Below are 57,671 nucleotides of genomic sequence, written 5' to 3'. Positions count from 1 at the left end.
ACATTTTAATCAGTATCATTTTCTTATAATGCGATCTTTATTAACCTGAATTAACATTGTGTTTCCGGCTGCCGGGCCGCTGAAATCTGTACAAGCTTTTGTTTCACACCGCCCAACCGCTGTGCTGCCAATTACCCCAAAACCACAGGCATTACCCCAAAAGCAGTATTTCTGCTATTTTTAACGCTTCAAAAAAAACGGAATGGCTTCAATTGATGAGTTGAAAAAGATCGCTTCGCAGGTAAGAAGAGATATCCTTCGCATGGTACATGGCTGCCAGTCAGGCCACCCTGGTGGCTCACTGGGCTGCGCAGATTTTTTTACTGCGCTGTATTTTGAAATCATGCACCACGACACCAACTTCACGATGGACGGTAAGCAGGAAGATATTTTCTTCCTCTCCAATGGCCATATCTCGCCGGTCTGGTACAGCGTGCTTTCCCGATCAGGCTATTTTGAACCGAAGGAAATGTACACCTTCCGCAAGCTCAATACCCGGCTGCAGGGCCATCCTACCACGCATGAACACCTGCCCGGCGTGCGCGTAGCTTCCGGATCACTCGGTCAGGGCATGTCGGTAGCTATCGGCGCAGCTTTGGCAAAAAAATACAATGGCGATCCACACCTGGTCTTCTCATTGCACGGCGATGGCGAAATGGATGAAGGACAGAACTGGGAAGCTATCATGTCGGCAGCGCATCTTAAGGTAGACAACCTCATCAGCACCATCGATTGGAACGGTCAGCAGATTGACGGTACGACAGATAAGGTGATGGCGCTTGGTGACCTCGAAGAAAAATTCAGGGTGTTTGGCTGGACCACACTCAGCATGCAAGGCAATGATATGGAAGACGTGGTGGCCGTGCTCAACAAAGCCAAATCACTCACAGGCAAAGGCAAACCTATTGCCATCCTGATGAAGACGGCGATGGGTTATCCCGTGGATTTTATGATGAACAACCACGAATGGCATGGCGTAGCGCCCAATGATGATCAGCTGGCAAAAGCACTCGATCAGTTGCCTGCCACGCTTGGTGATTATTAGGCGGCAGCAGCTTTGCTTCCCCGGTCAAGCCGATTCTACACGTTGCATACTGAAAACCGAAAACGTTGTCATTGAAAAGCAGCCCCGATAAGAAATTAATATTGTATTGGTGCGCTGTATCTTTTTTGCTTTGGTGGCTGACGCTGCCGTCAGTCATGGCACAACCATCTGCACTGTATAAATCAAAAACAAGCAGGGTCCTGTTTGTGCTCGATGCCTCGGGAAGCATGAAGGGATCGCTGAAAACCGCTGCCAGCGGTACCGCTCCATCAAAGTTTGAGCAGTCGAAAGCAATGCTGATTCATACCATCGACAGTATTTCAAAAGCAAATCCGAATGTGGAATTTGCAGTGCGTGTGTTTGGTCATCAGTCGCCAAGGTCAGAAAACAATTGCGAAGACACCAAACTTGAAATTCCTTTCGGGAAAAATAACGGCGCAGCTGTTGCAAAACGATTGCAGGAAATAAAACCTCAGGGACAAACTCCTATTGAATACACGTTGGAGCAATCCATCATCGATTTTCCAACTGATTCATTGTCGAACAATTCCATTGTGCTGATTACGGATGGCAATGAAACCTGCAATGGCAATATCTGCAACATAGCCACACTGATGGCTGAGAAAGGCATTGTGCTGAAACCCTTTATCATTGGACTTGGCCTGAGCGATTCCATCCGTAAAAAATTTGAATGTGCCGGCGCCTTTTTTGATGTGCAGCAGGGAGAAATGTTCGCTGGTGTCATGAAGGTGGTGATTTCGCGCGCGCTCAATGCCACCACTGCACAGATCAACCTGCTCGATGCATACGGCATGCCTTCTGAAACCAACGTGGAAGTCACGTTGTATGATCACCTGTCGGGAAAAGTGAAATACAATTTCGTGCATACGCTGAATGCCAAAGGAAACCCTGATACGTTACAGCTGAATGCCGACATGAAATATGACCTGCAGGTTCACAGCATTCCACCGGTAATGAGAAATGGTATTGAACTGGTAAAGGGCATTCACAACACCATTGCAGCCGATGTGCCGCAGGGAACGCTGGAGTTAAAATGGGAAACGGCCTCCACCGTCAATCCGGGCGTCCCCTGTATTGTGCGTGTAGCCGGCAACAGCACAATCCTGGCTATACAGGACCTGAACCGTTCGCAGAAATACCTGACCGGTTCTTATGACCTCGAAATCCTTACACTTCCGCGCATCATTCGAAACGATGTAATCCTGGAAGAAGCAAAAACCACTGCTGTTAAAGTGCCGCGTCCCGGAACATTATCGGTAAATCCGTCAGCTGCAGGCATAGCAAGTGTGTTTATGAAAACTGACAAAGGCTTGCAGAAGGTTTGGGATTTTAGCAAGCTGACGGCCGTAAAAACAATTGCTTTGCAACCGGGCAGCTACAGCGTGATTTTCAGGCCCGACAAAGGAAAACAGTCGATGAAAACAAAGGAATACCCGGTAGTGATTACTTCCGGAAAAACAACAGCTATAAAATTGTGAGGCGAACGGCAGTCATCATACAAAACGAAAAGTACCGCTCGCAGCAGCAGCATGGCAGCCGCTGTGCTTTTCTGCTGATCATCTTTTTAGTCTGCATGTGCTTCGTGACAGAAATTTTTTCACAAACAAGGGTCTCGCCACCTCCTGCAACAGATAAAAGCATTACACGCATCCTCTTTGTGCTCGATGCATCTTCAAGCATGCTCAACCCGTGGGAAGGAAAAACAAAGATGGAAACAGCAAGGAGCATTATTGCAGAGTTGGCCGATTCATTGCAGGCAATACCCAATGTGCAAACTGCTTTGCGTGTTTATGGTCATCAGAGTATCAATACAGACAATGACTGCAACGATACCAAATTGGAGGTGGCATTTGGTCCGTCAAATGCAGAAGCCATCCGTCATTCATTGTTCTCCGTTCGGCCGAAAGGCATCACGCCGCTGGCCCGGTCTATTCAGGAGGCGGCGAATGATTTTCCCAAAGATCCATCGGCGAGAAATATCCTGTTGCTCGTTACCGACGGAGAAGAATCATGTGGCGTAGATCCCTGCGCTGTTTCGTTGATGCTGCAACAACAGCACATCTTCCTGAAGCCATTTGTAATAGGACTGAACCTTGAAGCTGCCTCAAAATCTTCGATGGATTGCATCGGCAATTATTATAATGCGGAGCATCCTGCTGCACTGATTGATATCATGAAGACAGTAGTACAAAGACTATTGTCTGTTGCCACCTTGCGTGTAAACCTGCTTGATGCTGATGGCCGTCCGCTGGAAACTGATGTTGACATGACGTTTTATGATGCCACCGATGGCATGGTGAAGTATAATTTTTACCATACACTGAACTATCGCGGTCTGCCGGACACACTGCAGGTTGATCCTCTAATTACCTATAATATGGCAGTACATACTATTCCACCCATCAGCAAAAGCAACCTGGTTTTTTCTGCCAAAACTGATAATGAAATAAACATTCCCGCATCACAGGGATTTTTAAAAGTGGAACTCAGCAGCAGTACTGTCAACAACAATCTGAACAGCAAGCTTAAATGTATCGTACGGCTGGCAGGCAGCACACGGACGGAGATGGTGCAGGATATGAATACCACGGTAAAGTACTTATCAGGAAATTATGACCTTGAGGTACTTACAATTCCAAGGCTGCAGATAAAAAATGTGACCGTTACACAAAGCACAACTACCACTGTTAAAATAGATGTGCCTGGTGTACTTAACCTTGCGAAATCAATCCCCGTGTACGGCGGCATTTTTATGAATGAAAACGGAAGGTTGGTAAAAATTTACGGGCTCAATGAAAATTTATCTAATGAATTGGTAGGTTTGCAGGCAGGCGAATACTTTGTCATCTATCGCCCCAAATCATCCGGGAAAGCCGGTGATTCCATTACCAAACCGTTTCGCATCAGGAGCGGTGAAGCTGCACAACTACGATTGTAAACCGTATTGGAAACGGAAATCCGGAAGATAAATGACAGGAAAGACAACAACTATTCATTCATACACAACAATACTCTACAATCTTATTCTACATGACCGATCAATATAGCGACAAAGACAAAAAAGAAACTAGGGGCGGCTATGGTGCCGGCCTGGTAGAAGTGGCCAGGAAAAATCCGGATGTGGTGGCATTAACCGCCGACCTTGCCGGATCGCTGCGTATGGACGCCTTCATCAAAGAATTTCCCGGCCGCTTCATACAAGTGGGTATAGCAGAAGCAAATATGATGGGCATCGCGGCGGGCCTTACCATAGGCGGAAAAATTCCTTATACAGGGACATTTGCCAATTTTTCCACCGGGCGTGTATATGATCAGATCCGTCAGTCAATTGCGTACTCAGGAAAAAATGTAAAGATCTGTGCTTCCCATGCCGGTCTTACCCTTGGAGAAGATGGCGCCACTCACCAGATTTTAGAAGACATCGGACTTATGCGCATGTTGCCCGGCATGATGGTGATTGTGCCATGCGATTATAATCAGACCAAAGCGGCAACGATTGCGATAGCCGATCATAAAGGGCCTGTTTACCTGCGCTTCGGCCGTCCGAAAGTGGCCAACTTTACTTCGGAAAGCGACCCATTTGAAATCGGAAAAGCTCAGCTGTTGATTACCGGCAGTGACGTGTCGGTCTTCGCTACCGGCCACATGGTTTGGAAAGCCATTGAAGCCAGCCGCATACTTGCCGGCGATGGCATCCGTGCCGAAGTCATCAATATCCATACGATTAAACCATTGGACGAAAAAGCAGTCATCAGTTCTGTCTCCAAAACGGGTTGTGCCGTAACGGCTGAAGAGCACCAGGTGTATGGCGGATTAGGCGATTTGATTGCAGGCGTATTAGCACGGCATCAACCGGTTCCGATGGAGATGGTAGCGGTGAATGATTCTTTCGGTGAGAGCGGAAAACCTGAAGAGTTGCTGGTGAAATATGAGATTGATACGCCACATATTGTTGCGGCAGTGAGGAAAGCAATCGGCAGAAAAAAATAATACCGGGAGAAAGAACCATTTACATGTATTGCCTGGCTTCCTCTATAAGCCTGTTTACTGTCGTAAATTTCTTTCGTCTTGCCCGAACATACGCCTGACATCGAACACCTCATAACCGACAATGAGATTCTGCAGACTTTTCGCGAAGCGGAACGGAAAGAAATAGCCTTTACCCGGCTTGTTAAGCGCGATCAGAAAAAAATATACTGGTTCATACGGCGTATGGTGATAGACCACGATGACGCCAATGACCTTGTGCAGGAAACTTTTATCAGGGCATGGAACAGCCTGGCAGGCTTCCGTGGAGAATCGAAACTTGTCTACTGGCTCTACCGGATCGCAACCAATGTAACCCTCACTTTCCTGGACCATAAGAAACGCAAAGGTCTCTTGCCTATGCCGGAGCAGTCGACAGAGCTGATGAATAAATTACATACGGGCAATTTCATCAATGGCAATGACATTCAGCTGCAACTGCAGGAAGCCATTCTCACTTTACCGGAAAAACAGCGTCTCGTATTTCAGCTCCGCTATTACGATGAGATTCCGTATGAAGAGATGTCGGGCATGCTCGATACTTCTGTGGGGGCACTAAAGGCCAGTTTTCACCATGCGGTGAAAAAAGTAGAGCAATATATGCTGGATCATCAGTAAAGATTTGGTGCGGGTGATTAAACCAATGATGCAGGTGACAGTCCATACATTCATATTCGTACACAATTGCCACAACGGCAACTGAAAAATGAAAGAGCAGCATCAAAATATGAACAGGCAGCAAGACTTAAACAGTGAATTAAAAGAACTATCGCCTTACCTTTTGACACTGCCGCGCGAACTTCCTTTTCAGGCACCGGAAGATTATTTTATCAATGCCCCTGAATTTATACTGCAGGCCGTATCCGGAAAAGAGCCTGTTGCCGGCTTCATGACAACTGCCGCCGGTCATCCTTTTGAAACCCCGGAAAATTATTTTGATAAGTTGCCCGCTGTTGTGCTTTCACGGATCGGCGGGCAGCCGAAAAAGATCCATCGCATAAAAAGCTATCCTGTACACCTGCCTTCCATTCAATGGAAAGTATGGCTTGCTGCCGCCTCCGTAGCCGCATTGATCATTACTTCCATTACCTTATTTACCTATCAGCCGCAACAAGATAACAGCCGGCAGGAACTGGCAACAGCAACCTCCGCGGAAAGCAGCCTGTTGCTAAGTGTTGCCGATGTGGATGAATCCATAATAGTTGACCTTGTATTGCAAGAACAGGTTGCTGATGCCGCAACCGATGCAATGAATCCGCAGGATCCTTCTTTGATGGATGTAATGGAATTTGACGAACAATCTCTCAGCGAAATCTAAAAAAATAATTCCCATGCTAACACACAGATTTCTTCATCTTTTCCGGCAGTCACCGGCCATAATCGCAGCATGCTGCCTGCTGTCTGCCTTTTCCATGGCACAGCCACCTGTATCGCAGGATCAGAGAGACGAAGTGGAGGCGCGGCGCATTGGCTTCATCACGAATGAAGTGCAACTGAGCCCGGAAGAGGCACAGGTGTTCTGGCCCGTTTACAACAAATACCGCGACGAGCTGGAGGCGTTGCGTAAAGACCGTGCGAATGAACTGATGTCGGCGAAGATCAATTTCGACAGCTATACCGATGAACAGGTCAGCAAGGTAATTGACAACGAATTTAATTCGCGGCAAAAGGAGCTTGATATAGCCCGTAAATACAATACCGAGTTCAAGAAGATACTGCCTGTGAAAAAGGTGGCGAAGTTATACCGTGCAGAGCAGCTTTTTAAGATCTCGCTGCTGAAAGACATGCGGCAGGATAAAGGCGGGAAACCCATGCAACCACCAGGTCAGAAAAATTAACCGGCAGGCTGGCTATACGTCAGTCTGAACTGATGCTCCATATCCTGCAGCATGCGATACAATCCATCAGCCTGCATGTGCATTGTGAACCTTTTGGATCTGATATTCTGTTTCCTTTTTTTTCCGGCATTTGCTGACAAATACTTGCTATGTAATAACCGTTGCAATATTTTCAATAGAAAAATCCGTCTTCAATCCTGATTCCGATATTTCAAGTACTTTTACCGGGTAAATGCTCAATCGATGGAACCTCTCTTCTTAATCAGCATGCCCGGTGGCAGTGAATGGATATTAATCTTCCTGGCAGTCCTGCTGTTATTTGGCGGTAAAAAAATCCCTGAACTCATGCGCGGTATCGGCAAAGGTATTCGTGAATTCAACAGCGCAAAAGCCAATGTGCAGCAAGAGCTGGAAGATGGCATGAAAGAAGGCGATAAAAAAGACCGCCCGGAATAAGCACGCTTTTTAGATACCAATCACTATTTATATTTTCGTTCACACGAACATGTTCAGCGTATGCCGAAGGGACAATTTTCTTCTTCATCAGATCAGCAGTTTTTAAATGCAACTTTGCATTTATAAGATACCGATCCTGACAATTTCTGCCTTCATCTGTTTTTATTCAACCCTTTTTCACGATAGCAGCCTGATCCAGTGACAACTGACATGAAACAGGCCAACCGGAATACAGACAATCACTTGATACCGTAAATAATTAAGGAGAATAGTATCACGAACTGCCTGCCATTTTACTTTTTAGGCAATAACATAGTTAATCATGTGTTAAACCACCGGCTAACAATTGCTGTTCATGGCTGATTCCGGCAATTATTTCCGTATTTTGCGGCAAAACTTTCCCTCACTAAAGCTGTAGTTGCCACCTCGTAATGACGAAGAACGACCGTATTAAAAAGATCCTTGCAGCTTTTCTCTTCGCCTTTTGCTGCAATGTTTTTTTCAGCAACGCAACTTACGCGCAGCAACCGCCATGGGTGCAGTCGAAAGAACCTGTGATTAATGATCCCCAGGTCTTGCCGGATCAGTATGAAAATAACGACTCTCTCAATGAAGTGGAGAACGACCTGGCTGAATTAGACAGCCTGCAGGAACCTAAGGTTTCATTTGCCAATGTAGATTTCCCTACGTACGAAGATTCCATTTACAGCGCCCGGCTCAATGCTTTGGTTACGCCGGTCAGCCTCACGTATAATGATGAAGTAAAAAAATATATCAACCTGTATGTGCTCAACCGCCGTGAGCAGGTAGCAAGAATGCTGGGACTCAGCAAGATTTATTTTCCGGTTTTCGATGAAGTATTTGCACAATACGGTATTCCGCCGGAAATAAAATACCTCTCGATTATTGAATCTGCCCTGAACCCGCATGCTGTTTCCCGTGTAGGAGCAACCGGCATGTGGCAATTTATGTATGGCACAGCAAAACAATACGGACTCAGCATCAATTCCTATATCGATGAGCGCAAGGATATCATACGTTCGACAGAAGGCGCCGCACAGTACCTCAGGGGAATGTATGACATTTACGGTGACTGGCTGCTGGCCATTGCTTCCTATAACTGCGGACCCGGCAATATTAACCGCGCCATCTCACAATCAGGCGGAAAAACTTTCTGGGAAATCCGCAATTACCTTCCACGCGAAACAAGAAACTATGTACCTGCCTTCATCGCTGCAACCTATGTGATGACGTATTATGAATTGCATGAGCTTTCTCCGGAATATCCCAAATACAGCTTTGAACCTATCACCACAGTGGATGTATCTGAAAAGATGGCATGCGAACAGATTGCAAAATTCACCGGATTAAGCATGGAGGAATTTAAATTTCTGAATCCGGGATTGAAATGCAGCGTGATACCGGGAGGATCCGTCTATTCATATGCCTGCAAACTGCCGGCTGACCGTATTGCCCTGTTTGATGCCAGCAGGGATTCCATCATACTATACTCCGTTAATGCCAAGGCGGTGTTTGAAGGAGGATATATCCCGGGCGCCGGTTTCACTTATACCGTCCGCAAAGGCGATAACCTTGGAAAGATTGCAGCCAAATATCATGTCTCCGTTAATCAGCTTAAAAAGTGGAATCACCTGCATAGTTCCACCATACGGGTTGGCCAGAAACTGAAAATCAACAGCGGCCATGGTACAGCTTCTTCCACTGCCAGTGCTTTCAGCAAGCCTTCACCCGTGGCGAAATCCGTAGCAAACGAAAATAACAGTATTGCCACGGCAGAAAATGATTCGGCAAAGAAGATTACTTACACGGTTCAAAAGGGTGATAACCTGAATAAAATTGCCGCTACCCGGGCCGTAAGTGTTGAGGATATCAAAGCATGGAATAACCTGCAGGGATCTGCCATCACAACCGGCCAGAAACTTAAATTGTACAACCCGAAAATCGCTGACAGCACTTCCATCGCCGTAGCTGTCAGCGGGCATGATTCAGCCGGACTACACAATACATCAAATGAAACAATAAGTACAAAATCTCTTCCGGCGCCTGCAACGATTACATATACAGTGAAAAAAGGCGACAACCTTGGCAAAATAGCAGCCAGTCATAAAGTGACTATAGCGGAGATTCAGGCATGGAACAATATGAACAATACTACCGTAATGATTGGACAAAAGCTTAAGATCAATACTCCTGCAGGTGAAAAAATGATGTATACTACTGCGTCTGTGGAAGTCCGCGGAAATGACGGTGAAGTAAAAAAGACCGCCGGAAACGGCAGTACCGTAACCGCAACAAAACCTGCAGCACCTGCAGGCTATGTGTATTATAAAGCACGAAACGGAGATACCCTTTGGGATATCGCACAACGGCATGGCACCACGGTGGCAGAGATCAGGAAGCTCAATGGCGCTTCAAAATGTAATAACTTAAAAGCAGGCACCATATTGAGGCTTAGTTCAAAAGGTTAGTTTCCGTAGCCGGGAATTGTGATGTGCAGGAAATTGAGAAGAGGAGCATTGAACGCTGCAGCATCCGGCATCGCAGCTTGCGGGCCAAAGTGAAAGAAGGTTGGCATTGCCTCGGAGGGAATAAATAAAGCATGATGATACGGCATCATGCATGATGTAAATACAGCATACAATGACCATCATTCAGCGTGATAGTAAAAATAGAATCTGACTGCACTTGTAAAAGAAATAAGTGTACTTTTGGCGGCATTTATTTTGGGGCATCACGTAACAAGTGGCATTGCTCACATTGATCATCGAACGTTTAGATTTTTTAATTTTTGACTACCCAGGATCCACAACCGCAGGCAGGAGTTAGCGCCGACTCGGAAGTTCAGCAACCCGTTTCACTTTTCTTCATATTCACCATTTTTTTAAAAGCAGGTTGCCTTGGCTTTGGTGGATTTATGTCGCTGATTTCTGTTGTTGAAAGCATCATTGTCAGAAAACGTAAACTGCTAAGCCCTGAAGAGATGCTCGATGGCATATCGCTGGCCAGCTTATTACCCGGCCCACAGGCTGTAAATGTGGTGGCATACACGGGTAATAAGTTGAAGGGTCCGTGGGGCGCTGTTGTTGCCGGCATCGCTGTAGTGCTGCCCTCTTTCATCCTGATGATGTTGTTAAGTTATCTCTACGGCATCTACGGAAATATTACAGAAGTGAAACGGTTCTTCCAGGGATTTGTACCGGCCGTAGCCGCTGTCATTATTAGCGTGGCCTACAGGATGGCGAAACAAAACGTGAAAGGCAAGATCGAACTGGCATTGGTATTACTGGCCATCGCAGCACTAATCTTTATTCCACGCGATTATCGTCTTTACATAACATTTTTACTGGTGCTCCTCTTTGGTATCATCGGTTACCTGTTATTCACCGACAAAAAAGCACTGGCTGCAGCACCTAAACCCGACCGGTCAAAATTTCCTTTTATAACAACCAGCCTGGTACTGCTGATGATTGCGGTACTCGCATCAGGGCTTTATATTCCGGTGCAGGATCCAAAAAGCCTTTTCAACCTTGTAAAAACATTTGCCGGACTGAGCGTAATGCTTTTTGGTGGCGGATATGTGATTATACCCATCATTCAGCATCATGTAGTGGAAGTATTTCACTGGGTTACGCAGGCAGGTTTCAAAGATGGCATTGCATTCAGTCAGGTAATGCCTGGCCCCATCCTGATTGCCGCCGCATTCATCGGTTTCCAGGTAAAAGGAGTACTCGGCGGATTGCTTTCCACGATTGCCATCTTCACACCACCGGCCATTTTGATGGTGGTGGCATCCAAGGCCATGGAGTTTTTCAAGAAGTCAGTCGTCGCAAAATCTGTATTGCGCGGTATCCGGTGCGGAGTGATCGGCATGATCTTTTTCGCGGCCTGGGAGCTGGCAAAAATGACAGATTATTCATCTGTTGCTGCTTTTTGGCCGTCATTACTTATTTTTGGCGGGGCTTTGTTTGCGCTCATCAGATACAATGTTGATGTGATTTACATAATTCCCACAGCCGGATTAATCGGTTTTTTTCTATACCCATAAAATTTCAGAATTAAACAGACGAGTATGCAAGCTCTTTTTCTCGTAGGTGAACAAAGGTCAGGTTCTAATTTGCTGCGGTTGATGATTTCGAATTCGCATGAGATAGCAGCACCGCATCCGCCGCATATCCTTCAGCGGATCGACCCTATTGTTCCTGTGCATGTTATACTGGATGATGACAAGTTCAATCAGATGGTGGAGATTGTATGCAGGCTGGTAGAAACCAATCCTGTATTGTGGCTCAATACTACCCTGAAGCGTGATGATGTTAAACGCCGTTGCCGCGAAAAGCATGTGATAGCCATCTATGGAGCAGTGATGGATATTTATGGTGAATCAAATGGCGCAAGGGCCTGGCTTTGCAAGAGCATGCAGAATATTCGCTGGGCTGATCATCTCAATCATTACTTCGGTAACAATAAATATATCTACCTGCACCGCGATGGACGTGACGTGGCTCTTTCTTTCTCCAAAGCAGTAATCGGTGATAAGCATGTTTATAATATTGCCAAACAATGGTCTGTGCTGCAGCGCCTTTGCCTCGATGCACGTGCCAACCTGCCGACAGACCGCTACTTCACTGTTTCTTATACAGAACTGACGGAAGAAACAGAAAGCACACTGCGTAACATGTGCGCATTTCTCGGTATCGAATTCATGCCGGAGATGATGGAGTTTTACGACAGCCAGGAAGCGAAGAATACCGCTGTTGCCAGCTCGCTTTGGGAAAACGTTACCAAACCCATCATGCATCATAACTATAACAAGTTCCTGAAAGAGATGCCGGAAGAGCAGGTACGGATTTTTGAATCGGTGGCCGGTAATGAACTGGATGAACTGGGTTATGAAAGGGTATTTGTAAAGAAAGGTGAAGAAATGCAGTTCACCGCCGAACAGATTGCACAATTCAATGCGGAGAACGACAGGCTGAAAAAAGAACAAAGCCTGAAAACTGATCCGGAAGACATGGAAAACCGCAAACGGCAGGATCAGGTACTGGTAGACCTGAAGCAGTTGGCCAAGGAATGGTCAAAAGAAAAGGTACTCTCCTGATAACTTACATTAAACGCTGTAATACAAATCCCTGTTGAAATTTCAGCAGGGTTTTTTTTTCAGAAAGACTTGCCTTTGTAATAAAAGGTGAACTGGTGCGGCGTAGGCTCTACCCGCAGCACATCATAATCGAGCCGCAGGCTGCTGTAATTCTCCATCGGCAGCTCCTGCTGTAAACCAAAAGAAAAGAAGGTGATCCGGTCATCGCGACCAATATAATAGAGTGAGTTCTGACTCATTTCCACATGATCCGGCATGTAACGATCCAGCTGATAGGTCTGCCCTTTATAAAAAACTTTAAAAAATCCGACATCATCCGCGTAGGTAACCAGGTTATCGGTCACCTTCAGCTGGTCGGGATTAAATTTGCCTACCGTAAACACCACACCATCGTAAAATATCTTAAACTCACCATCACTTGTCTGGTACACCACCAGGTTATCGCCGGTTAAGAACCACCTGATCTCAAAGTGCTCCAGTGTAAAGGGCTGGCCTTTGTAAAATACCTTGAAATCACTGTTATAGTCATTTAGATATGCGACCACATTCTTGCCAACTTTAATCTCCGTTACATTTTGCACCGGCTGCGGGTAAATATTTCCATGGTAAAATATCTTCAGGCTGTCATCAATAGTGGTATATGCCAGTATGTTTTTCCCTATATCACTGATCTTGATCGGATCAGCAATGAGGTCCTGGCTCAGCGTGAAGATCCTGCCTGCGGTATAAATGAAATATCCTTTTGACAATGGATCCGAGAACCCGATAATGCTGTCGGAAGCTACCCAGTCGTAAGGGTTGCGAACGAGCAGCATGGATTTGCCATTGTCGTATACATGTAAGGAGGTGTTGTTTTTCATTACCACATAGTTGCCGGTCATGAAATAATCGGTTGTGAATCCTTCATTCACTTCCAGCACCTTGCCTTTCTGATACACCTTGAAGCTGTTGTTGCTTGAGGTATAGGCAATGCAGTTACCGCCTATCTTAAAACTCTTGGGAGGCAGGTACTCTATTTCCCTGCTCACAGAATCATCAAACACAAAAAAAGCATTGCGGACATTGAGGTATGCAGAAAGCCCCTGTGAATAGAGGTTGAATGCAGCGGGAAAGAGCAATAAAAATAAAAGTGCTGACTTCAAAGTTTGGATTAATTTGTATGTACCGGAATAGCGGAAGTAAGTTAAAGTCAAAATTCAATAAATCAACCGGAGGTAATCTCTGCAATTAATGAACCGGCTTTCATTTTGTGTATCCGGCTGCGGATTTTAAAAAATGCTGATGTGGATTTCCTCGGCAGTTATGCCACATGATGACGATGCTGTTTTTATGCGATAGTGTAACTAAACAACAACGGCTGCACCGGCGTAACGTGATCTCATTTCTTCAAAAACTTCTTCAATGGCTTCCACCTCTTCCAGCCTGACCAGCCTGTCTCTGAATTCTTTCACGTTAGGCAATCCTTTGAAATAATTAGCATAATGCTTCCTCATTTCCAAAACTCCTAACCTGCCTTCCTTCCATTGCACAGATTTATGCAGGTGGGTGCGCGACACTTCAATACGGTCATCAATAGAAGGCGGAGCAAGATGCTCGCCTGTTTTCAGGAAATGTCTCACTTCATTAAAAAACCATGGGTTGCCGATGGCAGCACGGCCAATCATTACGCCATCGACATCAAAATTTTCGCGGATGAATTTTACCTTCTCCGGCGAGGTAACATCACCATTCAGAAAAATGGGGATGCGGATGCGCGGATTTTTTTTAACCTCATCAATAGGTTCCCACCTTGCCACACCTTTATACAGCTGGCAACGGGTTCTTCCATGAATACTGAGGGCAGCTATGCCTACATCCTGCAGCCGCTCGGCCACTTCCATGATATTAATGCTGTCATCGTCCCATCCGAGCCTTGTTTTCACGGTAACGGGTAAAGTAGCGCGCTTCACAATTTCGCCTGTCATCTTCACCATCTTCGGTACATCTCTTAAGATGCCGGCACCTGCGCCACGGCAGGCTACTCCTTTTACCGGGCAACCGTAATTGATATCGATGAGGTCCGGTTGTGCTTCTTCTATGATATCAACACATTCCACCATTGTATCTACCTCGCCACCAAAAAACTGAATGCCGATGGGACGCTCATAATCATATATATCGAGCTTCTGCACACTCTTTCGGGCATGACGGATTAAGCCTTCCGAAGAAATAAATTCCGTATACATAAGGTCGGCGCCATTCATCTTACACACTGCCCTGAATGGCGGATCACTCACGTCTTCCATCGGTGCCAGCAGCAACGGGAATTCACCCAACAATATGTCACCGATTTTAACCATGCTGCTTAACTATCATTATAATTACGTAAGTGCCATACAAAGTGTACTGCAGATCACCGATTTTACACTACGGTCAACAGCACGCCAGCATCGCTTCTTTATATTTTCCTTAAATGCGCTTCAAATTTACGATTTTTGAGGCATGATACGCCGACGCTTTCCGATGGATGGTATGCATCCTTTACTGCAACTGCTGCTGCTGACCTCACTCACCCTTATTCTCATTTTTCTGTTTACCATGCTCGCCATGTTCCTGGTGAAGCCAATGTTTGGTATCACCACCATTGATATCGTGCTGCAGCAAGCCCTCAGTAATCCCAATGGTGTTGCCATGAACCCCAACCAGGTGAATGCCATCAAGCTGCTGCAGTTCATGTCGTCACTCGGCGGATTTTTTGTGCCTGCCATCATGTTCGCCCTGCTGAAATGGCCCGGTGGCGATTTCCTTCGTTTGCGGCGCCGATATTCGCTCTGGTTGCTGCCATTGGCGGCCCTCGTGCTTGCATCGGCAGGGCCCTTCATCAGTTATATGTACACCCTGAATCAGCAACTTGATCTTCCTTCCTTCCTTGATCCTGTCGAAAAAATGATCAGGGATTCCGCCGACTCCAATGAGAAGATGACAGCGTTATTTATCAGGATGCCGCTGCCGATAGATCTTTTCATCAACCTCATAGTGATTGCCATCATTCCCGCCTTAGCCGAGGAATTATTCTTCCGCGGTTGTGTACAACAGGTTATGAAAGAATGGCTGAGAAATGCCCACCTGGCCATCTGGGTCACCGCTTTTGTATTCAGCTTCATCCATTTTGAGTTTTACGGATTTGTTCCAAGGATGCTGCTGGGCGGCCTGCTTGGTTACCTGTTTTACTGGAGTGGTAACTTATGGGTACCGATTGTTGCACATGCTTTTATAAACGGCGGGCAAATCATCATGGCTTACCTGCACGAACACGGCATGATACAGTTCGACATTGCGGGCGATGATGCCCTTCCCGCTTCCGTCATCGTGATCAGTACTTTTATGCTGGCAGCGTTGTTGTTTTTTTTCAGGAAGGTCAGCGACCGGCGAAAGTTTATTTTCTGACAGGCTGATGCAACAGCCATATTCAGCCATTGAATAATTTGCTTTTTTGCTCAATGGAAGATGCAGCCTTCTGTACACGTTTTCAGCTTAAGTTTTAAAAGACCGCATTTCATGCAACAGGAAGAATGGATGAAAGTATATGAAACACCTTACATGCACCAGGCAATCATCGTGCAAAGCCTGTTGAAAGAGCACCACATCGAAGCGGTAATATTGAATCAGCAAGACTCTTCTTATATTACCATCGGTGAAATCAGTGTGTGCGTGGCACTCAAAGATTCGGCTGACGCGCTAAATATTGTAGAAGCATCCTTTTCTGAAGAATAGCTGGGAAGTCAAGTTGTATTGCCGCTGCTATCTCAAATGCAATAACTATGAATGATCTGCCAAGACGGGCCGTTACTGCCATTGCCTTCGCCGCAGTAATGCTCGGAGGAATAATGTTGCATGAATATGTTTTTCTCCTGCTGATGCTGATCATACACACCGGTTGCTTATGGGAATATAACAGGCTGATACGTTCCATGCAGGAATATAATCCGCATCAGCGAAAGACAGCCACGGTGTATACTATTGTTTCCGGTACACTGATTTTTTACCTGCTCGGAACAGGATTCCGGTTTCTTCCTTACGTGAATGAATACATCTACTTCCTCGTGGTTCCCTTGCTGCTTGGATACCTCGTGCTGGAATTGTTTCTGCAAAGTCCGTCACCGTTGCGCAATGCAGGCCTTCAGGTAACCGGTATTGTTTATATCACCTTTCCGCTCGCCATGGCATTGTTTTTTCCATATGCACATGAAAACGGCGTATGGTTTCCTGTACGCTGCGGATTGATACTGGGCATCGTATTATTGGTTTGGACGAATGATACCATGGCCTATTTTGCCGGATCGCTATTCGGTAAACACAAGCTGTTTCCATCGGTATCGCCTGCCAAATCATGGGAAGGATTTGCCGGCGGATTAATTTTTTCCATCCTGACCGGCTGGCTCCTCTCGCTGTATTTTCCGCAATTCGGCGCTGCAGGCTGGATGACAACAGGAGCCATTGTTTCCATTTTCGGCACCATCGGCGACCTCGTTGAATCGATGATTAAAAGAGCTGCCGGCGTGAAAGACTCGGGTTCATTCATGCCCGGCCATGGCGGTTTCCTCGACCGTTTTGATGCCTTCATTTTTTGCATTCCTTTCGTATTTGGCTTTTATATGATGACACTGTTGATGAAATGACAACGTAGTATTTATATTCACACCGTTTTACAAGCTGCTACGGATGATTCGCATTCACAAAGAAGGAACCGCCACATTGTTGCTGATGGCAGCAGTGTTGCTGATCATCAACGCAGCGTTGCTGATATTGCTTCCGCTTCCACAATGGCTGCAGGCAATGCTGATATTGCTGAGTACCGGGTTTTATCTGTTCCTCATTTCCTTCTTCCGTAACCCAAAGCGAAATACGCTTATGAATGATGCGGTGATCATTGCACCGGCAGACGGTAAAGTGGTGGTGATAGAAGAAACTGTAGAAACAGAATATTTTCACGCACCGAGGCGGCAGGTCTCCATTTTTATGTCGCCGGCCAATGTGCATGTTAACCGTAACCCGATCAGCGGTGAAGTGAAATATGTCAGGCATCATCCCGGAAAGTTCCTCGTAGCCTGGCATCCTAAATCATCCACGGAAAATGAAAGGACCACAGTGGTAATCGCCAATGACAAGACTGAATTGCTGATGCGGCAGATTGCCGGTATTCTTGCGAGGAGAATAGTGAACTACCTGCAGCCGCATCAAAAGGTTGCGCAGGGTGAAGCATTCGGATTCATCAAATTCGGTTCAAGGGTTGACCTTTTCCTTCCGCTGCATGCAAAAATTGCAGTGCAACTGAATCAGGATGTGCGGGGTGGCGAAACGGTGATTGCTTCCATCGACTGATCAAAGTCTGTGCAGCATCCTTTTATCATAGATCTTTTACCACGCAGTTAGCTGCATGATTATTTTTTTCATCAATCTTTTGCTGATGCTTCAACCTTCCCGGCCCGATCATGAATTGCTGACTCCTTTTGAAAAAGGAAACGGCAACCAAACCTGCACTTATGAAGAATGCATTGCCTGGTATCAACAACTCGATCATAAGTTTGAAGAAGTGAAAATGCTCACCTACGGCAACACAAGCGTCGGGAAACCATTGCACCTTGTTGTTATCTCAAAAGACAAAATTTTCCTTCCTGAAGAAATACGCCGCAGCAATAAAAGGATTTACCTGATCAACAACGGCATTCACCCGGGCGAACCGGATGGTATTGATGCCAGCATGATGTTCGCAAGGGATGTATTGATGAAGGAGGCTTTGAACAAAATACTCGGTCATGTTGTCATCATAATCATCCCGGTGTATAACGTAAGTGGCATGCTCAACCGCGCCTCTTTCAGCAGGGTGAATCAAAACGGGCCGGAGGAGTATGGTTTCCGCGGCACCGCGCAGCACTACGATTTAAACAGGGACTTTGTGAAATGTGATTCGAAAGAAGCGCAATCCTTCACGCAGATTTTCAGGGAATGGCAGCCGGAAATATTCGTGGATACACATGTCAGCAACGGAGCCGATTATCAATATACCATGACATTGATTCCCACGCAGCCCGATAAGCTGCAACCTGTGCTGTCTGCTTACCAGGAAAAAACCCTGTTGCCCGATCTTTTTAATGCCATGAAGAAGGCCGGCTTTGAAATGACGCCTTATGTAAATTGTATGGGTGAATCACCTGACTCGGGCATTGTGCAATTTCTCGAAACACCACGCTTCTCCACCGGCTATGCAGCACTCTTCAACTGTATCGGCATGATGCCTGAGACACATATGCTGAAAGCTTATGAGCCGAGAGTGCGCAGCACCTACAGACTGCTCGAAGAAGTAGGCAACATCGTGAACCGCGACTTTGAACAGATCGGCATTAATAAGAAGAAAGCCGATGAAGCGGTTGCATTGCAAAAAGAATTTGCCCTGAACTGGACACTCGATGAAAATAAATTCAACCTCCTATCTTTCAAAGGCTATGCGGCAAAACATAAAATGAGTGAAGTGAGCGGCCTGCAAAGACTTTACTATGATACCCTTGAACCATTCGAGAAAGAGATTAAGTATTTCAATCACTATGCCGCCGGTGATATTGCCGTTGCGCCTTACGCATATATCATTCCGCAAGGATGGGAAAAGGTAACCGACCGGCTGGCATGGAACGGTGTGCTGATGAAGCGACTGGCAAAAGATACATTGCTTAGTGTGAATGTCTATTACCTTGAAGATTATACAACAGGTGACCGTGCCTTCGAAGGGCATTACCTTCATGCCAATGTGAAAGTACGGAGTGAAGTGCAGCAGCTTGCTTACTATAAGGGAGATTACGTGCTCTTTCCCGATCAGTTCGCCAACCGTTACATCGTTGAAATGCTCGAGCCGCAGGGCGTTGATTCTTATTTCGCCTGGAATTTCTTTGATGCTGTCTTAATGGAAAAGGAATATTTCTCGGATTATGTCTTCGAAGACATGGCTGCCGCATTGTTGCAAAAAGATTCGCTGCTGAAGGCGGCACTGGAAGAACGGAAGAAGGCCGATGCTGCATTCGCGAAGAGCGCGGAGGCACAGTTATACTTCATCTATACCCATTCCCGATATCATGAAAAAGCGTTCCGGCGTTATCCTGTGGCAAGGCTGATGGAAAGCATCGCTCTTCCGTTGGAATAATCTGCATACAAGTAATATCGCGTAACTTTCCTCTTTATGATTCACGCATCAAAAAATAAACTGCCGAAAGAAGTTCAGCAATTCCCGGTTATGAAAATTGCCGGAAGCAGCCGCACGGAAACGACAGATGATGTGGTGAAAGAAGCGCCGCTCGAAATAAGTATCGCTTATGGCAGCGCAGGACATCGTAAAAAGGAATTGCTCGCTGTTACCATGAGAACGCCGGGCCATGACTTTGACATGGTTACGGGATGGCTTTTCGCCGAACACATTATTGAGCGCTTTGCAGATATTATTTCCATTCGCTTCACCGGACATTTTGATGATCCTGCTTTACAGGAAAATGCTTTGCTGGTGGAACTTTCCGCTGATGTGAAGGTTGACCTTTCCGCCAAAAAGCGATTCATCACCAATTCAGCCTGCGGATTCTGCGGAAGCAGTGCCTTCGATGTATCGTCACATGAAGGCACTTACATTCCAATGGTAAACGGAGAAACGATTCCGCAAAATATTATCAGCCGATTGCCGGAAATGATTCAATCCGGGCAAGGGCTGTTTTCGACAACCGGCGGATCGCATGCCGTAGCGTTGTTCTCCTTTGATGGCAAGCCGCTCAAAAGTTTTGAAGATGTCGGCCGCCATAATGCCATGGATAAACTCATTGGTTACATGCTGAAACAGCAATCTATTCCATTAACCAACACGATGGCCGTTTTTAGCGGGCGGCTGAGTTATGAACTGGTGCAGAAAGCGCTGGCCGCCGGCATACCTGTACTGTGTTCTATTGGCGCGCCGACGAGCCTGGCGATTGAACTGGCGGATGATTTTAATATGACGGTTGTGGGTTTCTTAAAAAAAGACCGGATGAATATCTACTGCGGCGCAGAAAGAATTGCGCTGAAAACAAATGATGATCAGCCATGAAACTACGATTCGACAGGAATTCTCTGCGGCTACGCCTGAAAAAATCAGATCTGGAAAAGCTGCGCAATGAAAATGTAATCACTGAGATCATTCCTTTTCCGCAAGGCACCTTCGCTTACAGTTTATGGATCGAAAAGGACCAACAGGAAGTTTCCGCAATGGTGGAAGAACGGTCCGTTAAAGTGATGGTGCCGAACGGTATTGCACTGACCTGGATGAATAATAACGAAGTCGGAATTTATCATACCATGCAGGTGGATGAAAACAAAAACCTCGACATCATCATCGAAAAGGATTTTCCCTGCAAGGAAGCGAGGGAGCAAGATCCGCGGGATTTTTTCACACCGGATGATGTGGCCATTCCGCCGAATCAGTGCTGATCGTTGATCAGCGGCTGAATAGTTTTTCCTTCCATTCCTTCATTCCTCCGTCCAGCGAATAGGCGCTCGCTTCCGGAAAATGTTTCTTGAAAAGCTTCACCGCCTCTGCGCTGCGTTTACCGGAAGCACAATAAAAAACAACGGGCTTATCATGACTTATGCTTTGCAGCCTGCTTTCCAGTTCGGCACCCGGAAAATGTTTGCCGCCGATATCAAAAGTATTGCGCTCTGCTGTTGAACGCACATCAATCAATTCAAATGTCCGGTCGTCAAGATGCTGCATGACCTCCTCCACGGTAATCAGCGCCACCGGAATAGTTTCGGGAAGCTGTTTAATGAGCGTATGGGTTGTTCTTCCTATGCTGATGATGCGGCTTTGCAATGACTGTGCATTCAGCAGCAGCATTTTACCGGTAAGCGGCTCGCCTGTCTGCGTGATGAGTTTGATCACCTCATTGGCCTGCATGCAACCGATAATTCCGGCCAGCGTAGGAATCACGCCGCCTTCGGCACAGTTGGGAATCAGGGCAGCATTCACATCGGGAAAAACATCGCGGTAGTTGGGAGAACGTGTTCCGTCATCATTTGCGACATTCCAGATGGCCACCTGTCCTTCGTACTGGTAAATGGCGCCGTACACCGATGGCTTGCCAAGCAGGAAGCAGGCATCATTAATCAGGTAACGTGTTTCAAAATTATCCGTGCCATCCACAACGATGTCATGATCACCAATCAGCTTCATCACATTGGCGGCGGTCACCTTTTCTGCAAAAGCATGCAGGATCACCTGCGGATTTTGCTGTTGTAATTTGCTGCACGCTATCGCTGCTTTATTCTTTCCCACATCTTCCGGCGTGAACAGAATCTGACGGTGCAGGTTGCTGATAGCAACGGTGTCGAAGTCAGCGATTGTAATACATCCCACGCCGGCCGCAGCAAGATACTGTGCAGCAGGACAACCCAATCCGCCGGCACCAATCATCAGCACTTTCGCTTCTTGCAACAGGCGTTGCTTATCTTCCCCGAAATCCGGCAACAATAGCTGGCAACTGTAACGGAGTGCTTCCAGGGAAGTGTTCATTTTTTTTTGCGTGATGTTAATCATGTGAAATAAGATCGGCAATCAATATCGTTACCCTTCAAATTGTAATTTTTCTATGCTGTTGCGTTAGTATACTTATTACTTCCCATCATCTCAACAATCAAAGCAAGATCAATATCCGGATATCATTGGCCATACAAAGATGACGCTGTCAGTGCCTGGCACAGCTTAAAAGAAAATTGCTCAGCTGTTGTTTAGTAATAGCTGCTTTGCTTTTATCAAATCTTCCTGTGTATTCACATTCATCAACGCATTGGCGGAAGGTACTTTGATGACAGCAGCATCGCTGTTGATCAGCACCTTTCTTGGGCAGGAATAACCCTGTGCAAGAAATGACAATAACACTGCATAACTCTTCGGTTCCCAGATCGCGATCAGCGGCTCCGGTAATCCGTCATGCGGGCTTTCGAAAGCAGTGGCAATGCGGGCAGTGTTGCGATGCTCGACGAGGAAACGCAAGACATCTTCGTGGAGCAAGGGCAGGTCACAGGCAACCACCAGCCACGCTGCATCAGGCTGTTGGCGAAAGGCCGAGAGGATAGCGCCATACGGCCCCAATCCAAGGAAGGTATCGGTGATTGTTTTGAATGACGAATGCAGTTCCTCTTGTTGCTCTTCCCGGCAGGAAATAAAAACATCCTTACAGCATTGCTGCAACAACTCCGCCATGAATAGCCGCTGTTCTTTCCCGTGCCAGCTGATTCTTCCCTTATCACTGCCAAGCCGCAGGCTTTTACCGCCTGCCAACACTAATCCTTTCAGCACAGGTTTGGCGGCCTTCATCTTTTCGTGAAAGAAGCTGATGATCATTTCCTTCGCCGTTATCCGGTAAACGGGAATCTTCTCCACGCCTGGCAGGGCTTCCTTCACGAAATCAAAAATATCTTCCGCACCGCCGGCCAGTAAAATCAGCTGTACATTGGTAAGCTGCTGTATTCTTTTTCGCAGCGAATCTTTCCTGGCCGGATGTATCACCACCACCTGCGTTTTGGCCTGATGATGATTGCCGTTTACCAAAACAATATCAGCATCATGCATCAGCTGCCGGAACTGAAATGCATGCAAGGTCTTTTTAAATTCGAACTGATGATGGCTGATCTTGTCCGTGTATTCCATCACGGCGCCGGAGGCAAGCTTTCCAGGCAATGTCACCGCATCATCTTCTTTAGCATGGTCCGCATCAACATAGGCACATGCAAATTGCGGCGACAGGCTGCTGATGATTGCATCTGCCAGCATTTTGATATCGGCACACGGAGCACCTACGATGGCCCATTCATTTCTTGCGAAAAAGCCAAGCGCGGGTTTCAGGAGATCCGCATGTTTTTTATGCTGCTGAGAAATCATTTTTTCCACCGGTTTTACTGAGCAACTTTGTTTCTTTAATCACTATGTGGTGACTCATCGCTTTACACATGTCATACACCGTAAGTGCTGCCACCGATGCGCCGGTTAGCGCTTCCATTTCAACACCTGTTTTGGCTGTAATGGCTGTTGTACATTCAATCACAAGTTCATTCGTATTCCTCATCTGAATCGTAATGTTGCAATTTTCCAGGCTGAGCGGGTGACATAAAGGAATCAGCGCTGCTGTTTTTTTGGCAGCCATGATGCCGGCGAGAATGGCTGTTTGAAAAACAGATCCTTTTTTTGTCCGGATATCACCATCGCTGAATTTTGCAGCAATAGCTGCCGGTAAAACAACCACGCTTTGTGCCACGGCAACACGGCGGGAGACCTGCTTCTCCCCTACATCCACCATCTTCACCTTTCCATCCTCATCCAAATGCGTAAAATCTTTCATCATGTTTACACGGGAATTTTGTGAGCAACATACTCAACATCAAAACCAACCTTTACTACCTGCGGATCCATGCATTCAATATCTCCATACTCGGTACACTTCACCTTTCGTAAAGTTATTCCGTTCGAGCGGAAGTTCCATAAAAGCATTCCGGCCCACGAGATTGGCAAAATCGCCCGAACCGTTTCCCATCGTGGGATCTGCCAGCCATTGTCCCTGCTCATTCACCCTAAGTTTCACCTGCAGGAAATATTGCAGCTGCGGCGTGAAAACAAAATCTTCTGCGAGCATGGCATAATGATTTTCGTGTTCTACATTCCATGAAGCCATCAGCCAGGGAAGAAAGTAACGGTGCAGGCACATAAACGTGCTGACCGGATTTCCCGGCAGGGCAAACACAAGCAGTCCGTTGTCATGTTTGCCAAACCAGAAAGGTGCGCCGGGCCTTTGCTTCACTTTATGGAAAAGTTTTTTTACCGAAAGCTCTTCAAGTGCTTTCGGCACATAATCAAATTTACCTGCGGAAATGGCGCCGCTGATGATGATCACATCATACTCGCTGAGGCACTCGCTGATGGTTTCCTTCGAGACAGCCGCGTCATCACGGATATGCAGCATCGCAGCATCCAGTCCGAACTGCTTCAGCACGGCCTGCACCGCATAATTATTGGAACGCCTTACCTGGAATGGCGCCGGCGTTTCCGTTACTTCCACAAGCTCATCGCCGGAAGAGATAACCACCACGCGTGGCAACTTCTTCACCAATAATTCATTTTTTCCGGTAGCAGCAGCCATATTGATGATGGCCGGCGAGATCCGTTGATCACGACTGCATACCACTTCGCCCTGTCGCTTGTCTTTGCCTTTGAAGTGAATATTCTGTGCAGCCATCACCTGCTCCGTGAGCAGCGTAGCCAAGCCATCTTTCATCGTAAGATCTTCATAGCGGATGACAGTGTCAACCGTTGCACCAAGCGCTGCGCCGGTCATAATCTCTATACATTCATCTTCCGATTGAATAGTCAGGGGTATATCACCTGCTGCCTGTGTGCCTGCCATCCTGAAACTGCGGACACCGGCTTTCCAAGCGGCATACCGTACGGCAATGCCATCCATCGTAACCCTGTCATACGGCGGAAAGTCACGGTCTGCGATAATGTCTTCCGCCAATACACGGCCCAATGCCCCGGTGAAAGCGATTCGTTCCGTACCGAAATCTCTTACTTGCGCGAGTACAATTGTATCGGCTTCCGCTACAGTGATCATAGATGGATGTTTTAGCTGACAGGGGCAGGTATGCGCAAGTGGTGTGACGATTTTTGAAACCGGACGATGACTGCAAGTAAGACAACTTTCATCAGCAGCCGTACAGTCGTGAACATACTGCACAGGAAGGCTTCCCGGCTACTTATTGTTGTTGCTTTTTCTTTTCCTTCTCCTGGTCTTTAAAATAACCGCGCAGCAGGAAGCTATGCTGCATGGCTTCCAGGTCTTCATTCAGCTTCACCGAACCCTCTTCCAGGTTTTTGATGGTGGCCTTCATGCTTTGCGCCGTGGAATCGTCGGTCATGATAACACCCAACGGCGATGAAGGATCATTCACCGATGCTTCGAGGCTGCTGACTACAGCACTGGCATCTTTCACAATCTGATTGAGCTGTGTAACAGATTGCCTGATTTTGCTGAAGACCATCGTGTCGGTGACAAGTTCATTGGCCAGCCCGTCGCCTTCATTCAGTTTGGTAGTGTAGGATTTTATTTCGGCAGACACCTGCTTCGCGTTTTCCGCAGCTTCACTTAATGTTTTTGTAGTCGCTTCCAGGTTATTGTACAGCGTCTTATCAACCAACAACTTCCCGAGTGTGCCTTCACCGCTCATAATCTTCTTGCCGATCTCTTTGAAATCAGTGGTGATGGCCAGGATGTTCACGTTATTTTCCTGTAGCGTGTTGAACATGTCTTCCGTAGTATATGCCTTGTCAACACCCAGCCGGTCGCCTTCCTTTATCGCAGGCTTGTCAGCGCTGCCACCGTATATGACGATGATCTTGTTCCCGATCAGACCGTCGGAGCTGATCTTGGCTTTCGCATTGTTATGGATGAAGGGTTGTGCTTTCTGATCGATGTTCATAACCACCAGCACCTGCGACTCGCCGAAGAAACTCATGTCCTTTACGGTGCCGATCTTCACACCGGAAAACCAGATATTATTTCCCTGCTGCAGTCCGCCGACATCGTCGAACACGGTGGTGATTTCCACTTTCCTGATAAAGCTTTTATTCAGGCTGCCTATTGCCAGAACGCCGGTAATGAAGAATGCCAGTCCGATCAGGATAAAGATGCCAACTACAATTGAACGCCTGTTGCTTGAGATAGCCATTGTTATTGTATAAAGTTGTAATCAAAAAAACTTTTCACCCTTTCATCGCCTGATTCAAACACATCTTCAAAACTGCCGACCCTTAAAAACCGCCCTTCCATCAGCATGGCGATACGGTCGCCTGTGGCTTTGGCACAGGTAAGGTCGTGTGTGATGATGATAGAACTGGTATGATAACGATGCTGCACTTCATTGATGAGTTCATTTATTTCCATGCAAGTGATGGGATCGAGCCCGGCGGTCGGCTCATCATAGAGCATGATCTCCGGTTTCAGGATCAGCGTGCGTGCTATGCCGATTCTCTTCCTTTGTCCGCCTGACAGGTCAGCCGGCATCTGATCAATTTTATCCTGCAGGCCAACAGCTTCCAGTACTTCATTCACCGCATCATTGATTTCGGCCGTCTTAAGGCTTCTCAGGTTCCGCACGAGTGGAAACTCAAGGTTTTCCCGTACCGTCATGCTGTCGTATAAAGCACTGCCCTGGAATGAAAATCCGATCTTCAGCCGCAATGCCTGCAGCTGCTTTTCATTCAGCTCGTTCACCTGCAGGCCGAGCACATTCACCGTGCCGCGGTCAGGTTTCAGCAGCCCGGAGATGATTTTTATCAGCACTGACTTGCCCGTACCAGAACGGCCCAGGACCACCACGTTTTCGCCTTTGTATACATCGAGATTCACATCGCTCAGCACGTGCAGCTCTCCGAAGGACTTGTATATTCCCTTCAGTGAAATCACCACCTGCTGCTCATCTATGACCTCTTTCTTTTTCCGCATACCGTCATTTTTCGCTTACTTCATTCTCATCCAGGTTATCACCTGCACGATCAGTATTTCTTCAATAAAAATAAGGAACATTGATATAACGACAGAAGTATTGGCCGCCCTGCCGACACCCTGTGTTCCCTGTGTGGCATTAAATCCTTTGTAGCAGGCCACGATGCCGATGGTAAAGCCGTACACAATAGCCTTGAACAGGGAAGAGAAGATATCGAGGAAGGTGATCTGCTGAAAAGCTGACTGAAAAAATGCAGTGAAGCTCGTGAGCTCATTCATGTGTACATTGAGGTAGGAGCCCATCAGTCCTACAAAAGCGCTGTAGATCATCAGCACCGGCACCGTGAGCGTGGTGGCCAGCACCCTGCTCACCACCAGGAATTTAAAGGGGTTCACGGCCGACACTTCCATCGCGTCAATCTGCTCGCTCACCTTCATGGAACCGAGCTCGGCACCGATATTGGAGCCCACCTTTCCGGCGGCTATCAGGGCGGTGACGAGGGGAGCCAATGCCCTGATGATGGCGATGGCTATCAAAGAAGGCAGCCAGGAGGCGGCACCGAATTCAGCCAGCGAGGGTCGCGACTGATTGGTGAAGACGATGCCGGTAACGAAGCCGGTTAAGGTGGTTAATGGCAGCGACTTATAGCCGATCTCAAAACACTGCCTGACGATTTCGCGGAACTCAAAAGGCGGCTGAAACACCTCCTTAAAAAAGCGTGTGACAAACTTAGCGGAATTGTACAGGTCGAGAAAAACCGGGTCGACCCATTTGGCTATAACATACTCTCTGCGTCCGGAACTCATGCCCCATACATCCTTACGTGAAAACTATACTGCTTCGATGACTTCATCATGGCTGACTGCTGTGTGAAACGCTTTAATCCTGCAAAGATACCGCAACGGTAATGCATCTTTTGAAGGGTTCAAGATATTTATTATTGGGGGAAAAAGTAAATTAGGGTGGCGTGCGCTTAGATTGTGCATTCTATAACAGGATCTGATGGTTTGCCTAAAAGTGCTGATGAAGTTGGAATAACATTCACTTAAAAATCAGCATGAAAAAACTGTGTTTATGATTGCTTCGATGAATAAAAAAGCTAATATCATTTCTGGAACGATGAAGGAATGCAGCAATGCGCCGCAGCGGACATAAAACAACCGGAAGCAACATTAAAAAAGCTATGTTCGACACTTGTTAAGCGATCATTTGTAATCGCTACCCGGCTTTTATTCAAATGGCTTGCATGGTAATTTTATTAAAAGCAATACGGAAATGACGGCTGATTTCAAGAACTAATGCATGAATCCGATTTGCTTTACCTTAGTTCAATAACAAAAAACAAATTACATGCGGCATCTTCTGGTTTTACTCTGGCTTGCTCCAGTCCTCTGCTCCTGCAATCAGCAAGCAGAAAAGAAAACGGTAACAGCTAAACCGGATTCGAGCTCAACGCTATATGGTTGCTGCGTTCCCGAAGTATTGGATAAGGCATGGTATGCTTCAGGAAAAAAAGCGCCACTGTTTGATGGGTTGGACGGAATACATTTTCCTGTTTCAACCAATAACGCAACGGCACAAAAGTATTTTGACCAGGGGATGATGCTGTCTTTCGCTTTTAATCATGCCGAAGCAGGGCGTTCGTTTTTTGAAGCTGCACGGCAGGATTCAACCTGTGCCATGAGCTGGTGGGGATTCGCCTACGTATTAGGACCGAATTACAATGCAGGCATGGAGAAAGATAATTTTATAAGGGCGTACGATGCCATGCAAAAAGCAAAAAAATTTGCTGCTGCAAGCACACAGAAAGAAAAAGATCTGATTGAAGCATTATCGCACCGCTATACAAACGACACCACCATTGCCCGGCCTTTGCTTGATTCATCCTATGCAGCAGCCATGCGGAAGGTTCATACCAAATATCCCGATGACGTTACGGTTGCCGCGCTATTTGCTGAATCACTAATGGACCTGCATCCCTGGGATCTCTATAAAAAAGATGGAACAATTCAGCCCTGGACACCGGAAATCTTAAACTTACTTGAAAAATGTTTACAGGCAGCACCAAAACATGCAGGAGCAAATCATTTTTACATCCATGCAACTGAAATGTCGCAACATGCCGAAATGGCAATGGCAAGTGCCGACCTGTTGCGTGACCTGGTTCCCGGATCAGGCCATCTTCTTCATATGCCCTCACATACTTACATACGAACAGGAAACTATCACGATGGAGTTATTGCCAATCAAAAAGCTGTGCTGATCGACAGTTTGTATGTGGAAGCCTGTCATGCACAGGGAGTATATCCGCTTGCCTACTATCCGCACAATTTTCATTTCATTTCAGCATGTGCTACGCTGTGCGGTGAAAGCAAAATTGCCATGACAGGAGCGCATGCAACTGCTGATCATTCGCATAAAAAATTATTGCTCGATCCGGCCTGGGCAACGCTGCAGCATTATTATTCCATACCCTGGTTTGTGGAAGTAAAACTTGGTTTATGGAACGATATTTTTCAATCACCACCGCCAGAAAAAGAGCTGAAGTATCCGTCAGTGATCTGGCATTACGCACAGGGAATGGCAATGCTTTCGCAAAATAAAACAGGGGATGCGAAGCAGCAGCTTGCAGCAATGGAAGTAATCATGCGCGATACAACAATCAAGGATTTGACGATATGGGGAATAAACAGCGTATATGATCTTTGCGTGATTGCGTCAAAAACCCTGGAGGGAGAAATAAATGCGAAAGAAAAAAATTATGCATCCGCCATCGCACTTTTAAAAGAAGCAGTGGCCATTGAAGATGCTTTAAATTACAACGAGCCGCCTGACTGGTTTTTTTCCATCCGCCATCATTTAGGGGCTGTTTTAGTGGCGGCAGGAAAATTTCAGGAAGCCATTGCCGTTTACAATGATGATCTAAAAACTTACAGAGAAAACGGATGGGCCTTAAAGGGACTAATGAATGCGTATGAACAATCAGGGGATAAGATGAAATACGATGAAACCAAAGCCCGCTTTGATATTGCATGGAAAAATGCTGACATTAAAATTGCATCTTCCAGGATTATGTGAAATTTCAACAGCAGGGCAATCAATGTATTTCCGCTGATATCATTACTGCGGGCTATAAAAAGTTGTACTTCAGGAACTTTGCATACTATTCATTGATCACAAAATTTACGACAATGATAGAAGAAGTGCCCTACAGGCAATAAGCATGAAGTACCGTTTGCCAACGCTTCATTTCCGCTGCCATGAATACTCCGCTTTTAAACTTTTTTCAGCGCTTTCATGGAAGACCTGATAAATCCTTCCTTATCCCTTTTTGCTTCCTTTATGATTGGCTTTATTTCCTGTGGAATTGTTAAATATTTCTCAGCCCATAAATGCACTTCCACCAAAATGGGAAACAACTCAATTCCCTTTTGGGTGAGTTTATAAAACACCCTCGACCTGGTGCCGGGATTTTCCACCTTTTCAATAATCCCATTTTCTTCCAGTGCCGACAAACGGGCAGATAAAATATTCGTAGCAATACCTTCTTGCGATTTCAGAAAGTCGCCATAAGTTGACTTATTGTAAAACATCAGGTCCCTGATGATCAGCAGCGACCACTTATCTCCCCAGATATCCAGCGAGCAGCTTAACGGGCACTCCGATCTTTTTTTCAACTTGCTCATAAAAATATTTTTTTGTTTGCACTTGCTTTTTGCAAGTATTGTTGTATGTTTGCACTTGCATATTGCAAGCAAAGATACAAACAGCCCATTAATAACAAAGACCATGAAGCAAACTATTTTAGTAACAGGCGCATCATCAGGCTTCGGTTTACTGATTGCAACCAAACTACATGATAGTGGATACAGTATTATCGGAACAAGCCGCTACCCAGCAAAGTATGCCGCAAAGTTTCCCTTTAAAATGATAGCATTGGACCTGGACGATGAACAATCATTAGCCACTTTTTCAGCGCGATTGTTCAGGGAAATAAATCAGCTGGATATGCTCATCAATAACGCCGGCTTTTTAGTGTCCGGTATTGCAGAAGAAATACCTGTTGAGTTAGGCAGGCAGCAGTTTGAAACAAATTTTTGGGGAACGATCAAGGTAACAAATGCAGTCTTGCCCCATTTCAGAAAACAAAAGTCCGGTAAAATAATAACAGTAGGTTCTATTGTAGGGTTGGTATCCTTCCCCAATGCAGCTTACTATGCAGCGTCCAAACATGCTTTGGAAGGTTATTTCAAAGCATTAAGATATGAACTGACAGAGTTCAATATAAGTGTTGCAATGATTCAGCCTTCTGCTTTCAAAACAAGCATTATGGATAACTCCTTTTCGCCGTTAAATAAAATTGACGACTACAACTCTTTGAGAAGCAAGATTGAAAAATTCACAACCGGCTTAGTCAATAGTGCTGAAGACCCTGCAATTGTTGCGGAAAAAGTACTTAATGTAGTCAGGGCTGACAGGCCTAAATTCAGGAATGTGGTTGGCAAGGGTACTAATGTGTTGTTTAATCTGCAACACTTTGCCTACGGGATTTTAGAAAAAAATGTGCTTAAGCAATTAAATAAAAACTAAAAATCCATTTCCTCCAACAATCTCAATCATACAAAAAATGAAAATTACACAAAACGGCAGCGCTTCAGATGCGGTCTACACTTATGCAACAGTTCCCACTCAATTTGTAGCAGCCAACGGTATTCAATTCGCCTATCGCTCTTACGGCAAAACGGGTGACATACCGGTTATTTATTTCAATCACTTAACGGCCAACCTTGATAATTGCGACCCGAGAATCATGGATGCCATTGCAGCACATCGTCAGATAATTTCATTTGACTATCGTGGTGTTGGCGCCACAACAGGCAAACAGGGAGAAAGTATTGCCGATATGGCAAAAGACGGAATCGCTTTTATTCATGCCCTGGGCTTCAAACAGGTTGATATTGCAGCATTCTCTATGGGTGGATTTATTACACAAGAAATACTTTTAACAGCACCGCAGCTGGTTCGTAAAGCAATACTTGCAGGCACAGGACCAAGAGGTGGCACAGGAATACCCGATGTGGCTGGTAAAACGTATGGTGATATTTTCAAGGGGCTATTTACATTCAGAGATCCCAAGTTCTATTTGTTTTTTAATCAAAATAAAATCGGAAAAGCTGCAGCAAAAGATTTTCTAAATCGCTTAAAAGAGAGAAAAGAAAACCGTGATAAAAACGTAGCGCTTTATGTGCTGAAAAAACAATTGAATGCGATAAAAAAATGGGGAAATGAAAGCCCTATGGATTTAAGTGTGTTCAAACTGCCGGTATTTATTGCCAACGGAGATGCCGACAGAATGGTGCCAACTCCATTATCTTTTGATATGGCTAAGAGATTTCCCAACGCCCAAATAAAAATTTACCCTGACTCCGGGCATGGTGGTATTTTCCAATACCACGAAGAGTTTATACCCAAAGCCATTGAATTTTTAAATCGATAAATCAACATGAAAAATAAATTTATCATAACACTCTGTATGCTTTCGCTTACCGCCGCTTTTGCACAAAACAAAACTACCTCTCCGATCAAGGTTCAAACCAAAGTTAAATCAGAAAAACACAGCTCTTCGTCCATATTGCTTTGGATGCGGACAGATACACCTCGTCAGGCAGGAATGGACAGGTGGAAAGGCCCGCACTCAAAAATAATCTCAGCGAATAAAGGGTTACTGGAATACAGGCAAATCCATTTAGCGGAAAATAACACCGGGCTATGGCAACCCATTAACGGTGTTGAAACTATCATTCCATCCGGCCGAAAAATTGATGGCATAGCCGATGTTACTTTGAAAAATGTCTTTTCCATTTTCAGAGGGAAAAAGCAAAACAAACTCGCCTCTAAAGATGAAGTAAATATTTTCAGGCGCACTATTCTATATGCCTCACTGGGAAATGCTTCCCGATGGTATGAAGCAGCACCACCCAGCGATGCCGTTAAAGCAAGAAGCATTGTTTTTTTCAGCATCAAAGAAGGTGTAAGTGAAAATGATTTTAAAAAATATATAACCGAAGAACTCACACCCACTTTAGCGAATATGGGTGTACTGAAAGAGTTAAGAAGCAAAGTGTATATGCCCTGGAAAGAAAAGCAATGGAACACACCAGGTGTTGCTCACGACAATGCGAAAGAAGTGCAGTTTCAAGCCTCGCTCATGGTAGGTTTCGCTGATGCAAATGCCATGGCAGCATTTTTCACTGGAGATGAAATCAAAAAATCAGCTGACAGACTATCACTGTTTTGCTCAGCAATTCATGCATACGAAATACAGGAAACCATAACATTTGTTGAAGACGGTAAAATTATTCATTAAATAAAAAGCACTTAAAAGATGAAAGCATTCACTGTTACAAAATACAGCGATAAAGAAAAACTAAAACTCGCTGACATACCGGTACCGGTGGCCAAAGACAATGAAGTATTGGTTGAGGTACATGCTGCCGGAATAAATTTACTGGACTCGTTGATAAAGAAAGGCGAATTCAAAATTTTTCTTCCCTACAAACCGCCATTTGTTTTAGGACACGATGTTGCCGGAGTTATTACACAGGTTGGCTCAGGTGTAAAAAAATTTAAGGTTGGCGATGAGGTTTATGCAAGGCCTTCCAACTTTCATATTGGCACTTTTGCCGAATATATTGCCATCCCTGAAAACGATTTAGCCCTGAAACCAAAAAATATCTCCATGGAAGAAGCGGCATCCATTCCGTTGGTTGGCTTAACGGTATGGCAGGCCTTGATTGAGATCGGAAAACTGAAAAAGGGGCAAAAAGTTTTCATCCAGGCAGGTTCAGGCGGCGTAGGAACATTTGCCATTCAATTCGCAAAACATGCAGGCGCTACCGTTGCCACCACAACCAGCACCAATAATATTGATATGGTTAAGCAACTGGGCGCTGATGTAATTATTGATTACAAGAATGAAGACTTTGCAACCAGGTTGAAAGATTATGATATCGTGCTGCACAGCAACCGTGAATCAAAAATTCTTGAGCAATCTTTACGCATATTAAAGCCGGGCGGCACCGTCATTTCACTGACCGGCCCGCCAACACCTGAGTTTGCCGGAAAATTAAACTTAGCATGGCACCTGCAATTCCTCACTAAAATATTGAGTGCGGGTGTAAAGAGAAAGGCGAAGAAATTAAACGTCAATTTCTCGTTTCTTTTTATGAGCGCAGACGGCAACCAGTTGAGTGAAATTACTACTCTCATAAACGCAGGTGTTATCTCGCCCGTTGTCGACAAGGTATTTCCGTTTGAACAAACCAATGAAGCATTGGCTTATGTAGAAACCGGCCGTGCAAAAGGAAAAGTAGTGGTGAAGATGAAATGAAATTCCATCTATGAAAAATAACTTGCTGTAATCCTCCCCATCGGTGCAATCATCCGATTACGAACAACATACTCCAGCAATATTACATACATAGGGTTCCTTCCATCATCAGGCGCAGCATATGCTGCAAACATCCCGATAAAACATCCTGATATTCATATCTGAAAAACCAACCATGTAGTTGTTGACAACATGGCTTACGGAACACAAGTTACTGTTGTCATAGAATTTATATTTTCGGCACATTGAATTCTAATTATTATTCAACCCTGAAATAAGAAACCTGCATAACTTCAGCGCAATTGTGTTTGCCAGAGAAGATGGAACAAAGAAGATAAAGCGGCTCCGTTTAAATGAAAAGTACAAATGAACAGTTGCGACAATCGAGGAAGAAATAAACTCTACTAAAAAAAATCATCAGCGGATGAATACCGATCTGGTCACGTATTATAAAGAAAGGGCACGGGAATACGAAAGGATTTACGCAAAACCTGACCGGCAAGGCGACCTTCAGCGTGCAACGGTCATTCTGCAAACGTTGTTCGCCGGCAAAACGGTTCTGGAAATCGCTTGCGGCACTGGTTACTGGACGGAAAGAATCTGCAAAAATGCGAAGTCTGTTTTGGCAACGGACATCAACAAAACAATGATTGATATAGCACAACAAAAAGCTTTATTAAATACGGAGGTAGCTTTCGGGATTGCGGACATTTTCAGTTTCAAAGCCAGCCACGAATATGACAGCTTGTTTGGCGGTTTTATCTGGAGTCATATACCGTTGCAGACGCTCGACAAATTTCTGGACATTGTCAGCCATTTTGTACAGCCGGGCGGGACGATTGTTTTTATGGATAACAATTTTGTAGCAGGCAGCAATCATCCCGTTACCGGCACAGATGAAAACGGCAACAGTTTTCAAACCAGAAAACTTGAAAACGGAACGACGCACTTTGTGCTGAAAAATTTTGCAACGGAAACCTTCTTACGCCGGAAACTATCCGGCATCGCCACAAACATTCAATTCATTAATTTGAAATATTTCTGGATATTGAGCTACACGTCAATACTGAAAGAATCTTAAAATCCGGGTTTACTTTTTGAACCCGGCAATACCAGGTTAGTCGCTGTTGCGCTTCCTGCCATACAATGGATTTCATTGTGTTCAGCTGCAAACTGCCAGCCAAACAGGAGGCCCTGCGCATTTTCAAAATTAACATGTCGACCATGAAAAAATCCACCATCATCACGGCATTCCTTACAATAGTTTTTTCATCTGCCAATACGATTGCGCAACCATCGTGCAGCTCATTAAACATTACGCACAAGGCTGACATCGTTTCCAATTGCAGCCAGATGATGATGACGATGATTCATGATCAAAACGATCATCCCTACTTGTATGTAGCCAATAAAGAAGCCGGGCTGAAGGTATATGACATTTCCGTCATCACCGCCCCCTCACTGGTCGCGACGGTTGCAACAACGCTTTTCGATATGCTGGATGTAATGAGTGTTTCGCAATACGGAAACTATCTTTATCTCGCCATCGGGAATTCTTTTGTCAATCCCGCCGGTGGAGGCATGGCGATAGTAGATGTAACTACCCCTGCTGCTCCGGTTGTTACAGACTACTACATTGCTCCGGACGCCAACAGCAGCGGCGGTATAGTGAGGGTAGAAGGCAACCTTGCCTACCTGGGAGCAATGCAAAGCGGACTCATCATCCTGGATGTTGCCGACAAAAGTGATATCCAGTTTGTTTCACAATTTATTCCGGCAATCGATTACCCACCCGTTCCAAACCCCAATGCTGGGCATTACAATGCCCGTGGTATGGAAGTGAGGAACGGCATCGTGTATCTTTGTTACGACGCTGGTGGCATCCGGATCATCAATTGCACCAATAAACTTGCTCCCGTAGAAACAGGACACTGGTGCAACCCTGCCATGTACCTGCCGTTCGATCACCCGAAAGCGTATAACAATATTGTGCTGGATGACACGCTTGCTTATGTTGCCGTTGATTACGCGGGAATGGAAGTGCTGAATATTTCCGACACAGGCAACATTCAAATGACAGGCTGGTGGAATCCTTACAATGCCCCCAATACAAACTGGTTTGGATGTAACATTCACGCAAACGAAATTCATTTTGAGAAAAATTGCCGGCGTGTCTTTCTTTCAACGGGAAAAAGTGACATGCATGTAATTGATGTTTCTAATCCGGCTTCGCCAGACTCATGCAATGCTTATGGCGGAACAGGAAATGAAACCGGCACCTGGGGACTCGGGGTGTGGAAAGATCAGATCTATCTTTCCTATATCTGTGCAGCCGTTCCGTTTTCGTCATTGCTGACACAGGTGACACTGCTTACCTACGACACCTGCTTGGCAACAACTGGCGTCACTGCGCCAAACACGAATACGTCCGTCATTTTTTCTCCCAATCCCTTTTCCACGCAGACAGTTTTGCAATCGGATAAAACATTGATAAATGCAACTCTCACCGTTAACAATATTTTCGGGCAGATGGTCACCCAAATAGAAAACATCGATGGGCCGTCGGTTGTTTTCCCGCGCGGCACGCTTGCATCCGGCCTTTATGTGGCCCGGTTGACAGAGGAAAACAAAACAATTGCTACACAAAAGTTAATCATCACAGAATAACCGCACACAATACTGTGCTATAGGACTTTCGATAAACTTGTTCTTCGTTTTTTGAAAGAATGTGAAATGCCGAAAGCAAAATTAATCTCATTCTATCTGCATGACATATTCCCTTTTTCCTGCATCAAATTAAATAAAACTAAAATGTCCAGTCATATCATATTCGACAACACACCAACTGCGACGGCAGGAATTTGCTTTTCTTAGATTTGTTTAATCATGCACCGGTATGGGAAGCATCGCAAAACAAGTCATTATAAATTTTCAAAACATGATACATGAAAGCAGCGGTCTATTATAAATACGGGCCACCGGAGGTTGTACAACTAATGGAGATTGCACGGCCGGTTGCCAAAGAGGATGAGGTGCTGGTGAAGGTTATCGCTTCTACAGTAAACAGGACTGATGCCGGCTTTCGCAGCGCCGAATATTTTATCTCCAGGTTCTGGACGGGCCTGCTGAAACCGGTGCATCATGTACTCGGTTGCGAATTCGCCGGTATAGTGGAAGAGACAGGCAGGCAGGTTACTGCATTTCAAAGCGGTGACAAAGTTTTTGGATTTAATGATAAAACCTGCGGCGGACATGGCGAGTACCTGGTTATGGCAGCGAAAGGCGCCATCACAAGCATACCGGGCAACCTGAACTTTTATGAAGCGGCTGCCCTTACGGAAGGAGCACATTATGCGCTCTGTGATATCAGGGCCGCACGCGTAACAAGCGGTCAGCAGGTAATGGTTTACGGTGCAACAGGAGCAATTGGTTCCGCTGCCGTACAGCTGTTAAAAAGCATGGGCGTTCATGTGACAGCCGTTTGCAACACACGGAATGTGGCACTGATAAAATCACTCGGTGCTGACCTCGTTTTGGATTACGAGACGGAAGACTTTACAAAAACGGGACAACAGTTCGATTTTATCCTGGATGCTGTGGGCAAAAGTTCGTTCCGGCAATGCAAAAAATTACTGAAGCAGAAAGGAATCTATATCTCAACAGAACTCGGAAGACATTCGGCAAATGTCTTTTTATCGCTCACAACACCGTATATGGGCGGAAAAAAAGTTTTGTTTCCTATACCTTCCATCAATAAACAAGACGTTGAATACCTCGGGGAACTCGCGCGCAACGGTCGGTTCAAACCTGTCATCGACCGGTATTATTCATTAGATGAAATTGTTAAGGCTTATCATTATGTTGCAACGGGACAAAAAACCGGCAATGTGATCATTAAAATTGCTGATTGAAATCATCACAATCAACCAACAGAAACGTATATGGCTAAACCGGTGAAAATTAAAACTGCGGAGAACAACTCCAGCGTTGAGGATTTTATCAATGGCATAGCACAGGAACAGAAACGGGCAGACAGTCTTCTCCTGCTTCAACTGATGCAGCAAATCAGCAGGCAGGAAGCCAAGATGTGGGGCAGTTCCATCATTGGTTTTGGCAAACTGATCTATAAAAGCCCTTCATCCGGCAGAGAGGTGGAATGGTTCAAGGTTGGATTCTCGCCCCGAAAAGCCAACCTGACGATTTACCTGATGAACCTGCAGCTGCATGAGGCAGCTTTGAAAAAGTTAGGGAAGTTTAAAAAAGGAGCAGGTTGCCTCTATATCAATAAGCTGGATGATATTGACAGCAAGGTTTTGAAAGAAATGATCAGGGCCACCGTAAAAAGCAAGTAACTGATGTACTGCTTCATCATGGCAGTTAAATACATGGTGCTGCTGTTGCAATCATTTAAATTCACCCACAGCAATGGTTGCAGGGACATTTAAGAAATCATTTGACAAATATTTCAATGCGACGATAGAAGCCTGGACGGCATTCGCAGCTTCATGCTTCCCAGTTTCCTTTAACAAAGATGAAATATTGAAAAGACAGGATACCAAAAAGAAATTTTCCATTACATATTGAAGCGTAGCGCCGGCCTTGATTATATTGTCAGTAGAACGGGCGTTTTCAATACGCTCATTACAGGATATAACGGGTATAAGGCCTTTCAGATGTGCTCATCTTCACACTTTATCTCTGCTTGAAACCGGAACAGTAAATAAATGATTGCTGTCTGCGGTAACGATAGGTTGCACGTTCTACATAGCCGGAGCATTCAGGCAAGAAAATTCAGCGGCCGCATTTCTATGATCAAATATTATCTTTCAACCATCATACAATGCGTGTACAATTTGTTACTGCTCTGCAAGCATAGGATTTTTTGTAAGAGCAACAAGATTGCAACGGTGTAACATCAAAAAGTGATAATAGTTATGACACTGATAAGAAGAACAATATTGCCGATCCTGCTTGCTGCTGCATGGATCACCGTTTCAGAATTTCTGCGCAATACATTTTTATTGCATGATTACTGGATGGCACATTACCGTGAACTTGGCTTAAACTTTCCGGAATCGACGTTAAATGGCGTAGTGTGGGGAGGCTGGTCACTATGCTTTGCCATCGTTATTTATTTCGTTTCCGGAAAGTTTTCCCTGCTGCACACCACACTCCTCTCCTGGTTTGCCGGTTTTGTTTTGATGTGGGTGGTAACCGGTAATCTCGGTGTTCTTCCCTTCGGCATCTTACCTGTTGCCATTCCGCTGAGCCTGCTGGAAGCGTTTGTTGCAAGCGTCATCATAAAAAAATCAAGCGGCCCTGCAAAGTGATGTTAACTTAAGTGAGTGGAAACGAAACTGTCAATTGATTCTGTGTTCCGCATTGAATAACTGTATATTAATACGGCATCGGTTGAAATCTCATGATGTTTCCATTGATCGTTGAGCAAAGAAGTTTTCACTTTTTCTTTTTAACATCCTGACAGAGCATTAAGCGGAATTGTCATCATACAATGTAACACCTCTCCGTTCCGGCAAATATTGCATACACCTTTTTATAACCCTGAAACATGAAAGAACTCATCATCCTGCTTGCCCTGCTGGCTGCATGATCGGCACATGCACAGAGCCGTTTATCAAAGCGTGAAATCAGCATTCATGGATTTCGCTGCCCGTCAATCGGCGCAGCATACCGTTACCGGCCGGTCAGCATTCATGCCGGATATTATCTCACCGCATTTTCCGGTGAAACCAACAACTTTGTCAAGACAGGCCTTACAGGCTGGTTTCTTCCGATAGGAAAAAGAGAAAATCCATCCTCCTTTTTCGCCGGCGTGTCGTACCTGCGCGGACTTGACCACGACTATGAGGATAAAAATGCGTTCGGCGCCGAAGCCGGTTTTCGATGGATGATCTGGAAAGGTCTCAACCTGCGCATCGGTGCCATCGCTGTTGCAGCGCAGGATGAAGATCTGAAACTCAATCCGCCAGGCGGCATCAGCTACTCCTTCTTCTTTAATAAATCAGCATCATGAAACAGGTCAGTAATAAAACGATCGGCTACCTGTTGATTGCAGGCGCCGTCGCGCTCTTTATTCCTTACACCATTCTCACCATTATTTTTGAATATCCTGACATCTTACGACAGGACACGGCTGCCATCCTGATCAAATTTCAGGAAGGTGGAAATACGTTGATCCGGACTTGGTTTGCTTTTGCCATCACAGGGCTTCCATTATTACCCGCCTATATGTTCATGGGTCAGAAACCGGAAAATGAAAGCCCATTGATACGGCCTGCCACCGGTATTGGTATCATCGGATTGGTTGTTCTGATGATTGGCTTGTTGCGATGGACATTTGTGGTACCTGTTTTAGCCGGCACATTCGTCGCTGGCGGTGATGCATCCACAAAATCCGCCGCCATCATTGCTCATGCCAGGATTGAAAATGCCGGCGAGACCTTGTTGCCCGGCATGTTTATCGAAGCACGCATCAATATTGATGACAACACATCTCCCTCATTGCCCAGTGAAGCTATCGTCAGCAACGGCAATGATCATTTTATTTTTGCGGAACAGGAACCTTTTACCTACCGGCAAATACCAGTCCGTACCGGCACAACGGATCAGCACTTCACTGAAATCATTCCGCTTGAAGAAATTGCACCACGTCAGAAAATAGTACTGAAGGGCGCATACTATCTATTAAGTGAACTTACAAAAGGCGAAGGAGAACACAATCATTAGACATGGCATCAGTAAAGGAACCATTATCATACAATCTACTATTCAGCCCGAAGGGCCAGGCTGACAAACATGCAATGTCAATACTATCTTTACCTGCGCGGAAGTACATCGTGCGGGATAGCGGTATTCCTTTAATCAATTTGTAGCATATGCTTCAGCAAACAGTTGTCGTCATGTTAACCAGGTAAAATAACTTCCAGCTGATGAATGAAGTTGATATGCTGTTGCACCGGCTGCTGAAACGCAATCAGTGTCCGTCGGTGCAATACATGATTTTTAATAAAGCACATGTCATACATCATTTTAACGGTGGATTCGCCGACTTAAAAAACAGGAAATCAATTACTGAACACACCACCTATCATGCTTTCTCAGTCACTAAAACCTTTACTGCCACCGCTGTTTTACAACTGGCTGAAAGAAGCCTGCTGGATATTGATCAGCCCGTTGTTCAATATTTCCCCGGGTTTCCATATCACGGAGCAATCACCACACGCCACCTGCTGACACACACAGCCGGTATTCCGAATCCCATACCGCTCAATTGGATTCACTTGCCCGAAGACGACGCCGGCTTCAACAGGAATGAATATTTCAATACTTTGTTTCGCAGGCACAACCGTACAAGGTTTGGCGTGAATGAAAAATTCTCCTATTCCAATCTCGGTTATGTATTACTCGGTCAGCTGATTGAAAACATCACCGGTATTGCTTACGAACAATATATCACCGTCAACCTGCTGCAACCACTCGGACTTACTTCGGATGAACTCGGCTTCTCCATCATTAATAACGGGAAGCATGCAAAAGGTTATCACAAGCGCTTAAGTCTGTCGAATGCCCTGCTCTCCTTTTTTATTGACAAGCAGGCATTCATGGGAAAAGCAGAAGGCAAATGGAAACCATTCAAAGATTTCTATGTTAACGGTACCGCTTATGGAGGACTCATCGGCTCCTGCATAGCCTTCGCAGTTTATCTGCAGGAGCTCTTGCAGCACAAATGCAAACTGCTGTCGGACCCATATAAAAAAATGTTGTTCACGGAAAACCAAACGCTTGACGGCAAAAAGACCGGCATGTGCCTTTCGTGGTTTTGCGGAACATTAAAAGGAAACCGGTATTTTACACATGCCGGAGGCGGTGGCGGATTCTATTGTGAACTACGGCTTTATACCGCGCTTGACATGGGAAGCATCGTGATGTTTAACCGGACCGGCATGACGGATGAACGGTTCCTTGATCAGGCAGACCGCTTTTTTATCAATGAAATCTGATTTGAAGTAATCAGCAGGCCTATGACAAATTCAACTAAAATACCACTGACGCTTCTGTTCATATTGATACAGTCATTTTCCGTTACAGCGCAGCGTCCGTTTCCTGTGAATGTTTCCGTGTTTAATGAATCCACGGCGCTGCCGTTCACCAGACTGATCACTGTTCCCATTCATCCGGGTTTACAACTCGGCACAGAATTTAACTACCGTGAAACGCAAAATGCCCGCCTGTTTCAGACAGCCAACCTGTGTTACTTCTATCACAACCATCTGAACCAGGGTTTAGGATTATTTTCAGAACTCGGCTATGAATACCGCCTGCCTGCTGGAATTGCCTTCACCGGTTTATTCGGCATCGGATACATGCACACCTTTGCCACTGCGGAAGAATTCACCTTCAGCAATGGTGTATATGAGCAACGGAATGATGCAGGCAATGCACGACTCTTTCCTTCTCTTTCACTCGACATCGGATATTACCCGGATAAAGAAAATAAGACAGGCCCGAAAATATTCATGCGATATCAGTCCTGGATAGAATATCCCTATTCTCCAGGCTTTATACCGCTGATGACGCATATCAGCTTGCATCTCGGGTTGAAATTTTTCCTGCATGCAAAACAGGCACAGCAATGAAATATACCTTCATCATTTTTACCCTGCTTTTAATCACCGCCTGCCGGAAAGGCGATGACATTGCCCCTGCTTTTTACAGCTGCCAGTTCAGTTTTAATGACAGCAGCAGCACGAGTCCTGATAATATACGTTACCAGGATCTGCTCAACAGCATTACCGGCAGCGGTGTCACAGGCATTACCATGTCGGTTTACCATACCGGCAGAGGTACCTGGAATGGTGCAAGCGGCAAAGCTGACCTTCATAATAATATTGATATGCAGCCCTGTAATATTTCACGGGTCGGATCAACGGTAAAGATGTTTACTGCAACCGTTGTGCTGCAACTGCAGGAAGAAGGCAAGCTGAATCTTGATGATAAGATTGCTGCTTACCTGCCGGGTGATGTGATTGATAAAATTGAAAATGCTGATCAGGCAACCATCAGGCAGCTGCTGCAGCATTCGAGCGGCATCTACAACTACATACAAAATCTTTCGTTTCAAACTGCATCCATCAACGACCTGCTGAAAGAATGGCATGCAGATGACCTGTTAAAATATGCATACCATAAAAGCGCCTACTTTTCCGCGGGCGCCGATGTGCGCTACTCCAATACCAACTATATCTTGCTGGGATTGCTGCTTGAAAAACTGGAAGGCAAACCACTGTACCGTGTTTTTGATGAGCGATTATTCGCTCCGCTCGGTTTAACGCTCACACAGTTTGCCGGTAACAATCATGTGCCTGATGGCATCGTGCGCGGCTACATTGATCTTTACAGTAACCTGCAGGTGATTGAAAGCACCTATTACAGCGGATGGGATTATTACACAGCCGATGGCGGCCTCATCTCCAATCCGTATGATATGAATGTATTTTTCCGGGCATTGATGAAGGGTGAGATCATCAACGCAACTTCGCTGCAGGAAATGTTAACCTGGAAAAAGCCATTGGAAGAAGACACGGAATTTTTCCCGATCTATTACGGCCTTGGGATCTTCAAAATTGAAACGCCGCAGGGAATCGCTTATATGCACAGCGGCGATGCCATCGGTTACTATGCGAACATGCTGTTTTTCCCCGCCGACAGCACAACGGTAGTTTACGCGGTAAACAGCAACTACGGAAAAATTGATCAATTCGTTTCCACGAAAGATGCCATCGAAAATATTATTGCCATTACAAAATAATCATGCAATTGTCCTATCAGACGCAACCCACAAATTGCTATTGACGTACTATATTTGAATACCGGCGGGAAGGAAATGACTTTCACACGCAAAATTCCCGCAGATAAAACGAACACATGTCTGGTGCCGTAGATCAATATATTGCAACCTTCCCGGCTGATGTGCAGGAGCAGTTGAATAATGTACGCGACGTGATCCGGAAGCACGCTCCGGAAGCAACAGAGATTTTCAGTTACGGAATGCCCGGCTATAAGATTTACGGCAAAGCGCTCGTTTATTTCGCCGCCTATAAATTGCACATCGGGTTTTATGCAACACCTTCCGGACATAAGCAATTTGCCAAAGCGCTGTCAAGGTATAAACAGGGCAAGGGTTCTGTTCAGTTTCCGCTCAACGAACCCATGCCGCTCGAACTGATCGCAAAGATGGTCAGGTTCAGGGTAAAGGAAAATTTATCCGGATCAAAACAATCAGGTGCCGGCAAGAAAAAAACAGCATAATCACATTATGATTCCGGCAGCAACGCAGAGCAACAGCGTTCCAACAACGAGCCTGATCTGTATGTAACAGCCGATAACGCCGCACGGTATATGCCTGAACGCGGCTTCAAATTCATCGTGATTGAAAAATTCCTTTCAGTGGAAATGAATTTGATCTGATGGATGCATTTTTAACTTTGTACTATGAAAAAGCTGTACTACCCACTCCTCCTGCTCATCCTCCCGCTGCTGTTGCTGACCTCTTTTTTTCCGGCCAACCGTAAAGGTCCGCTGACGAAAGAGGTGAAAGAAGGTACCATCACCAACCTGTATGATGCCTTCGGCAGAGATACTGTACTGACGAAAGATTTCGGGTTTTCCTGCATCACAAAATATAAAGGCAAAACCATCTTGTTTGATGCAGGCAGCAATGCAGCCATCTTTAAATCAAATGTGATTAAGTCGGGCATTGACCTGCAAAAGGTTGATATGGTGGTGGTTTCTCACGGGCATTTCGATCACCTGAATGGACTGGATTATCTGCTGGAAATAAATCCACATGTGAAAATCTATTTTCCCTACGACATCTTCTGGGGAGCGCCGGTGCCTTATGATGCCACCGGTCAAGAGCCCGCCGTGAAAGACTCTTTGCCTGTTTACATGCGGTATTTTGACGGAGGTGATACAAAATTCACCATTCAGCAATCGGGCAGATTCTGGAATGCAAATATTGAATTCATCAAAACATCGAAAGAAATTCTTCCCGGGCTGACACTCATTGCCACGAGTTCATCCTTCATGGGTTATTTTTCCTGCTATCCGAACAAGAGCTTTGTAGATGGACAATTTGAACAGCCAAAAGACAATTGCAAACAAACGGGATTGCCGGAGCTTTCACTTTCCATGAAAACTGAAAAAGGAGAAGTACTCCTTGTCGGATGCTCGCATACCGGTGTTGAAAATATTATAGCTGAAACAAAGAAGCAGACCGGTGATAAGATCGAACTCTTGTATGGCGGTTTTCACATGCTGCCCTTTGACAGGCAGCAAACTGCAGCCTCCATTGACAAAATAAAAAATGAGCTACAGGTGCACCGTGTCGCGCCGGCACATTGCACAGGGCATCTCGCCTTCAAACTATTGCAGTCCGCTTACGGCAGTGATTATATTTTTGCCGGCCTTGGCGAAACCATTCAATATGAATAATAATTGCGCACCGTAAATTTATTGGTACACCTTCAGGCTGCGCCCTGTCGATATTATATTACCTGATCCTTTACGGGCATGGAATGGAACTGCTGCATAAAATGTGAAAACTGCCAGTCTTAATTGCTTTACACAGCTGATAGCTAATATTGAACAGCAGAACAGGCTGTGGTTAAGTTTCTTTTCCGATTGCTGCCATCCTTGTTAATTTGCCGCTCAAAATTTTTCAAGCTATGTCTGCTGGGTTAATCCTCGGTGTTGCATTTACTTATTTCCTGTTGCTGATGGTGATCGCCTGGTACACTTCGCGTGGCGCCGATGCCCATTCATTTTTTATCGGTAACAAAAAATCAAAATGGTACATCGTGGCTTATGGCATGATCGGCACGTCTTTAAGCGGTGTAACATTCATGAGTGTTCCGGGTGAGGTAGGCGTTAAGCAGTTTGCCTACATGCAGATTGTGTTCGGTTACCTGTTTGGTTATTTTGTGATTGCCCTGGTATTGCTGCCATTGTACTACAGGCTCAACCTGACTTCTATTTACAGTTACCTGCAGCAACGGTTCGGTAACGTTACCTATAAGACCGGTTCATCCTTTTTTATCCTTTCGCGCACGCTCGGCGCGTCTATCCGTGTTTTCCTCGTGGTGAATGTGCTGCAGGTTTTCGTGCTGGACGCGCTGCACATTCCTTTTGCCGTAACCGGCATCATCATCATCTTCCTGATACTGGTATATACTTTCAAGGGTGGTGTGAAAACAATCGTCTGGACCGACATGATTCAAACCACGTGTATGTTGCTGGCGCTTATCCTTTCCGTGGTGCTCATCCTGCAGCATCTGCAATATTCACCGGCGGAAATGCTGGCTGCCATCCGTGAAAAGAAGATGACACAGGTTTTCTTCACCGACTGGAAAGACAAAACATTTTTCGGCAAACAATTTCTCAGCGGCATGTTTATCACCATTGCCATGACCGGCCTCGACCAGGAGATGATGCAGAAAAACCTCAGTTGCCGGACCTTGAAAGAAGCACAGAAAAACATGTTCACCTTCAGCTTTATCCTTGTGCTGGTTAACCTGCTGTTCCTCACCCTTGGCGCCGTGTTGTTTGTGTTTGCAGAAAAAACCGGGTTTGCCATTCCGGCACAAACCGATCAGCTCTTTCCTGCTGTTGCCCTCAACCAGCTCGGCGAAGTGGCCGGCCTGATTTTTCTCATTGGTTTAATCTCCGCCTTATATCCGAGTGCCGACGGTGCACTCACTGCGCTTACCAGTGCTTTCTGTATTGATATTTTAGGATTACGCGACAGAAATGATTGGGATGAAAAAAAGAAAACCAGGGTGCGTTACACTGTACACCTGTCATTCGCCGTCATCTTCCTGTTATGCATCCTCTACTTCAAGTCACATAACAGCAGCTCTGTCATCAGCACTATTCTTACCATCGCCGGCTATACTTACGGACCGTTACTCGGCTTATATGCTTTCGGCATGTTCACACAAAAAACCATCCGGGATGGCTGGTCGCCGCTGATATGTATCGTATCTCCCATAATCTGTTACTATGTAAATCTTCACTCCACAGAATGGTTTAATGGTTACCAGTTAGGATTTGAAGTGCTGGTGCTGAACGGGTTGCTGACGTTTCTCGGGCTGTTGGCGATAGCACGCAGACAAAATAAAAATCCTGAAAGAAGGTTAGCGGACTGACCGTTCACCAACATCATTGATGCTTTGATTGCCGCACCCTTACATTTGCATCAGCTTGTTGCGTTGAAATGGAAGTGGCTGCGTAACCGTTGACTTCAGAATTATCATGTATCAAATGATGCGATCAGTTAAACAAAAAATACTGCAATACCTGTCGTGCTGCTTAGTGATTTGCGCAAACTGTTGTTGGCACTCCGCTGCACTGGCGCAACCTGCAGACTATTTCCGCAATCCAATGGATATTCCCATCACGCTGTCCGCCAATTTCGGTGAGATACGCACCAATCATTTTCACACCGGTTTTGATATGCGCACCAATGCAGAAACCGGATATAAAGTATATGCGTCGGCAGACGGTGTGATATCACGCATCAAAGTTGCAGCCGGCGGATTTGGTAATGCGCTGTACATCACGCATCCCAATGGATACATGACGGTGTATGGCCACCTTGACCGTTTCAATGATGCCATCGCCGCCTATGTGAAGCAGCAGCAATATGCCAAACAATCATTTGAGGTGGATCTGTTTCCGGATGGCTCAAAATTCCCGGTGAAAAAGAGCGACCTGATTGCTTATTCCGGCAATTCAGGAGCATCCGGTGGTCCTCATCTGCATTTTGAAATCCGCGATGCATCCGGTGAAACATATCCGCTGAATCCGGCCACTTTCTATACACTGCAAGACACTATAGCTCCCAAAATTACCGCACTATATCTGTATGCGCCGGGGAAAACCACCGGCCTTCCGGTTCAGTATCCCATAAAAAAAACCGGTACCGGCTACAGGCTGGTAAAGGATTCGGTAATAGTGAATGATGCTGTGATGGGCGTGGCGCTCGAAGCCGCCGACTATATGAACCGCGCCGCTAATGATTACGGTGTGTTTGAATACGAGGTTAAACTCGATGGTAAAATAATTTACGATGTAAGATTTGACCGGATGGATTTTGCCAATGGCCGCTACGTGAATGCATTCACGGATTACCGGGTAAAGCAGACCTCCGGAAAAAATATTCAAAGGCTGTTCCGTTTACCCGGAGATCATAACAACATTTATCATGACCTGGTGAATGACGGAAAAATGCTGCTGGCCGACAGTATGTATCATGAAGTGGAAGTTACGGCTACCGATGCCTACCGGAATTATACCAGCCTACTCTTTCATGTAAAATTCATTCCTTCCGGTAAATCAGTTGTTTCATCCGCTGCAACCAAACGCATCTTTTCCTTCAATCAGCCAAACAACTTCGCCGCCGACAGCATTCAGTTGAATCTTCCTGCTGACATACTTTACGAAGATCTGGAATTCAGTTATGCAGCTACCCTTGGTTCGAAAGGAAGATATTCCGCCACGCACCGGGTGCAGGATGCCAATACGCCTGTTCATGACAGCTATGAAATCAGAATCTTGCCAAGGAAAATTCCTCCGGCCTTACGCTCAAAAGCAGTAATTGCATATGATGAAGGTAAAGGCGTAAGCGGTACAAAAACCACACGCTGGGATGGGAACTGGCTGGTGGCAAAGGCCCGTGAATTCGGCTATTTTTACGTATTGCTCGATACCACTGCCCCAAAAATCGCACCGGTGAATCTGAAACAAAATCAGGTGCTCACAGGCAACAACATCAGGTTTACCATCAGCGATGACTTGTCGGGCATTGTGTCATACAAAGGAATGCTTGACGGCCAATGGATGCTGATGGAATACGACCCCAAAAACAACAGGCTGCAATGCACGCCCGACAAGCAACTCAGCGCTGGTGAACATTCATTACAGATAACTGTTGCAGACGATGTAAAAAATGAATCCGTTTACGTTTTAAAATTTAAGAAATAGCACATGCTTGAACCAGGAGATAAAGCCCCCGCCTTTAAGGCAAAAGATCAAAACGGCAACATTGTTTCGCTTGCCGGATTGCTCGGTAAAAAAGTGGTACTCTATTTCTATCCGGAAGATGATACGCCAACGTGTACAGAAGAAGCCTGTAACCTTCGTGACAACTATGCTTTACTGAGAAAGGAAGGATTTGAAATTCTGGGTATCAGTCCTGATGACGTGAAATCGCACAAGAAATTTGAAACGAAATTCAACCTGCCCTTCCCGCTTCTAGCTGATCCTGACAAGAAAATAATTGAAGCCTATGGCGTCTGGGGCGAGAAGCAAATGTTCGGTCACCGCTATATGGGTGTCTTCCGGCATACTTATATTATTGACGAAACGGGGAAGGTGGAAAAGGTGTTCAGAAAAGTAATATCAAAGAATCATGCACAACAGATACTGGACAGCTATACTGTGAAAAAATAAATGCTAAACATCGCCTGCGGCTGCCTTCATCGCCGTCATGGCTAAAGTATCTGTTCAATATTTCTAAGCAACTGATACTTGCCCCACACATTTGATAGCTTAGCCCGGGAGAACATCCGCCCGACATTCACCGGCTTCCTTTGTTTCTGATATTTGGAGGAGGTAGTATTATCAATTAGTTTTGCCGCTCAATAAATCTTAATTCATGCAAAAATCTACCATTGTTGTTTTCGCTTTCCTTGTGGTTACAGCCCTTGTATTTAGTTTCTCGGATGTCAGCACTAACATTGTTCAGCCACCTTCTGCCAGAACAGGCGCTCCGGGTGAGTTAACCTGCGGCACCAGCGACTGTCATAACAATACTCCCAATTCCGGTGCAGGATCTATAACCATAGGTTTTAGCGATCCGGGGCCGGTTTACCTGCCGGGAAATGCTTATACCGTAACCGTTACCGTTACTGATGCGGCACAGACACGCTTCGGATTTGAAATCACAGCGCTTGATGCAACAAATAGCAAAGCGGGCACCTTTGCTGAAATCAGCGGCGGTTCCGATATCTCTTTTCCCGTGAATGTCAATGGCAGGCTGTATGCCTCACATCACAATTCGAGCGCCACGCAGGTTTGGAGCTTCACGTGGACAGCACCGGTAACGGATGTGGGCCCGGTAACTTTTTATGCTGCCGGTAATGCTGCCAACAATAACAATGAGGAATCGGGCGATCATATCTATACCACCACTTTGCAGGTTGCATCCGACAGCAACATCGGCATTGATGACCCTTCCGACAAAACAGGCTTCTTCGTGCAGAGCCCTGTATCCGGACAGGTGTTGGTTCGCTATGAAACAGGGTCGGCTTCACCGGCCGTAATCAGGCTGTACAACAGTTCTGGCCAAATGGAAAAAGAACTCCTCAACACTACGGAAGGCCCGGGCAGCCATTTTCATTCATTCGATATCAGTGAATTTGCATCAGGAATATATTTCATACAATTGAAGTCAGGAACTATCTTGCACACAGAAAAAATACTGATTGATTAAATCAAGTAACAGGTATGAAGTTTTTGATCCACTGCACAATTGTCATTTTAGTGTTCACCTTGTTTGCGCTCGCCACCGGCTGCACGAAGGATAAAGCATTAAAGCCCGCTGATGGCATTGACACTACAGCCTGCATCACAGCAGGTGATACGATCACGTATGTCAGTGATGTGAAAAGAATCATGGAAACCTATTGCACCGGTACAGTTTCATCAAGCCTGGGATCCTGCCATCAGTCGGAACTGGATGGCGGAACACCCGGCCTCGATTATACCACCTATGCAGGCATCAAGGAAAAAGCCGATGACGGTACCCTCATCAACAGGGTGTTCAATTCGCCCGGCAATCCAATGCCTTCCATCATAACCAACGGACCACAGACCCTGACCGATTGCGACAATTTAAAACTGCAGGCATGGGTGGATGCCGGAGCATTGGAGAACTGATATGGTATGGTAATTGAAAACAGGTCGCATTCATTGCCAATTCTTAGTCATCATTCATAAAACCTGTCAACGATGAAAGAAATGCTGCTTATAGTGATCGCACTGTTCTGTATGAACCATGCAGAGGCACAGGATGTCTTCCTCTCCTCTTCCGGCACTGTTTCATTTTTTTCAGAAACACCGGTTGAAAATATTGATGCTACCAGTAACCAGGTAGTCGGCGCCGTAAATGTGAAGACCAAATCCATCTTCTTCAAAGCCAAGATCACCACTTTTGCATTTAAGAAAGCATTGATGCAGGAGCATTTTAATGAGAACTACCTGGAGAGTGATAAGTTTCCCTATTCAACATTCAACGGTATCATCAATGAGCCTGTAGATTTCAGCAAGGACGGCGACTATAAGGTTACCGTAACAGGCACTTTAAATCTGCATGGTGTGGATCAGAGCCGTACCATACCGGGCAACATCACGGTGAAAGACGGCAGCCTCATCCTTTCCGGTGAATTTATGGTGAAACTGGCTGATCATGATATCACCATTCCCACCGTGGTTACACAAAACATCGCGGAAACCGTTAAGGTTAAAGTGCAGGCAACACTGCTTCCGGTGAAGTCGGATAAATAAAAAGTGCCTGCTGTTATCAATTAGCGTTTTACCTTTGATGAATGCCAGGGCAGCACTGCTGACCAGTGCGTAAATGGCGTGTATATCTTTCGACACATTTCAAAACGTACGATGCTTATGAAAAAAATCTCCTTCCTGCTTTTATACTTTTTCGCCTGGCAATATTCCGCTCTGCTTTATGCGCAGGACCCCGACTTGTCGGCCATCGTTGATCAGAATTCCCCTCCTGCCGAAAGGGAATTCGTGACGGCTACTTTCAAAGGATTCAGAATAGTGAATGCGCAAACCAATGAGACTGCAAAGAAGAACAACCTGAATTTTAATATCGCACACCGCTTTGGCGATATGGCAGGCGATGCAGGCGGCATCAGCACTTTCTTTGGTTTTGATAATGCCGCAGATATCCGTTTCTCTTTCGACTATGGTATCACCGACAGGCTGCAGGCTGGTATCGGCAGATCAAAAGGCATAGATGCTTACGCGCAGTTCTATGATGTAAATATCAAGTACCGGCTGCTGCGGCAGACCACCGATAATAAGATGCCGCTCAGCATTACCTTATATGGCGTTGCCGGCATCACAGGCAGGCCGGCGGCCAGCGACAGCACCTCAGATGCCTCCTTTCAGAATACAGCGCAGCGCATGTCGTATGTTACTGAAGTGGTTATTGCCCGGAAATTTACGCCGGGATTTTCGCTGGAACTTTTACCGGCATGGCTGCACCGTAACTACGTTTCCTATGAAGATCAAAACGACATGTTTTCACTCGGCATAGGTGCAAGGGTAAAGCTGACCAAACGGTTTGCACTGATTGCCGATTATTACCATAACTTTTCTGCATATCGCACCAATGCAAAAGATGCAAACGGCAATAAGGAGTATTATGATCCGCTGAGTGTTGGCGTTGAAATTGAAACAGGCGGCCATGTCTTCACCATCAACTTTACCAACTCAATGGGCATACTTGAAAATATGTACCTGCCGTTCACACGCTCCAACTGGCTCGACGGCGAATTCCGCATCGGCTTCAATATCTCGAGGAATTTTGTGATTGGTGGAAAAAGCTGGTGATAGATTCCGCTGCAGCATTCTATCCATCATGAGTTGCCTGCCGGTTTTTTTCAAGATAATGCCACCGGATACTAAATCGCTGTCTGTCATGCATCCATGGAAATCAGCAGTGGCTGCAACTTTTACGGCAAGAGCAATCTAAACAATATAATGATCAGGCGATGTTCCTCCCGCTTTCTGAAGGCAGTTTTACGGTAGATGACAGCAAGGAGTTTATTCCTTTTGATCCGCAAACCGATCAGCTGCACGACCGTCCCGGATCGTTACTCGTTGACATTGTACCGTTCCTGGTAAGAACAAAAAATGAACTGGTGATCATTGACCCGGGGCTTGGCATGCCATCGGCCACCGGTGAATTTATGATACTGGAAAATATACAACGTGCAGGTTATAGCGCAGATGATGTTACGGTGATTTTACTGAGCCACCTGCATAAAGATCATGCAGGCGGAATCTGCTATGGCAAAGACAATGCTTATGATCTCATGTTCCCGAAAGCGCGGGTCTTCTGCCAGCAGCAGGAACTCGATTATGCCCTCACCAAAGTCAACTCACCTTCTTTCGTATTATCAAAACTGGATTTCCTCAGGAGCACCAGCCAGCTTGTTTTGCTGAAGGGTGATGGTAACATTGACGAAGACATATCATATGAGATCAGCGGAGGCCATACACCTTTTCACCAGGTATTCACGATCAGGACCACGGCCGGCACCTGTTTTTATGGCGGCGATGTGGTGCCACAACCGAAACAGCTGCAAATGAAGTTTAATGCCAAATATGACTATGATGGAAAACTTGCTGCTGCCAGGCGCATCACGTATGGAAGCAGGGCGGCTGAAAATAATTATACCGTGCTCTTCTTCCATTCAGCCGGCATGCCCATGGCAAAAGTGAGAAAGGAAGCCGGTAACAAGTTTCTGTTGGAACGGATTGGAACTTGATGGTCAAGTGCCGGTGCCGGAAGCAACCTGCCATTTATCAAACGATGCAGACTGCTTTGAAAACGGTGTTATCATTTATCTGATGGCTGCATTGCTCCTGATGAATACACACGATGGAAAGCATATGGTTTATTTATGCCGGTTGCTTATGCATCCTTCACCTTCTTTCCTGCAAGCAATATAACTCCGGCCAACCCGGATAAAAACGAACCCACGAGTATAGCCAACTTTGCACCGTCTAACAAGGCGGCATCATCAAATGCCAGTGTGGCTATAAAAATAGACATCGTGAAACCAATGCCTGCTGCGCATCCTGCGGCCAGCAACATTCTCCACGAAACCATCTTCGGCAGTTGCGCCAGGCCCGCCTTTACCGCCAGCCAGGAGGCCAGCAGTATGCCTATTGGCTTACCCAGCAACAGGCCGGTAATAATCCCTAAGCCAGGTGCATTAAACAACACTGACACTCCGGCTGCCGGAATGGTGATGGCAGTATTTGCGAGAGCGAAAAGCGGCAGGATCAAATAGTTGACGGGTTTTTGCAAAGCGTGTTCCAATGATTCTACGGAATGCATCGGCACACAAAAAGCCAGCAGCACGCCGGCGACAGTGGCATGCACACCTGAATGCAGGATGAACCACCACAGCAGTACGCCTGGTAAAAAGTATAACAATAGCGGGCGCACTTTAAATCGTTGCAGCACGAGTAAAAAGAGGATGATCAACGCACTGCAAATAAGCGGCCCGGTATGAATAGTATCGGTATAGAAAACGGCGATCACCAGCACGGCTCCGAGGTCATCAATAATGGCAAGAGCGGTAAGGAATACCTTCAGGGCAAAGGGAACCCTGTTGCCCATGAGTGATAAGATGCCAAGTGAAAAGGCAATGTCTGTTGCCGTTGGAATTGCCCATCCGTTAAGGTTGCCGCCGTACAGGTTGAATAGTGTGTATAAAATGGCCGGCACAGCCATGCCGCCTGCCGCTGCCAGCACCGGCAACAACGACTGCCGAATATCAGCGAGCTCACCCTGCACTACTTCGCGGCGAATTTCCAAACCGACCATGAAGAAAAAAATAACCATCAGACCGTCATTGATCCAATGCCCGGCTGATGCCTGGTAGCCCGCAAAACCAAGCGGTATGTGCCACAGATGATAATAACTTTCCCTCCATGATGAATTACTCAGCACCAGGGAAAAGATAGTGGCGATGATTAAAAGTATGCCGGTCAGTTGCCCCTTCCGCGACATTTCAGCAATAGGATTCAGCATGGGTTTCATGAGATTCTTACACGGCAATATAGCAAATGCATAAAAACAACATGACGCATCCTTATGGATATGCGGTGAACATTTCGCTTAATGATGCCTGCAAAAAATATTTCATCGCATGCAGCTGAGGTTTTGCTCTTGATTCGGCAGAAATTGTATTTTCGTGCACGTTTTGCACAAAGAAAAAAATACCTTTTTGTTTGTTCGTCGTCAGGTATCATCTACTAATAAATTTTCAAACCACTTCCCCTGTATGTTGATTGGATTTTCTACTTTTTTGAGTGTAAAGAAAGTGAAGCAGGCAATTTGGCTGATGGCTGTCAGCCTGATCTTTTCACAGGCGGCATTTGCGCAGCTGATCACGATACCTTCCGCTAACCCCAATGATACTGCAACGCGTAAACCCCTTGGCTGCACCTATGGTTACGAACGTTCGGCCATGCTGTATACTTCCGGTGAGGTCACACAGTTTGGCAGCATTACCAAGGTTGGTTTCTATCTCAACTCAAAAAATAATCCTGCCGCCGCCACGCCGGTTGTCATCAGGATGAAAACAATAACCGCCAATACATTAACATCAACACCTTATGCTAATATCGTGAATGGTTCCACGCAGGTGTATGCAGGTACCATTACTTCTTCTATGCTCACGGCAGACAGCTGGATCACCATCACGCTGAACACTGCTTTTAACTACAGCAGCAACAACCTCGTCATCCTCGTAGAAACAAATTACGGCGAATTTGGCGGTGAAGATTTTGTGGCCAAGCAGTTCCGGCATTCCACCACTACCACTAACCGGTGCGAGTACTGGGAAGATGACCTCGTTCCGCCTGCAGATTATGGTATCCTCATCAATAAACGCCCTACCGTTCAAATCACTTTCGAACCGAATTGCAGCGGCACGCCCAATCCCGGCAATACGCTCTCTACTTCCACGCATGTCTGCCTGGATGAAAGCTTCACCCTTTCCCTGCAAAATACACCTACCACACCCGGGCTGACTTATGTATGGCAGTCATCACCCACCGGTAACAATCCGTGGACGAACATTACAGGAGCTACAGCATCCACCTTAACTACCACACAGGCTTCACCGCTTTATTACCGTTGCAAAGTTACCTGCGATGCGGGAGGTGCCACGGGAACATCCAATCCAATACTGATCGATGAAAATGCCTATTACAATTGTTATTGCGCATCCTATTCGTCGGATATCAGCGATACAAAAATCAACTCATTCCAGATGGCTGATATCAGTACGAGCACGCCCAATGGCACCTGTGAATCGTATACTGACTATACTGGCATTCCGGGAAATGTAGCAGCCGGACAACAGGTAACTATTAAGATTGCCAACGGATCGTGCAGCGGCTTTGTCTATGATGCCTACGTGGGCGTGTATATTGATTACAATCAGAACGGTGTGTATGATGAAGCAACGGAACTGGTCTATGGTTATGGTCCGATCATTGATTTCAACGGCATACCCGACTACACTTTTATCTTTCCCACCGTAGCTCCCGGCGGCACTACCGGCATGCGTGTAATTATTACCGAAGGTGATTCAATACCTTATGCCTGCGGTGAGTATGTGTATGGTGAAACGGAAGATTACCTGCTGAACATCACGCCTGCTGCTGCCTGTGGCGGTGCGCCGGTTCCCGGGGCAACTTTATCATCAGAGATCTCTGTTTGTCCGAGCGAACCATTCACCCTTTCCATTGCAAATTACCAGAACAATACCGGCATCTCTTATCAATGGCAAAGCTCACTCAATAATATCGATTACACCAACATCAGCAGTGCCACTTCCGCTACTAAAGTGCAGACACAGGCGGCAGCCACCTGGTATCGCTGCAATGTAACCTGCGATAATTCGGGCCTCTCCACCAAATCGGATCCGGTGCAGGTAATCATGAATCCCTTTTTTGCCTGCTACTGCGCTTCTTATCCTACTAATGCTGAAGACACGAAAATTGACACCGTTAAAATCGGAAACCTCATTGCCGGGTCTTCCCCGGTGAACTGCGAAACCTATACCGACAACACCGGTGCGAACCTGGATGTTGCCAATACCGGACCCGTAACCATTCACATTGATAACGGCTCCTGCAGCGGACAGTTTTATGAAGCCTATGTAGCTGTTTACATTGATTACAACCAAAACAAAATTTACGACGGCACTGAGCTCGTTTATTCCTACGGGCCCACCGCTGATTTGCACAGCATACCCGACGGCGTGTTTAATATTCCCGGATCGGCACCGCTCGGCAAAACCGGCATGCGCGTAGTATTGGCTGAAT

The 57,671-nt window shown here is 45.9% G+C and carries 55 protein-coding genes (1 of these 55 cut by a window edge); 44 read left to right on the top strand and 11 right to left on the bottom strand.

Annotated features, from left to right (window positions below; genetic code table 11):
* Positions 1-211 precede the first annotated feature (211 nt).
* From K1X61_12585 to K1X61_12535, 11 genes are all read left to right on the top strand, one after another.
* Positions 212-1,045 carry a transketolase gene (locus K1X61_12585; protein ID MBX7109479.1) on the top strand — a complete coding sequence of 278 codons (834 nt, stop codon included), beginning with the start codon at positions 212-214 and terminating at the stop codon, positions 1,043-1,045.
* Positions 1,046-1,116: 71 nt separating this feature from the next.
* Positions 1,117-2,544, top strand: coding sequence for a VWA domain-containing protein (locus K1X61_12580; protein ID MBX7109478.1), 1,428 nt, complete (start codon positions 1,117-1,119; stop codon positions 2,542-2,544).
* Positions 2,541-4,004, top strand: coding sequence for a VWA domain-containing protein (locus K1X61_12575; GenBank protein ID MBX7109477.1), 1,464 nt, complete (start codon positions 2,541-2,543; stop codon positions 4,002-4,004). Before K1X61_12580 ends, K1X61_12575 begins: the two co-directional genes overlap by 4 nt.
* A gap of 92 nt (positions 4,005-4,096) precedes the next feature.
* Positions 4,097-5,056 carry a transketolase family protein gene (locus K1X61_12570; GenBank protein MBX7109476.1) on the top strand — a complete coding sequence of 320 codons (960 nt, stop codon included), beginning with the start codon at positions 4,097-4,099 and terminating at the stop codon, positions 5,054-5,056.
* Positions 5,057-5,155: 99 nt separating this feature from the next.
* Positions 5,156-5,710 (top strand): RNA polymerase sigma factor, encoded by a 555-nt coding sequence (locus K1X61_12565; protein ID MBX7109475.1) that lies wholly within the window; start codon positions 5,156-5,158, stop codon positions 5,708-5,710.
* Between the two features lie 88 nt (positions 5,711-5,798).
* Positions 5,799-6,410 carry a hypothetical protein gene (locus K1X61_12560; GenBank protein MBX7109474.1) on the top strand — a complete coding sequence of 204 codons (612 nt, stop codon included), beginning with the start codon at positions 5,799-5,801 and terminating at the stop codon, positions 6,408-6,410.
* A gap of 13 nt (positions 6,411-6,423) precedes the next feature.
* Positions 6,424-6,930, top strand: a complete 507-nt coding sequence (locus K1X61_12555) for a hypothetical protein (protein MBX7109473.1) — start codon at positions 6,424-6,426, stop codon at positions 6,928-6,930.
* A 267-nt stretch (positions 6,931-7,197) separates the two neighbouring features.
* A complete protein-coding gene (locus K1X61_12550) occupies positions 7,198-7,386 on the top strand; it encodes a twin-arginine translocase TatA/TatE family subunit (GenBank protein MBX7109472.1) in 189 nt (62 codons plus the stop codon).
* A gap of 431 nt (positions 7,387-7,817) precedes the next feature.
* Positions 7,818-9,875, top strand: coding sequence for a LysM peptidoglycan-binding domain-containing protein (locus tag K1X61_12545; protein MBX7109471.1), 2,058 nt, complete (start codon positions 7,818-7,820; stop codon positions 9,873-9,875).
* A 320-nt stretch (positions 9,876-10,195) separates the two neighbouring features.
* Entirely contained in the window at positions 10,196-11,452 is a 1,257-nt protein-coding gene (gene chrA, locus K1X61_12540) for a chromate efflux transporter (GenBank protein MBX7109470.1), read from the top strand.
* 24 nt (positions 11,453-11,476) lie between these two features.
* Positions 11,477-12,505 carry a sulfotransferase gene (locus tag K1X61_12535; GenBank protein ID MBX7109469.1) on the top strand — a complete coding sequence of 343 codons (1,029 nt, stop codon included), beginning with the start codon at positions 11,477-11,479 and terminating at the stop codon, positions 12,503-12,505.
* Between the two features lie 59 nt (positions 12,506-12,564).
* Here K1X61_12535 and K1X61_12530 read toward each other — a convergent pair whose 3' ends face one another.
* Together K1X61_12530 and dusB are read right to left on the bottom strand one after the other, a co-directional pair.
* The gene (locus K1X61_12530) at positions 12,565-13,647 is read right to left on the bottom strand and encodes a hypothetical protein (protein ID MBX7109468.1); all 1,083 of its coding nucleotides are present in this window, start codon (positions 13,645-13,647) and stop codon (positions 12,565-12,567) included.
* Positions 13,648-13,848: 201 nt separating this feature from the next.
* Positions 13,849-14,844 (bottom strand): tRNA dihydrouridine synthase DusB, encoded by a 996-nt coding sequence (dusB, locus tag K1X61_12525; protein ID MBX7109467.1) that lies wholly within the window; start codon positions 14,842-14,844, stop codon positions 13,849-13,851.
* 142 nt (positions 14,845-14,986) lie between these two features.
* Between dusB and K1X61_12520 the strand changes: the two genes are divergently transcribed.
* The 7 genes from K1X61_12520 (at position 14,987) to K1X61_12490 (ending at position 20,980) form a co-directional block, all read left to right on the top strand.
* Positions 14,987-15,931, top strand: a complete 945-nt coding sequence (locus tag K1X61_12520; protein MBX7109466.1) for a CPBP family intramembrane metalloprotease — start codon at positions 14,987-14,989, stop codon at positions 15,929-15,931.
* Between the two features lie 111 nt (positions 15,932-16,042).
* Positions 16,043-16,258 carry a DUF2007 domain-containing protein gene (locus tag K1X61_12515; protein MBX7109465.1) on the top strand — a complete coding sequence of 72 codons (216 nt, stop codon included), beginning with the start codon at positions 16,043-16,045 and terminating at the stop codon, positions 16,256-16,258.
* A 47-nt stretch (positions 16,259-16,305) separates the two neighbouring features.
* Positions 16,306-17,163, top strand: coding sequence for a phosphatidate cytidylyltransferase (locus tag K1X61_12510; GenBank protein ID MBX7109464.1), 858 nt, complete (start codon positions 16,306-16,308; stop codon positions 17,161-17,163).
* A gap of 46 nt (positions 17,164-17,209) precedes the next feature.
* Positions 17,210-17,866, top strand: a complete 657-nt coding sequence (locus tag K1X61_12505) for a phosphatidylserine decarboxylase family protein (GenBank protein MBX7109463.1) — start codon at positions 17,210-17,212, stop codon at positions 17,864-17,866.
* A gap of 85 nt (positions 17,867-17,951) precedes the next feature.
* Complete coding sequence (locus tag K1X61_12500; protein ID MBX7109462.1) at positions 17,952-19,676, top strand: hypothetical protein; 1,725 nt, start codon at positions 17,952-17,954, stop codon at positions 19,674-19,676.
* A gap of 90 nt (positions 19,677-19,766) precedes the next feature.
* Positions 19,767-20,600, top strand: a complete 834-nt coding sequence (gene fdhD / locus K1X61_12495) for a formate dehydrogenase accessory sulfurtransferase FdhD (protein MBX7109461.1) — start codon at positions 19,767-19,769, stop codon at positions 20,598-20,600.
* A complete protein-coding gene (locus K1X61_12490) occupies positions 20,597-20,980 on the top strand; it encodes a hypothetical protein (protein MBX7109460.1) in 384 nt (127 codons plus the stop codon). The genes fdhD and K1X61_12490 overlap by 4 nt, the downstream gene beginning before the upstream one ends.
* A gap of 7 nt (positions 20,981-20,987) precedes the next feature.
* On the opposite strand, the gene K1X61_12485 is transcribed toward K1X61_12490, so the two are convergent.
* The 7 genes from K1X61_12485 to K1X61_12455 form a co-directional block, all read right to left on the bottom strand.
* Positions 20,988-22,061, bottom strand: coding sequence for a HesA/MoeB/ThiF family protein (locus tag K1X61_12485; GenBank protein ID MBX7109459.1), 1,074 nt, complete (start codon positions 22,059-22,061; stop codon positions 20,988-20,990).
* A gap of 204 nt (positions 22,062-22,265) precedes the next feature.
* Complete coding sequence (locus K1X61_12480; GenBank protein ID MBX7109458.1) at positions 22,266-23,429, bottom strand: NTP transferase domain-containing protein; 1,164 nt, start codon at positions 23,427-23,429, stop codon at positions 22,266-22,268.
* Complete coding sequence (moaC, locus tag K1X61_12475) at positions 23,410-23,886, bottom strand: cyclic pyranopterin monophosphate synthase MoaC (GenBank protein ID MBX7109457.1); 477 nt, start codon at positions 23,884-23,886, stop codon at positions 23,410-23,412. The genes K1X61_12480 and moaC overlap by 20 nt, the downstream gene beginning before the upstream one ends.
* Before the next feature lie 75 nt (positions 23,887-23,961).
* Positions 23,962-25,152, bottom strand: coding sequence for a molybdopterin molybdotransferase MoeA (locus tag K1X61_12470; protein MBX7109456.1), 1,191 nt, complete (start codon positions 25,150-25,152; stop codon positions 23,962-23,964).
* Positions 25,153-25,294: 142 nt separating this feature from the next.
* Positions 25,295-26,266 carry an MlaD family protein gene (locus tag K1X61_12465; protein ID MBX7109455.1) on the bottom strand — a complete coding sequence of 324 codons (972 nt, stop codon included), beginning with the start codon at positions 26,264-26,266 and terminating at the stop codon, positions 25,295-25,297.
* A 2-nt stretch (positions 26,267-26,268) separates the two neighbouring features.
* Positions 26,269-27,042 (bottom strand): ATP-binding cassette domain-containing protein, encoded by a 774-nt coding sequence (locus tag K1X61_12460; GenBank protein ID MBX7109454.1) that lies wholly within the window; start codon positions 27,040-27,042, stop codon positions 26,269-26,271.
* A gap of 15 nt (positions 27,043-27,057) precedes the next feature.
* Positions 27,058-27,849, bottom strand: coding sequence for an ABC transporter permease (locus K1X61_12455; GenBank protein MBX7109453.1), 792 nt, complete (start codon positions 27,847-27,849; stop codon positions 27,058-27,060).
* A 544-nt stretch (positions 27,850-28,393) separates the two neighbouring features.
* Here K1X61_12455 and K1X61_12450 point away from each other — a divergent pair.
* Positions 28,394-30,121, top strand: coding sequence for a hypothetical protein (locus K1X61_12450; protein MBX7109452.1), 1,728 nt, complete (start codon positions 28,394-28,396; stop codon positions 30,119-30,121).
* A gap of 197 nt (positions 30,122-30,318) precedes the next feature.
* Here the strand turns inward: K1X61_12450 and K1X61_12445 are convergent, their stop codons facing one another.
* Positions 30,319-30,729 carry a helix-turn-helix transcriptional regulator gene (locus tag K1X61_12445; protein ID MBX7109451.1) on the bottom strand — a complete coding sequence of 137 codons (411 nt, stop codon included), beginning with the start codon at positions 30,727-30,729 and terminating at the stop codon, positions 30,319-30,321.
* Between K1X61_12445 and K1X61_12440 the strand changes: the two genes are divergently transcribed.
* The 24 genes from K1X61_12440 (at position 30,722) to K1X61_12325 (ending at position 54,091) form a co-directional block, all read left to right on the top strand.
* Entirely contained in the window at positions 30,722-31,633 is a 912-nt protein-coding gene (locus tag K1X61_12440; protein ID MBX7109450.1) for an SDR family NAD(P)-dependent oxidoreductase, read from the top strand. The genes K1X61_12445 and K1X61_12440 overlap by 8 nt on opposite strands.
* 37 nt (positions 31,634-31,670) lie before the next feature.
* Complete coding sequence (locus K1X61_12435; protein MBX7109449.1) at positions 31,671-32,540, top strand: alpha/beta hydrolase; 870 nt, start codon at positions 31,671-31,673, stop codon at positions 32,538-32,540.
* 6 nt (positions 32,541-32,546) lie between these two features.
* Positions 32,547-33,410, top strand: a complete 864-nt coding sequence (locus K1X61_12430) for a hypothetical protein (GenBank protein MBX7109448.1) — start codon at positions 32,547-32,549, stop codon at positions 33,408-33,410.
* Between the two features lie 18 nt (positions 33,411-33,428).
* The gene (locus K1X61_12425; protein MBX7109447.1) at positions 33,429-34,433 is read left to right on the top strand and encodes an NADP-dependent oxidoreductase; all 1,005 of its coding nucleotides are present in this window, start codon (positions 33,429-33,431) and stop codon (positions 34,431-34,433) included.
* A gap of 424 nt (positions 34,434-34,857) precedes the next feature.
* Entirely contained in the window at positions 34,858-35,514 is a 657-nt protein-coding gene (locus K1X61_12420; GenBank protein MBX7109446.1) for a class I SAM-dependent methyltransferase, read from the top strand.
* A 143-nt stretch (positions 35,515-35,657) separates the two neighbouring features.
* Positions 35,658-37,100: a T9SS type A sorting domain-containing protein gene (locus K1X61_12415; GenBank protein MBX7109445.1), complete on the top strand. Its 1,443-nt coding sequence runs from the start codon at positions 35,658-35,660 to the stop codon at positions 37,098-37,100.
* Positions 37,101-37,378: 278 nt separating this feature from the next.
* Positions 37,379-38,344 carry an NAD(P)-dependent alcohol dehydrogenase gene (locus K1X61_12410; protein ID MBX7109444.1) on the top strand — a complete coding sequence of 322 codons (966 nt, stop codon included), beginning with the start codon at positions 37,379-37,381 and terminating at the stop codon, positions 38,342-38,344.
* Positions 38,345-38,374: 30 nt separating this feature from the next.
* Complete coding sequence (locus K1X61_12405) at positions 38,375-38,785, top strand: DUF1801 domain-containing protein (GenBank protein ID MBX7109443.1); 411 nt, start codon at positions 38,375-38,377, stop codon at positions 38,783-38,785.
* A 582-nt stretch (positions 38,786-39,367) separates the two neighbouring features.
* Positions 39,368-39,763 carry a hypothetical protein gene (locus K1X61_12400; protein MBX7109442.1) on the top strand — a complete coding sequence of 132 codons (396 nt, stop codon included), beginning with the start codon at positions 39,368-39,370 and terminating at the stop codon, positions 39,761-39,763.
* Between the two features lie 503 nt (positions 39,764-40,266).
* Positions 40,267-40,467: a hypothetical protein gene (locus K1X61_12395; protein MBX7109441.1), complete on the top strand. Its 201-nt coding sequence runs from the start codon at positions 40,267-40,269 to the stop codon at positions 40,465-40,467.
* Positions 40,464-41,180, top strand: a complete 717-nt coding sequence (locus tag K1X61_12390) for a DUF4386 family protein (GenBank protein MBX7109440.1) — start codon at positions 40,464-40,466, stop codon at positions 41,178-41,180. Before K1X61_12395 ends, K1X61_12390 begins: the two co-directional genes overlap by 4 nt.
* Positions 41,181-41,383: 203 nt before the next feature.
* Complete coding sequence (locus K1X61_12385) at positions 41,384-42,454, top strand: beta-lactamase family protein (GenBank protein MBX7109439.1); 1,071 nt, start codon at positions 41,384-41,386, stop codon at positions 42,452-42,454.
* 21 nt (positions 42,455-42,475) lie between these two features.
* Positions 42,476-43,090, top strand: a complete 615-nt coding sequence (locus K1X61_12380) for a hypothetical protein (protein ID MBX7109438.1) — start codon at positions 42,476-42,478, stop codon at positions 43,088-43,090.
* Complete coding sequence (locus K1X61_12375) at positions 43,087-44,262, top strand: beta-lactamase family protein (protein MBX7109437.1); 1,176 nt, start codon at positions 43,087-43,089, stop codon at positions 44,260-44,262. Before K1X61_12380 ends, K1X61_12375 begins: the two co-directional genes overlap by 4 nt.
* A gap of 116 nt (positions 44,263-44,378) precedes the next feature.
* Complete coding sequence (locus tag K1X61_12370) at positions 44,379-44,762, top strand: DUF1801 domain-containing protein (protein ID MBX7109436.1); 384 nt, start codon at positions 44,379-44,381, stop codon at positions 44,760-44,762.
* Between the two features lie 183 nt (positions 44,763-44,945).
* Positions 44,946-45,947, top strand: coding sequence for an MBL fold metallo-hydrolase (locus tag K1X61_12365; GenBank protein ID MBX7109435.1), 1,002 nt, complete (start codon positions 44,946-44,948; stop codon positions 45,945-45,947).
* A 233-nt stretch (positions 45,948-46,180) separates the two neighbouring features.
* Complete coding sequence (locus K1X61_12360) at positions 46,181-47,659, top strand: sodium:solute symporter (protein ID MBX7109434.1); 1,479 nt, start codon at positions 46,181-46,183, stop codon at positions 47,657-47,659.
* Positions 47,660-47,774: 115 nt separating this feature from the next.
* Positions 47,775-49,496: a M23 family metallopeptidase gene (locus tag K1X61_12355; protein MBX7109433.1), complete on the top strand. Its 1,722-nt coding sequence runs from the start codon at positions 47,775-47,777 to the stop codon at positions 49,494-49,496.
* Positions 49,497-49,499: 3 nt separating this feature from the next.
* Complete coding sequence (gene bcp / locus K1X61_12350) at positions 49,500-49,964, top strand: thioredoxin-dependent thiol peroxidase (protein ID MBX7109432.1); 465 nt, start codon at positions 49,500-49,502, stop codon at positions 49,962-49,964.
* Between the two features lie 205 nt (positions 49,965-50,169).
* Positions 50,170-51,006 carry a T9SS type A sorting domain-containing protein gene (locus K1X61_12345; GenBank protein ID MBX7109431.1) on the top strand — a complete coding sequence of 279 codons (837 nt, stop codon included), beginning with the start codon at positions 50,170-50,172 and terminating at the stop codon, positions 51,004-51,006.
* Positions 51,007-51,020: 14 nt separating this feature from the next.
* On the top strand, positions 51,021-51,452 hold the full coding sequence (locus K1X61_12340) for a hypothetical protein (GenBank protein ID MBX7109430.1): 432 nt from the start codon (positions 51,021-51,023) through the stop codon (positions 51,450-51,452).
* A gap of 72 nt (positions 51,453-51,524) precedes the next feature.
* Positions 51,525-52,079, top strand: a complete 555-nt coding sequence (locus K1X61_12335) for a YceI family protein (GenBank protein ID MBX7109429.1) — start codon at positions 51,525-51,527, stop codon at positions 52,077-52,079.
* A gap of 117 nt (positions 52,080-52,196) precedes the next feature.
* Complete coding sequence (locus K1X61_12330) at positions 52,197-53,150, top strand: hypothetical protein (GenBank protein ID MBX7109428.1); 954 nt, start codon at positions 52,197-52,199, stop codon at positions 53,148-53,150.
* 161 nt (positions 53,151-53,311) lie between these two features.
* Entirely contained in the window at positions 53,312-54,091 is a 780-nt protein-coding gene (locus tag K1X61_12325; protein MBX7109427.1) for an MBL fold metallo-hydrolase, read from the top strand.
* Positions 54,092-54,237: 146 nt separating this feature from the next.
* Here K1X61_12325 and nhaA read toward each other — a convergent pair whose 3' ends face one another.
* Entirely contained in the window at positions 54,238-55,374 is a 1,137-nt protein-coding gene (gene nhaA / locus K1X61_12320) for a Na+/H+ antiporter NhaA (protein MBX7109426.1), read from the bottom strand.
* Positions 55,375-55,618: 244 nt separating this feature from the next.
* Here nhaA and K1X61_12315 point away from each other — a divergent pair, with 244 nt between their 5' ends.
* Positions 55,619-57,671: the 5' portion of a T9SS type A sorting domain-containing protein gene (locus tag K1X61_12315; GenBank protein MBX7109425.1), read on the top strand. 1,067 nt of this gene lie beyond the right edge of the window; only the first 2,053 of its 3,120 coding nucleotides appear in the window; it begins with the start codon at positions 55,619-55,621; its stop codon lies off the right edge, out of view.

The organism is Chitinophagales bacterium (assembly GCA_019694975.1).
GTDB lineage: Bacteria > Bacteroidota > Bacteroidia > Chitinophagales > UBA10324 > JACCZZ01.
This window is presented reverse-complemented; position numbering and strand designations above follow the sequence as displayed.

Bases quoted from the DNA above. Each gene is read 5' to 3' on its own strand.
- K1X61_12570 (MBX7109476.1), top strand. From the start codon at position 4,097: ATGACCGATCAATATAGCGACAAAGACAAAAAAGAAACTAGGGGCGGC.
- K1X61_12560 (MBX7109474.1), top strand. From the start codon at position 5,799: ATGAAAGAGCAGCATCAAAATATGAACAGGCAGCAAGACTTAAACAGT.
- K1X61_12555 (MBX7109473.1), top strand. From the start codon at position 6,424: ATGCTAACACACAGATTTCTTCATCTTTTCCGGCAGTCACCGGCCATA.
- K1X61_12550 (MBX7109472.1), top strand. From the start codon at position 7,198: ATGCCCGGTGGCAGTGAATGGATATTAATCTTCCTGGCAGTCCTGCTG.
- K1X61_12545 (MBX7109471.1), top strand. From the start codon at position 7,818: ATGACGAAGAACGACCGTATTAAAAAGATCCTTGCAGCTTTTCTCTTC.
- K1X61_12535 (MBX7109469.1), top strand. From the start codon at position 11,477: ATGCAAGCTCTTTTTCTCGTAGGTGAACAAAGGTCAGGTTCTAATTTG.
- dusB (MBX7109467.1), bottom strand. From the start codon at position 14,844: ATGGTTAAAATCGGTGACATATTGTTGGGTGAATTCCCGTTGCTGCTG.
- K1X61_12520 (MBX7109466.1), top strand. From the start codon at position 14,987: ATGATACGCCGACGCTTTCCGATGGATGGTATGCATCCTTTACTGCAA.
- K1X61_12515 (MBX7109465.1), top strand. From the start codon at position 16,043: ATGCAACAGGAAGAATGGATGAAAGTATATGAAACACCTTACATGCAC.
- K1X61_12510 (MBX7109464.1), top strand. From the start codon at position 16,306: ATGAATGATCTGCCAAGACGGGCCGTTACTGCCATTGCCTTCGCCGCA.
- K1X61_12500 (MBX7109462.1), top strand. From the start codon at position 17,952: ATGCTTCAACCTTCCCGGCCCGATCATGAATTGCTGACTCCTTTTGAA.
- fdhD (MBX7109461.1), top strand. From the start codon at position 19,767: ATGAAAATTGCCGGAAGCAGCCGCACGGAAACGACAGATGATGTGGTG.
- K1X61_12490 (MBX7109460.1), top strand. From the start codon at position 20,597: ATGAAACTACGATTCGACAGGAATTCTCTGCGGCTACGCCTGAAAAAA.
- K1X61_12485 (MBX7109459.1), bottom strand. From the start codon at position 22,061: ATGAACACTTCCCTGGAAGCACTCCGTTACAGTTGCCAGCTATTGTTG.
- K1X61_12480 (MBX7109458.1), bottom strand. From the start codon at position 23,429: ATGATTTCTCAGCAGCATAAAAAACATGCGGATCTCCTGAAACCCGCG.
- moaC (MBX7109457.1), bottom strand. From the start codon at position 23,886: ATGAAAGATTTTACGCATTTGGATGAGGATGGAAAGGTGAAGATGGTG.
- K1X61_12470 (MBX7109456.1), bottom strand. From the start codon at position 25,152: ATGATCACTGTAGCGGAAGCCGATACAATTGTACTCGCGCAAGTAAGA.
- K1X61_12465 (MBX7109455.1), bottom strand. From the start codon at position 26,266: ATGGCTATCTCAAGCAACAGGCGTTCAATTGTAGTTGGCATCTTTATC.
- K1X61_12460 (MBX7109454.1), bottom strand. From the start codon at position 27,042: ATGCGGAAAAAGAAAGAGGTCATAGATGAGCAGCAGGTGGTGATTTCA.
- K1X61_12455 (MBX7109453.1), bottom strand. From the start codon at position 27,849: ATGAGTTCCGGACGCAGAGAGTATGTTATAGCCAAATGGGTCGACCCG.
- K1X61_12450 (MBX7109452.1), top strand. From the start codon at position 28,394: ATGCGGCATCTTCTGGTTTTACTCTGGCTTGCTCCAGTCCTCTGCTCC.
- K1X61_12445 (MBX7109451.1), bottom strand. From the start codon at position 30,729: ATGAGCAAGTTGAAAAAAAGATCGGAGTGCCCGTTAAGCTGCTCGCTG.
- K1X61_12435 (MBX7109449.1), top strand. From the start codon at position 31,671: ATGAAAATTACACAAAACGGCAGCGCTTCAGATGCGGTCTACACTTAT.
- K1X61_12430 (MBX7109448.1), top strand. From the start codon at position 32,547: ATGAAAAATAAATTTATCATAACACTCTGTATGCTTTCGCTTACCGCC.
- K1X61_12425 (MBX7109447.1), top strand. From the start codon at position 33,429: ATGAAAGCATTCACTGTTACAAAATACAGCGATAAAGAAAAACTAAAA.
- K1X61_12420 (MBX7109446.1), top strand. From the start codon at position 34,858: ATGAATACCGATCTGGTCACGTATTATAAAGAAAGGGCACGGGAATAC.
- K1X61_12415 (MBX7109445.1), top strand. From the start codon at position 35,658: ATGAAAAAATCCACCATCATCACGGCATTCCTTACAATAGTTTTTTCA.
- K1X61_12410 (MBX7109444.1), top strand. From the start codon at position 37,379: ATGAAAGCAGCGGTCTATTATAAATACGGGCCACCGGAGGTTGTACAA.
- K1X61_12405 (MBX7109443.1), top strand. From the start codon at position 38,375: ATGGCTAAACCGGTGAAAATTAAAACTGCGGAGAACAACTCCAGCGTT.
- K1X61_12400 (MBX7109442.1), top strand. From the start codon at position 39,368: ATGACACTGATAAGAAGAACAATATTGCCGATCCTGCTTGCTGCTGCA.
- K1X61_12390 (MBX7109440.1), top strand. From the start codon at position 40,464: ATGAAACAGGTCAGTAATAAAACGATCGGCTACCTGTTGATTGCAGGC.
- K1X61_12385 (MBX7109439.1), top strand. From the start codon at position 41,384: ATGAATGAAGTTGATATGCTGTTGCACCGGCTGCTGAAACGCAATCAG.
- K1X61_12380 (MBX7109438.1), top strand. From the start codon at position 42,476: ATGACAAATTCAACTAAAATACCACTGACGCTTCTGTTCATATTGATA.
- K1X61_12375 (MBX7109437.1), top strand. From the start codon at position 43,087: ATGAAATATACCTTCATCATTTTTACCCTGCTTTTAATCACCGCCTGC.
- K1X61_12370 (MBX7109436.1), top strand. From the start codon at position 44,379: ATGTCTGGTGCCGTAGATCAATATATTGCAACCTTCCCGGCTGATGTG.
- K1X61_12365 (MBX7109435.1), top strand. From the start codon at position 44,946: ATGAAAAAGCTGTACTACCCACTCCTCCTGCTCATCCTCCCGCTGCTG.
- K1X61_12360 (MBX7109434.1), top strand. From the start codon at position 46,181: ATGTCTGCTGGGTTAATCCTCGGTGTTGCATTTACTTATTTCCTGTTG.
- K1X61_12355 (MBX7109433.1), top strand. From the start codon at position 47,775: ATGATGCGATCAGTTAAACAAAAAATACTGCAATACCTGTCGTGCTGC.
- bcp (MBX7109432.1), top strand. From the start codon at position 49,500: ATGCTTGAACCAGGAGATAAAGCCCCCGCCTTTAAGGCAAAAGATCAA.
- K1X61_12345 (MBX7109431.1), top strand. From the start codon at position 50,170: ATGCAAAAATCTACCATTGTTGTTTTCGCTTTCCTTGTGGTTACAGCC.
- K1X61_12340 (MBX7109430.1), top strand. From the start codon at position 51,021: ATGAAGTTTTTGATCCACTGCACAATTGTCATTTTAGTGTTCACCTTG.
- K1X61_12335 (MBX7109429.1), top strand. From the start codon at position 51,525: ATGAAAGAAATGCTGCTTATAGTGATCGCACTGTTCTGTATGAACCAT.
- K1X61_12330 (MBX7109428.1), top strand. From the start codon at position 52,197: ATGAAAAAAATCTCCTTCCTGCTTTTATACTTTTTCGCCTGGCAATAT.
- K1X61_12325 (MBX7109427.1), top strand. From the start codon at position 53,312: ATGTTCCTCCCGCTTTCTGAAGGCAGTTTTACGGTAGATGACAGCAAG.
- nhaA (MBX7109426.1), bottom strand. From the start codon at position 55,374: ATGAAACCCATGCTGAATCCTATTGCTGAAATGTCGCGGAAGGGGCAA.